The sequence below is a fragment of the Halpernia frigidisoli genome, assembly GCF_900113805.1.
Lineage (GTDB): Bacteria > Bacteroidota > Bacteroidia > Flavobacteriales > Weeksellaceae > Halpernia > Halpernia frigidisoli.
In genome coordinates this window covers 115344-173014 of the sequence record NZ_FOQT01000002.1, presented here as the reverse complement: position 1 = coordinate 173014, position 57671 = coordinate 115344, and the positions used below count along the sequence as shown (strand labels likewise).

At 33.2% G+C, this 57671-nt stretch carries 53 protein-coding genes (2 of these 53 cut by a window edge); 24 read left to right on the top strand and 29 right to left on the bottom strand.

Going from position 1 to position 57671, the window contains the following annotated elements; genetic code table 11:
• Both BM238_RS05900 and BM238_RS05895 read right to left on the bottom strand, forming a co-directional pair.
• Positions 1 to 2151: the 5' portion of a DUF5916 domain-containing protein gene (locus BM238_RS05900; RefSeq protein ID WP_090079287.1), read on the bottom strand. The gene continues 261 nt to the left of window position 1, outside the view; 2151 of the gene's 2412 nt are visible here — the first part of the coding sequence; its start codon is at positions 2149 to 2151; its stop codon lies beyond the left edge, outside the window.
• A gap of 98 nt (positions 2152 to 2249) precedes the next feature.
• Positions 2250 to 3020, bottom strand: a complete 771-nt coding sequence (locus tag BM238_RS05895) for a DUF3108 domain-containing protein (RefSeq protein ID WP_090079286.1) — start codon at positions 3018 to 3020, stop codon at positions 2250 to 2252.
• Between the two features lie 157 nt (positions 3021 to 3177).
• On the opposite strand from BM238_RS05895, the gene BM238_RS05890 reads away from it, so the two are divergent.
• The 3 genes from BM238_RS05890 to BM238_RS05880 all read left to right on the top strand — a co-directional run bounded on the left by BM238_RS05890 (position 3178) and on the right by BM238_RS05880 (position 4837).
• On the top strand, positions 3178 to 4230 hold the full coding sequence (locus BM238_RS05890; RefSeq protein ID WP_090079285.1) for an NAD(P)/FAD-dependent oxidoreductase: 1053 nt from the start codon (positions 3178 to 3180) through the stop codon (positions 4228 to 4230).
• Positions 4231 to 4255: 25 nt separating this feature from the next.
• Positions 4256 to 4585, top strand: coding sequence for a 2Fe-2S iron-sulfur cluster-binding family protein (locus tag BM238_RS05885; RefSeq protein WP_090079284.1), 330 nt, complete (start codon positions 4256 to 4258; stop codon positions 4583 to 4585).
• An 87-nt stretch (positions 4586 to 4672) separates the two neighbouring features.
• On the top strand, positions 4673 to 4837 hold the full coding sequence (locus BM238_RS05880; protein ID WP_090079283.1) for a phosphatidate cytidylyltransferase: 165 nt from the start codon (positions 4673 to 4675) through the stop codon (positions 4835 to 4837).
• A gap of 44 nt (positions 4838 to 4881) precedes the next feature.
• Here the strand turns inward: BM238_RS05880 and BM238_RS05875 are convergent, their stop codons facing one another.
• From BM238_RS05875 to BM238_RS05865, 3 genes are read right to left on the bottom strand one after another with little or no spacing between them, the layout of a single operon-like run.
• Positions 4882 to 5265, bottom strand: coding sequence for a DUF3037 domain-containing protein (locus BM238_RS05875; RefSeq protein ID WP_090079282.1), 384 nt, complete (start codon positions 5263 to 5265; stop codon positions 4882 to 4884).
• The gene (locus BM238_RS05870; RefSeq protein WP_394333975.1) at positions 5252 to 6040 is read right to left on the bottom strand and encodes a HipA family kinase; all 789 of its coding nucleotides are present in this window, start codon (positions 6038 to 6040) and stop codon (positions 5252 to 5254) included. Before BM238_RS05870 ends, BM238_RS05875 begins: the two co-directional genes overlap by 14 nt.
• A gap of 32 nt (positions 6041 to 6072) precedes the next feature.
• The gene (locus tag BM238_RS05865; RefSeq protein WP_090079281.1) at positions 6073 to 6546 is read right to left on the bottom strand and encodes an SRPBCC family protein; all 474 of its coding nucleotides are present in this window, start codon (positions 6544 to 6546) and stop codon (positions 6073 to 6075) included.
• Positions 6547 to 6663: 117 nt separating this feature from the next.
• On the opposite strand from BM238_RS05865, the gene polA reads away from it, so the two are divergent.
• The 5 genes from polA to BM238_RS05840 are packed head-to-tail and all read left to right on the top strand — an operon-like array spanning position 6664 to position 11952.
• The gene (gene polA, locus BM238_RS05860; protein WP_090079280.1) at positions 6664 to 9480 is read left to right on the top strand and encodes a DNA polymerase I; all 2817 of its coding nucleotides are present in this window, start codon (positions 6664 to 6666) and stop codon (positions 9478 to 9480) included.
• Between the two features lie 30 nt (positions 9481 to 9510).
• On the top strand, positions 9511 to 9744 hold the full coding sequence (locus tag BM238_RS05855; protein WP_090079279.1) for a hypothetical protein: 234 nt from the start codon (positions 9511 to 9513) through the stop codon (positions 9742 to 9744).
• Positions 9741 to 10058 carry a type II toxin-antitoxin system RelE/ParE family toxin gene (locus BM238_RS05850; RefSeq protein WP_090079278.1) on the top strand — a complete coding sequence of 106 codons (318 nt, stop codon included), beginning with the start codon at positions 9741 to 9743 and terminating at the stop codon, positions 10056 to 10058. The genes BM238_RS05855 and BM238_RS05850 overlap by 4 nt, the downstream gene beginning before the upstream one ends.
• 5 nt (positions 10059 to 10063) lie before the next feature.
• Positions 10064 to 10906 carry a glycosyltransferase family 2 protein gene (locus BM238_RS05845; protein ID WP_090079277.1) on the top strand — a complete coding sequence of 281 codons (843 nt, stop codon included), beginning with the start codon at positions 10064 to 10066 and terminating at the stop codon, positions 10904 to 10906.
• Entirely contained in the window at positions 10903 to 11952 is a 1050-nt protein-coding gene (locus BM238_RS05840) for a hypothetical protein (RefSeq protein ID WP_090079276.1), read from the top strand. The genes BM238_RS05845 and BM238_RS05840 overlap by 4 nt, the downstream gene beginning before the upstream one ends.
• On the opposite strand, the gene BM238_RS05835 is transcribed toward BM238_RS05840, so the two are convergent.
• Positions 11949 to 13427 (bottom strand): lipopolysaccharide biosynthesis protein, encoded by a 1479-nt coding sequence (locus BM238_RS05835; protein ID WP_090079275.1) that lies wholly within the window; start codon positions 13425 to 13427, stop codon positions 11949 to 11951. The two genes, BM238_RS05840 and BM238_RS05835, sit on opposite strands and share 4 nt — an antisense overlap.
• Complete coding sequence (locus BM238_RS05830) at positions 13424 to 14227, bottom strand: FkbM family methyltransferase (protein ID WP_090079274.1); 804 nt, start codon at positions 14225 to 14227, stop codon at positions 13424 to 13426. The genes BM238_RS05835 and BM238_RS05830 overlap by 4 nt, the downstream gene beginning before the upstream one ends.
• A 117-nt stretch (positions 14228 to 14344) precedes the next feature.
• Between BM238_RS05830 and BM238_RS05825 the strand changes: the two genes are divergently transcribed.
• The gene (locus BM238_RS05825) at positions 14345 to 15967 is read left to right on the top strand and encodes an alpha-amylase family glycosyl hydrolase (RefSeq protein ID WP_090079273.1); all 1623 of its coding nucleotides are present in this window, start codon (positions 14345 to 14347) and stop codon (positions 15965 to 15967) included.
• A 2-nt stretch (positions 15968 to 15969) separates the two neighbouring features.
• A complete protein-coding gene (locus BM238_RS05820) occupies positions 15970 to 16488 on the top strand; it encodes a TlpA family protein disulfide reductase (protein WP_090079272.1) in 519 nt (172 codons plus the stop codon).
• 59 nt (positions 16489 to 16547) lie between these two features.
• Here the strand turns inward: BM238_RS05820 and BM238_RS05815 are convergent, their stop codons facing one another.
• Complete coding sequence (locus BM238_RS05815; RefSeq protein WP_090079271.1) at positions 16548 to 17231, bottom strand: DUF2461 domain-containing protein; 684 nt, start codon at positions 17229 to 17231, stop codon at positions 16548 to 16550.
• 156 nt (positions 17232 to 17387) lie between these two features.
• Between BM238_RS05815 and BM238_RS05810 the strand changes: the two genes are divergently transcribed.
• The 3 genes from BM238_RS05810 to BM238_RS05800 all read left to right on the top strand — a co-directional run bounded on the left by BM238_RS05810 (position 17388) and on the right by BM238_RS05800 (position 21178).
• A complete protein-coding gene (locus BM238_RS05810) occupies positions 17388 to 19166 on the top strand; it encodes a DEAD/DEAH box helicase (RefSeq protein WP_090079270.1) in 1779 nt (592 codons plus the stop codon).
• 202 nt (positions 19167 to 19368) lie between these two features.
• Entirely contained in the window at positions 19369 to 20007 is a 639-nt protein-coding gene (locus tag BM238_RS05805) for a DUF47 domain-containing protein (RefSeq protein ID WP_090079269.1), read from the top strand.
• A gap of 28 nt (positions 20008 to 20035) precedes the next feature.
• Positions 20036 to 21178: an inorganic phosphate transporter gene (locus tag BM238_RS05800; RefSeq protein ID WP_090079268.1), complete on the top strand. Its 1143-nt coding sequence runs from the start codon at positions 20036 to 20038 to the stop codon at positions 21176 to 21178.
• Between the two features lie 12 nt (positions 21179 to 21190).
• Here the strand turns inward: BM238_RS05800 and BM238_RS05795 are convergent, their stop codons facing one another.
• From BM238_RS05795 to BM238_RS05785, 3 genes are all read right to left on the bottom strand, one after another.
• Positions 21191 to 21445 carry a hypothetical protein gene (locus tag BM238_RS05795; RefSeq protein WP_090079267.1) on the bottom strand — a complete coding sequence of 85 codons (255 nt, stop codon included), beginning with the start codon at positions 21443 to 21445 and terminating at the stop codon, positions 21191 to 21193.
• A gap of 96 nt (positions 21446 to 21541) precedes the next feature.
• Entirely contained in the window at positions 21542 to 22432 is an 891-nt protein-coding gene (locus BM238_RS05790) for a hypothetical protein (RefSeq protein WP_090079266.1), read from the bottom strand.
• Positions 22433 to 22477: 45 nt separating this feature from the next.
• Positions 22478 to 23335 (bottom strand): formate/nitrite transporter family protein, encoded by an 858-nt coding sequence (locus tag BM238_RS05785; protein WP_090079265.1) that lies wholly within the window; start codon positions 23333 to 23335, stop codon positions 22478 to 22480.
• 198 nt (positions 23336 to 23533) lie between these two features.
• Here BM238_RS05785 and BM238_RS05780 point away from each other — a divergent pair, with 198 nt between their 5' ends.
• Positions 23534 to 25867, top strand: a complete 2334-nt coding sequence (locus BM238_RS05780) for an ATP-dependent helicase (RefSeq protein ID WP_090079264.1) — start codon at positions 23534 to 23536, stop codon at positions 25865 to 25867.
• Positions 25868 to 25898: 31 nt separating this feature from the next.
• Here the strand turns inward: BM238_RS05780 and BM238_RS05775 are convergent, their stop codons facing one another.
• Positions 25899 to 26666: an SDR family oxidoreductase gene (locus BM238_RS05775; RefSeq protein WP_090079263.1), complete on the bottom strand. Its 768-nt coding sequence runs from the start codon at positions 26664 to 26666 to the stop codon at positions 25899 to 25901.
• A 111-nt stretch (positions 26667 to 26777) separates the two neighbouring features.
• On the opposite strand from BM238_RS05775, the gene BM238_RS05770 reads away from it, so the two are divergent.
• On the top strand, positions 26778 to 27212 hold the full coding sequence (locus BM238_RS05770) for a winged helix-turn-helix transcriptional regulator (RefSeq protein WP_090079262.1): 435 nt from the start codon (positions 26778 to 26780) through the stop codon (positions 27210 to 27212).
• Between the two features lie 95 nt (positions 27213 to 27307).
• On the opposite strand, the gene BM238_RS14520 is transcribed toward BM238_RS05770, so the two are convergent.
• The 5 genes from BM238_RS14520 to BM238_RS05755 form a co-directional block, all read right to left on the bottom strand.
• The gene (locus tag BM238_RS14520) at positions 27308 to 27622 is read right to left on the bottom strand and encodes a hypothetical protein (protein ID WP_233741927.1); all 315 of its coding nucleotides are present in this window, start codon (positions 27620 to 27622) and stop codon (positions 27308 to 27310) included.
• Positions 27623 to 28378 carry an SDR family oxidoreductase gene (locus BM238_RS05765; RefSeq protein WP_233741926.1) on the bottom strand — a complete coding sequence of 252 codons (756 nt, stop codon included), beginning with the start codon at positions 28376 to 28378 and terminating at the stop codon, positions 27623 to 27625.
• 103 nt (positions 28379 to 28481) lie between these two features.
• Positions 28482 to 28745: a Crp/Fnr family transcriptional regulator gene (locus tag BM238_RS14515; protein ID WP_233741925.1), complete on the bottom strand. Its 264-nt coding sequence runs from the start codon at positions 28743 to 28745 to the stop codon at positions 28482 to 28484.
• Positions 28736 to 29071, bottom strand: coding sequence for a cyclic nucleotide-binding domain-containing protein (locus BM238_RS14510; protein WP_233741924.1), 336 nt, complete (start codon positions 29069 to 29071; stop codon positions 28736 to 28738). The genes BM238_RS14515 and BM238_RS14510 overlap by 10 nt, the downstream gene beginning before the upstream one ends.
• A 233-nt stretch (positions 29072 to 29304) precedes the next feature.
• A complete protein-coding gene (locus BM238_RS05755) occupies positions 29305 to 30747 on the bottom strand; it encodes an aminoacyl-histidine dipeptidase (RefSeq protein WP_090079261.1) in 1443 nt (480 codons plus the stop codon).
• Between the two features lie 159 nt (positions 30748 to 30906).
• Between BM238_RS05755 and BM238_RS05750 the strand changes: the two genes are divergently transcribed.
• On the top strand, positions 30907 to 31842 hold the full coding sequence (locus BM238_RS05750; RefSeq protein WP_090079260.1) for a L,D-transpeptidase: 936 nt from the start codon (positions 30907 to 30909) through the stop codon (positions 31840 to 31842).
• On the opposite strand, the gene BM238_RS05745 is transcribed toward BM238_RS05750, so the two are convergent.
• The 3 genes from BM238_RS05745 to ahcY all read right to left on the bottom strand — a co-directional run bounded on the left by BM238_RS05745 (position 31826) and on the right by ahcY (position 35217).
• On the bottom strand, positions 31826 to 32365 hold the full coding sequence (locus BM238_RS05745) for a hypothetical protein (RefSeq protein WP_090079259.1): 540 nt from the start codon (positions 32363 to 32365) through the stop codon (positions 31826 to 31828). The genes BM238_RS05750 and BM238_RS05745 overlap by 17 nt on opposite strands.
• A 2-nt stretch (positions 32366 to 32367) precedes the next feature.
• Positions 32368 to 33702, bottom strand: coding sequence for an aspartyl protease family protein (locus BM238_RS05740; protein ID WP_090079258.1), 1335 nt, complete (start codon positions 33700 to 33702; stop codon positions 32368 to 32370).
• A gap of 198 nt (positions 33703 to 33900) precedes the next feature.
• A complete protein-coding gene (gene ahcY, locus BM238_RS05735; protein ID WP_090079257.1) occupies positions 33901 to 35217 on the bottom strand; it encodes an adenosylhomocysteinase in 1317 nt (438 codons plus the stop codon).
• Positions 35218 to 35361: 144 nt separating this feature from the next.
• On the opposite strand from ahcY, the gene BM238_RS05730 reads away from it, so the two are divergent.
• Entirely contained in the window at positions 35362 to 35973 is a 612-nt protein-coding gene (locus BM238_RS05730) for a 4'-phosphopantetheinyl transferase family protein (RefSeq protein WP_090079256.1), read from the top strand.
• Here the strand turns inward: BM238_RS05730 and BM238_RS05725 are convergent.
• From BM238_RS05725 to porU, 3 genes are all read right to left on the bottom strand, one after another.
• Positions 35949 to 38225 carry an FUSC family protein gene (locus tag BM238_RS05725; RefSeq protein ID WP_090079255.1) on the bottom strand — a complete coding sequence of 759 codons (2277 nt, stop codon included), beginning with the start codon at positions 38223 to 38225 and terminating at the stop codon, positions 35949 to 35951. The genes BM238_RS05730 and BM238_RS05725 overlap by 25 nt on opposite strands.
• Before the next feature lie 89 nt (positions 38226 to 38314).
• The gene (porV, locus tag BM238_RS05720) at positions 38315 to 39478 is read right to left on the bottom strand and encodes a type IX secretion system outer membrane channel protein PorV (protein WP_090079254.1); all 1164 of its coding nucleotides are present in this window, start codon (positions 39476 to 39478) and stop codon (positions 38315 to 38317) included.
• Between the two features lie 17 nt (positions 39479 to 39495).
• Positions 39496 to 43386, bottom strand: a complete 3891-nt coding sequence (gene porU, locus BM238_RS05715; protein WP_090079253.1) for a type IX secretion system sortase PorU — start codon at positions 43384 to 43386, stop codon at positions 39496 to 39498.
• Between the two features lie 156 nt (positions 43387 to 43542).
• Here porU and gldJ point away from each other — a divergent pair, with 156 nt between their 5' ends.
• The 4 genes from gldJ (at position 43543) to BM238_RS05695 (ending at position 46834) form a co-directional block, all read left to right on the top strand.
• On the top strand, positions 43543 to 45153 hold the full coding sequence (gene gldJ / locus BM238_RS05710) for a gliding motility lipoprotein GldJ (RefSeq protein ID WP_090079252.1): 1611 nt from the start codon (positions 43543 to 43545) through the stop codon (positions 45151 to 45153).
• A gap of 130 nt (positions 45154 to 45283) precedes the next feature.
• On the top strand, positions 45284 to 45577 hold the full coding sequence (locus BM238_RS05705) for a putative quinol monooxygenase (RefSeq protein WP_090079251.1): 294 nt from the start codon (positions 45284 to 45286) through the stop codon (positions 45575 to 45577).
• Between the two features lie 29 nt (positions 45578 to 45606).
• Positions 45607 to 46377: a hypothetical protein gene (locus BM238_RS05700; protein ID WP_090079250.1), complete on the top strand. Its 771-nt coding sequence runs from the start codon at positions 45607 to 45609 to the stop codon at positions 46375 to 46377.
• 139 nt (positions 46378 to 46516) lie between these two features.
• A complete protein-coding gene (locus BM238_RS05695) occupies positions 46517 to 46834 on the top strand; it encodes a hypothetical protein (RefSeq protein WP_090079249.1) in 318 nt (105 codons plus the stop codon).
• 348 nt (positions 46835 to 47182) lie between these two features.
• Here BM238_RS05695 and BM238_RS05685 read toward each other — a convergent pair whose 3' ends face one another.
• The 6 genes from BM238_RS05685 to BM238_RS05660 all read right to left on the bottom strand — a co-directional run bounded on the left by BM238_RS05685 (position 47183) and on the right by BM238_RS05660 (position 55372).
• Positions 47183 to 48499, bottom strand: a complete 1317-nt coding sequence (locus tag BM238_RS05685; RefSeq protein ID WP_090079742.1) for an ABC transporter permease — start codon at positions 48497 to 48499, stop codon at positions 47183 to 47185.
• Between the two features lie 4 nt (positions 48500 to 48503).
• The gene (locus tag BM238_RS05680) at positions 48504 to 49415 is read right to left on the bottom strand and encodes an ABC transporter ATP-binding protein (protein WP_090079247.1); all 912 of its coding nucleotides are present in this window, start codon (positions 49413 to 49415) and stop codon (positions 48504 to 48506) included.
• Positions 49416 to 49578: 163 nt separating this feature from the next.
• Positions 49579 to 50184: a DUF2238 domain-containing protein gene (locus tag BM238_RS05675; RefSeq protein ID WP_090079246.1), complete on the bottom strand. Its 606-nt coding sequence runs from the start codon at positions 50182 to 50184 to the stop codon at positions 49579 to 49581.
• A gap of 9 nt (positions 50185 to 50193) precedes the next feature.
• A complete protein-coding gene (dusB, locus tag BM238_RS05670; RefSeq protein WP_090079245.1) occupies positions 50194 to 51183 on the bottom strand; it encodes a tRNA dihydrouridine synthase DusB in 990 nt (329 codons plus the stop codon).
• A gap of 58 nt (positions 51184 to 51241) precedes the next feature.
• On the bottom strand, positions 51242 to 52111 hold the full coding sequence (locus BM238_RS05665) for a ChaN family lipoprotein (protein ID WP_090079244.1): 870 nt from the start codon (positions 52109 to 52111) through the stop codon (positions 51242 to 51244).
• Positions 52112 to 52135: 24 nt separating this feature from the next.
• Positions 52136 to 55372, bottom strand: a complete 3237-nt coding sequence (locus tag BM238_RS05660) for a hypothetical protein (RefSeq protein WP_233741923.1) — start codon at positions 55370 to 55372, stop codon at positions 52136 to 52138.
• Between the two features lie 137 nt (positions 55373 to 55509).
• Between BM238_RS05660 and BM238_RS05655 the strand changes: the two genes are divergently transcribed.
• From BM238_RS05655 to BM238_RS05645, 3 genes are all read left to right on the top strand, one after another.
• A complete protein-coding gene (locus tag BM238_RS05655) occupies positions 55510 to 56253 on the top strand; it encodes a T9SS-dependent surface endonuclease, AS87_RS02955 family (protein WP_090079243.1) in 744 nt (247 codons plus the stop codon).
• An 88-nt stretch (positions 56254 to 56341) separates the two neighbouring features.
• The gene (locus BM238_RS05650) at positions 56342 to 57196 is read left to right on the top strand and encodes a T9SS type A sorting domain-containing protein (RefSeq protein ID WP_090079242.1); all 855 of its coding nucleotides are present in this window, start codon (positions 56342 to 56344) and stop codon (positions 57194 to 57196) included.
• An 87-nt stretch (positions 57197 to 57283) separates the two neighbouring features.
• Positions 57284 to 57671, top strand: the 5' portion of a protein-coding gene (locus tag BM238_RS05645; protein WP_090079241.1) for a hypothetical protein. 182 nt of this gene lie beyond the right edge of the window; 388 of the gene's 570 nt are visible here — the first part of the coding sequence; the start codon lies at positions 57284 to 57286; the stop codon falls past the right edge of the window.

Genomic DNA, 57671 nt, shown 5'->3' with positions numbered 1-57671 from the left:
TGAACCGTCATTTTGCAAAGTTCCAAATTTCCTGTAATTAACTTCAGAATAATAATAGCGCAGACTAAAAGTAAAAGACATTCTGTTATTTAAAGTATATTTTGACGAAATACTGTTGATAACGGTTGAACGGTCGCGCGTGCCGATAATTATATTGGAATTTTGATTGGCGACAAATCCTTTTTCATAATTACTGATGTTATAATTGCCGATATAATCAACGCTAAAATAATCTGAAAGCCGGTAACCGAGATCAAGTTCAGTGTTAATTCTTTCAATTTCTTTCTGAAAATAAATATAATAATCAACCGAAGCGTAATAGGTGAATTTCTTTCGGTTATCTGAGCTGAAATAAAGAAAAGGATTAACGTAACCGCCAATAAATAAGTATTTGCCAAAAGTTCTTGGCTCGTAAAGGTCATTTGTACCAAAAGGTTCGCTTAATAAACCGCCACCAAAAGTTTCAAATTTCTTATTTAAAAGTGAGAAATCTGTGTGAAAAGTGAAGGCTTTAAAAAGATCTGTATCAATTCTTCGGGCATAATTAATATCGATATTCCAGAAAATACTGTTAAAATTTTTATTTGGTTGCAAAAGTCTGTAACCATAGTTTGCATGGGCATTTATAAAATTCGTTTCGCCTGTGTATCCAAGATCGTCAATATTATAATTTTTTGAAATAGCTTCACCTGATAGACCATATCTGCTTTTTCCAAAAATTTTACTAATTCCTGCAGTGATGTCTGTTCCAAAAATTTTAGAATATTCATTAACTAAACTACCTTTGAAGCCGCCCGAAAGTTTATATTTATTTTTTTTATCTTTTACATCCAGCAAAAAAGCCGTTGCGTTGGCATCCCGAAAATTTCCGGCGCGCATTACATTGGTGTTGATAAAACTGACCGAGGAATTTCCATTAAATCGTTGATCTAAAACCAAAACATTGTAGTTGGCTATCGGCTCGATAATTTCCTGACGGATATTTCCGTTCAACTCATTTTTAATTTCTACTTTATTTTTTTCCGTTAAAGCATTAAAAAAGCCGATTCCGAGACCTTTGTTTGTTCTCCCGGAAATTTTAGTCGCATTGTAAAGTTTCACTTTTTGAATGTTATCGACTAAAGATTCATCAGCTCCCAGATCAGGACTTCTCGAAGGGTAATCACCCACACGCCGGGAATAAAAAAGATTGCCTTTGCTGAAAAGTTCTGTTCCTTCAGTAAAAAATGAACGTTTCTCCGTGAATTGTTGTTCGAAAGGACCAAGATTTAGAGTGTTGTCGTCAAAAGCAGTTTGTCCAAAATCTGGAATCAAAGTGGTATCCAGCGTAAAAGCTTCGTTGATGCCGTATTTTACGTCCATTCCGCCGTTAATTCTCGCTGAGTTTGCACCGTCAAATCTGCTTATATAAGTAGAAAAATAGGGTAGAAAAGACAGTCGAACGGGCGTTTTAATATTTCCAATTCCGTTCAGTACGCCGTCATAAAGAGTCGTTCCACCTTTTTTGTTGTCAATAAAATTCCACGATGTTTTTACTTTTGTTCTACGAATATATCTGATAAAATTAATACCCCATTGCTGGATATCTTTTTTTGGAAAACGAAGCTCAGAATACGGAATTTTCATTTCTATAGACCAGCCATCGTTGCTAATTTTTGCGGCACTGTACCAAACTGCGCTCCAGTTTGCATCTTCTGTTCCGTCCAGATTTAATTTGGCGTCAAACTGAACACCGGTCGGCATTAGAAAAAATTCCAGACTTTGTTGCTTATCGTTGTAGCCGTTGATTAAAATATTAAAATAATCATCATTTCCGATATTATCACGCTCTGTAAGTTCTTTTGAAATCTTTGCGGGCTCTGGATCATAAAGTTTTATGCCAAAATAAATGCCCGTATCATCATATAAAATTTTGACTTCTGTGCGAAACGCCGGATCTTCAGGTTTTCCGTTCTCAGGATCTTTTTGAATAAAATTATTTGCTACTGGAGCATTTTTCCAAACTTCATCATCTAAAATACCATCAATTTTAGGCGAAGATGTAGTTTTTACGGTATTTAAAATTTTTCTTGCGATACTATCTTGCGCTGTTTTTTGACCAAAAACAATACTGCAAAAAAAATAAAAAATCAGGATTGTAAGAAATTTCATTCCTCAAAATTAAATAACGACACTTTTTTGAAGCAAATTCGTTATTTACTTGAAAAAACACAGCAAATATCAGCTTTTTTGTCAGTATTTAAAAGGAATTACTTAGAAAAATTTAATGGATACTTTACATTTTTAAAACTATCAATGTCAGCTTTCAAAGAGCCAACCGCAAGATCGGCTTTTACCGCAATTGGTAAGTGGTTTTTATCATTTGTGATCCACATCGTGACACTTTCATCAGTTTTAAAAACACGTCCGCTTATGACTGACGGTAAAATTTTTAAACAGTTTATAGTGCCAAATTTTGTTTTAACATTCTCGGCTGCAACTACTTTTAACTGAAATGGAAAAATCTCTTTATCGATCCAGATATTAATTTTAATAATAGCGCCAGGTTTAAGCATTATAGAATCTAAACTTCTTAAATAGTAAAAAGAAGATAACATGTCCTGTACGCCTTTTACAGTTTTAATTACTTTTGAACCGTTTGCAGGCGTTTTTTTATCTGTTAAAATTACAGTTTGATTTTGATGATTAAAGACACTTTCAAAATGTTGCGTATATCCACCTTCTTTAACATTTCGAACATAGAAACTTGGTAAACCAGTAGAAATATTTATAAAACTTTCATACAAATCGTTTGTTGGAAAGAAAACCCGAACTGCGCCAGTAGTTTTTCCAACACCTTTTACATAATAATGTGGAACGCCTTTGTAAGTTGTTTGCAATGAGGTTAAACTTGCGGTTCCTGCATTCAGAAAGCCGTAATGTATCCTATAGTTCAATTGTTCACCGGAAATGATATTGTCTACTTGGGCAGAATTTACCACAAACAAAAGGAATGTAAAAATCGTCAAAATCTTTTTCATAGTCTAAGTTTTACAAATACACTGCCAAATTTAAACACCCATTTAATTCTGCAGAACGGTTGCAAAAACTGGATTTTTTGGCTGACATTTGTCAGCGGGCTTTCCTTTAAAATTTAGTAAATTTGCAAATATATTTTTCAGTTTAATATACTACTAAATGATTACCACAGATTTATTAATAATTGGAGCGGGTCCAACAGGCTTATTTGCAGTTTTTGAGGCAGGTTTACTAAAGATGAAATGCCATTTAATAGATGCACTTCCACAACCTGGCGGTCAATTAACTGAACTTTATCCAAAGAAACCTATTTTTGATATTCCAGGTTATCCTACTGTAAATGCAGGTGAATTGGTAGATAATTTAATGGAGCAAATCAAACAATTTCAACCGGGTTTTACTTTAGGCGAAACAGCTGAAACAATAAATAAACTGGAAGACGGCACATTCGAGGTTACAACTAATAAGGGAACAGTTCATCATGCTAAAGCTGTTGCAATTGCCGGTGGTTTGGGAACTTTTGAACCAAGAAAACCACTTTTAGAAAATATTGAAAAATTTGAAGAAAACGGTGTAGAATATTTTGTAAAAGAACCGGAACATTTTAGAAATAAAAAAATCGTAATTGCTGGTGGAGGCGATTCTGCCTTAGATTGGGCAATATTTTTATCTGACGTTGCGAGTGAAGTGACTTTAATACATAGGAGAAATGAATTTCGTGGCGCACTTGACTCAGTAGAAAAAGTTCAGGCTTTAAAAGATGCTGGAAAAATCAAGTTAATTACACCAGCCGAAGTTGTAGCTTTAAAAGGTGATTCTCATATTACCGGACTTTCCATAAAATCCAATGATGAGATTTTAGATATAGATACCGACTTTTTTATTGCGCTTTTTGGTTTAACGCCAAAACTGGGAGCAATCGCAAACTGGGGTTTAGATATTGAAAAAAACGCCATTAAAGTAAACAACGCCTTAGATTATCAAACCAATATCGACGGTATTTATGCTATTGGTGATGTCAACACTTATCCTGGAAAATTAAAGTTAATTCTTTGCGGTTTTCATGAAGCGACAATGATGTGTCAAAGCGTCTATAACCGAATTAATCCGGGCAAAAAATACGTATTAAAATATACTACGGTAAGTGGAGTTGACGGTTTTGACGGAACCAGAAAAGAAGCCGAGAAAGCTGTTGTTATGAAAATCGATTAATTTTATTTTCAACTATTAATAAAAAATGCAGGACATTAATATAAAAATTACAGACAGAAACGGCGAACTTCACGAAGTGGTGGTTCCAACTGATATGTCAATGAATTTAATGGAAGTGATCCGTTCCTACGAAATCGCAGAAGAAGGAACTGTAGGAGTTTGTGGCGGAATGGCGATGTGCGCTTCTTGTCAGGTTTATGTAGAAAATGATTTTGATTTACCAGAAATGGACGCTGAAGAAGATGCAATGCTTGGGGAAGCTTATCATGTGCAGGAAAATAGCCGTTTAGGTTGCCAGATTCATATCAATTCTCAACTTGATGGTTTAGAAGTCATTGTAGCACCTTATCCATAATTAATTAAGTTTTTTTTAAGACTTTTTTGAAATGGCAAGTTATTTGTTAAAATCTTTTAACAAATATTAAAATCAAAAAATAATACTATGAAAAAGTTTACATTATTAAGTTTAATGGCAATTGCGATGTTCAGTTTACAAAGCTGCGAAGTAATTGGAGATATCTTTAAAACCGGAATGTGGTTTGGCGTTATAGCAGTAGTTGCTGTCATCGGACTGATAGTTTGGCTGTTTGGAAGAGCAAAAAAATAAAAAATAAAAAGCACTGTTTTAAAAATGGTGCTTTTTTTATGTTCTTATTTTACCATTTCTTCAAATAATCTCTCAAAAGTTTTATCTAAATCTTTACTTAAACCAACATGAGGTCGCGAAGTTTGAATACAAGAACTTCTAACAGCATTCAACCAGCGAAAACGTTCAGGAATTTCTAAAATTGAAATCTTTCCACCACATTTTTCACCTTTTGCAATATTTAAAAATGATTTTAAATTCGTTTCAAGATCTTCCAAATTCTCTTCTGAAAAAAAACATTTCAATTTCTCTTTATCTAAAAAATAATCCGCGTGAATGTATTTTTCTTTTTTGCTGAATAAAATCAATCCAACATTAAAGAATTCCTCACGCTCCACTTTTGGCAAAGCGCGAATCACAGCGTATTCATAAAGTTTAAACTCTTGCATCTTCCGCCGCTTTTACAAATATTTCAGAATTCTCTAGCCGAATGCTTAAAAATTCAATATAAACTTTTCTAATTTCATTTGGCGAAAGTTCCGTATCTCGCCATTGAAGCCATTCATCAGGAATTAAATTCACAATTGAAGTTAGAACTTCTATTGTTATTTTTGATTTAAATTCTTTATCGATTTTCTTTAATTCAGTTGCTTTTTCCAGTAAAACGTGGTCTTTAATTAATGGAAAAGGTGTTTTCGCTTTTTCTTCCCAACCATCCCAGGAATGGTGAAAATATAATGATGCGCCAAAATCAATCAACCATAATTCACGGTTCCAGATGAGCATATTAGTATTGCGAAAAGTACGGTCGATGTTTGTTAAAAACGCGTCCAACCAAACAATTTTTGAAGCAGTTTCCGGATCAACTTCCATCACATTTGGATCAAAATTAATCGATCCAGAAAGAAAATGCATCGCTAAATTTAAACCTGTACTTCCTTTCAATAAATCCTGTATTTCTTCGTCTGCTTCAGTTCTGCCAAAATTTTCGTCCAGATTTGCAAACACCAATTCAGGCATCTTTAAACCTAAAAATCTTGCCAGTTCACCGCCAATTAATTCTGAAATGAGCATTTTTGTGCCATGTCCCGAACCACGAAATTTTAAAACATATTTAAAATCATCATCTGCTTCCGCCAAAGCCGGCAACGAGCCGCCTTCGCGCAAAGGCAAAATATAGCGCGTTACAATTACGGTTCGTAAATTTAAATCTGTGGAAATCATTTGTGTAAAAATACGATTTTTGATTTAGTTTTTTACTTTAAAACGGTTTTCCATTCCTCACTTTCGGCGAAAATTTTAATGATGGAATTTCTTTCTTTTAAAAATTTAGTTAAGTAGGATTTTAAAAATATTTTGTCAAATAGTTTTCCGACAATTCCAAAAGGTGAAGAGAAAATTAAAATATCTTCCATGATTACAAATCCATCTTCTTGTTTAAAAATATGCTGGTGTTGAAAAGTTTTAAAAATTCCTTTTAATTGTTCATCCTTAAAATAGTTTGGACTTTCAAAAGCCGTTATTTTCGAAGTTAATTTTTGCTTAAAACCTAAATGTTTTGCTTCCCAGGTTACCCATTCATCCATTCCTATTAAACCTGAAGTCTTTCCGGCGATGGCTTCTTCATTTGTTTTAACAGTTGACATTTTGTGTAAGTCGATACTTCTTGATAAATCAAAACAAACCTCAATTGTAGAGTGAATTTCAGTTGATAAATGAATTGTTGCCATTTAAATATTTTCGAAAAGTAAAATTAAACGAATAAATTAAGGTCCTTCAAAGTGAAAACTTTTAAGTAAAATTAAACCTAAATCTCAACCTTAACCTAAAATCTTTATCTTTGCTTTATGACAGATTCTACCGACAAAAGACTTTATTTAATTGATGCTTACGCAATGATTTTTCGTGGTTATTACGCCTTAATTCGCAGTCCGAGAATGACCAGCAAAGGAATGGATACTTCTGCGATCTTCGGTTTTACAAATTCTTTGATTGAATTAATTCGCCGGGAAAAACCGGGTCATTTAGCCGTCGTTTTTGATGTGGGAGAGGCAACTGTCAGAACTGCAGATTTTGCTGAATACAAAGCCAATAGAAGTGAAACGCCGGATGCGATAAAAGTCGCGATTCCCTACATTCACAAGATTTTGGAAGCGATGCACATTCCGAGTTTGGGCGTTGCAGGTTATGAAGCCGATGATGTCATCGGAACGATTGCCTGTAAAGCGGAAAAATTAGGTTACCAGGTTTTTATGGTAACGCCGGATAAAGATTTTGCGCAATTAGTGACAGAAAATATCAAGATTTACAAGCCAAGCATGAAAGGCAGTGAAATTGAGATTTTAGGAATCGAAGAAGTAAAAGCAAAATTTGAAGTTGAAGATCCAAAACAAGTTATTGATTTCCTTGCAATGATGGGCGATGCCGTTGATAATATTCCCGGTTTAGAAGGCGTTGGCGAAAAAACGGCGAAGAAATTTTTAAAGGAATATGGTAGCATCGAAAATCTTTTGGCAAACACGAGCCAACTTACCGGAAAAATTAAAGAAAAAATAGAAAATTCTGCTGAGCGCGGGATCTTGTCTAAAAAGTTAGCGACCATTTTGTGCGATGCGCCAATTGATTTCCATTACGAAAATTACACTTTAGATGAACCCGATTTTGAAGCCGCAAAAATTATTTTTGAGGAAATAGAATTCCGCCAGTTGTATGAAAGATTGTACCGCGCTTTTAAAGAAAATCCTGAAGTTCAGGTAGAAAATTTTTCCGAAAAAGAAGTTAAAAAAGTTCAAAATACTAGCGGACAATTAGATCTTTTTGCCAATTTTGAAGAATTAGATCAGGCGACTTCTACAAAATCAAGTATAGCGGAAAAAGATAATTTATATCAAAATATTTCCGGACCGAAAGCACAATATTTTTTGGTTCAAAATTTAATAAAACAAAAAGCGGTTGCTTTTGAAGCCATAACTTCAAGCGATGATGCGATGATTGCGGAATTAATTGCGCTCAGTTTTTCCTATAAAAACGGTTTGGCTTATTATATTCCGATTTCAGAAAATAGGGAAGAAGCGGTAAAAACTTTAGAAATTTTCAGACCGTTTTTTGAAAAAGAAGACGTTTTAAAAATTTCCCACGATCTTAAATTTGATTTTAAAATCTTAAAAAATTATGGTTTTGATTTAAAAGGAAACTTTTTTGATACCATGATCGCGCATTATTTATTAAATCCCGATGGAAGACACGGAAGCGATTATTTAGCAGAAATGTTTTTAAATTATAAACCGGTCACTTTAGAATCATTGGTTGGAAAAGGAAAAAGCCAAAGTAATTTCAGGGATTTAGATTTAAAAGTACAAACCGATTTTGCAGGGGAAAATGCAGATATTACATTTCAATTATACCAACTTTTTGAACCTCAATTAAAAAAAGAAAAACTCGAAAATGTCTTTTATCAGATAGAAATTCCTTTGCTAAAAGTTTTGGCTAAAATGGAACTGGAAGGTGTTGCTCTCGATGAGGAATGGCTTGCGAAAGAAAGTAAAGATCTGGAAAATGATTTGGCAGCTCTTGAAAAAGAAATTTTCAGTTTGTCCGGTGAAGAATTTAATATGAATTCCCCGAAACAATTGGGTGAAGTTTTATTCGATAAAATGAAACTCGATCCGAAAGCAAAAAAGACAAAAACCGGTCAATACGCAACGGGCGAAGATATTTTGCAAAAACTTTCATTTGAAAATGAAATCATCAAACATATTTTAGAATACAGAACTTATCAAAAACTGAAATCAACTTATGTAGATGCGTTGCCTTTGCAACTTGACAAAAACGATAACCGCGTTCACACAACATTTGCGCAAACTGTTGCTGCGACGGGAAGATTATCGAGCATTAATCCAAACCTGCAAAATATCCCGATCCGAACTTTACGTGGGCAACAAATCCGTGGAGCATTTGTTTCTGCCAAAGGAAAAAAAATCATTTCTGCGGATTATTCTCAGATAGAATTGCGTTTGATCGCAGAGATTTCCAAAGAGACGGAAATGATGAAAGCCTTTCAAAACAATGAAGACATTCATGCTTCGACCGCGGCAAAATTATTTAATATTCCTTTAAATGAGGTGACGAAATTACAGCGTTCACAAGCGAAAACGGTTAATTTTGGAATTATTTACGGCGTTTCTGCTTTTGGTTTAAGCGAGCAAACCGGACTTTCGCGCGCTGAAAGTAAAGCAATGATCGAGGCTTATTTTGAAACTTATCCGCGGCTCAAAGAATACATGAAAGAGCAAGTTGAAAAAGCCCGTGAAAATGGTTTTGTAGAAACCCTTTTAGGCAGACGGCGACATTTGAAAGATATAAATTCCGGAAATTTTGTGGTAAAAGGTCACGCTGAAAGAAATGCTGTGAATGCGCCAATTCAGGGAAGTGCGGCAGATATTATAAAAATTGCAATGATAAATATTGACCAAAAATTTGCCGAAAAAAATCTGAAAACAAAGATGCTTTTGCAGGTTCATGATGAACTTTTATTTGAATCGCCAGATGATGAGGTAGAAACCGCGAAAGAAATTATCAAACAGGAAATGGAAAACGCGGTAAAAACTGAAGTGCCGCTTTTGGTGGAAGTTGGCGAGGGTAAGAATTGGTTAGAAGCGCATTAAAATTATTACATTTGTTAAAAGAATCTAAAAATGGAAATAGATATCAACATAAGAAAAATAAATTTAGCCAAAAGAATATTGGATCTAAAAGATGAATTTTTGCTGGAAAATTTAGAACTATTTTTTAGTAAAACAATTTCCGAAGAAAAAATAATTCCGATGACTCAGAGAGAATACGTGGAGAGAATAGAGCAATCTGAAAAAGATTTTGCAGAAGGAAGATTTATTGTTGCAGAAGATTTATTAGAAAAATATAAAAAATGAATCCAAATGTAGTTTGGTCACAATTTGCTGAAAATAAATTAGATGATATTTTTGATTATTTTTATAAAAGAGCGAACAAAAAAGTTGCGCAAAAAATAGTTGATGGTATAATTTCAAAATCTATTTCCTTAAAAAATCATTCTTTGATGGGTCAAAAGGAATTACTTTTAGAAGTTAGAAACGAAGATTTCAGATATTTGGTTCATAAAAACTACAAAATCATTTACAAAGTCGAATCAGAAGAATTGATAAGAATTTACGATGTTTTTGATTGTCGTCAAGATCCAGAAAAATTGGAAAATTTGTCAGAATAATTCCAATGAAATTCCTAATCATCATTCCCGCGCACAACGAAGAAGAATTTATCTTTTCTTGTCTGGATTCTTTGCAAAAACAAAGTTTTCAGGATTTTGAGTGCGTTGTTGTAAATGATGGTTCAACCGACAAAACACAAGAAATCGTTGAGCATTTCATTTCCCAAAATCTAAAATTTAAAATCTATAATTTAAAATTATCATCTCATGAACCTGGCGCGAAAGTAGTGCAAACTTTTTATAAAGGTTTAAATGAAATTGGTTTAAAAGATTTTGATGTTATCTGTAAATTTGACGCAGATATTATTTTCCCCGAAAATTATTTGGACAAAATAAACAAAATTTATGAGCAAAATCAAAAAGCCGGAATGGTTTCAGGTTTGGTTTATATTGAGAAAAACGGCGAATGGATCTTCGAAAATTTATCTTCAAAAAACCACGTTCGTGGTCCCATAAAATCTTACAGAAAACATTGTTTTGAAGATATGAACGGAATTCGCGCTGTTCTTGGTTGGGACAATATTGATGTCATGCTTGCTAAAATGCACAATTGGGAAGTTATTACAATTAAAGATTTATTGGTAAAACATTTGCGACCAACAGCATTTAAATATAAAAATCAAAAGGCGAAAAAACTGGGTGAATATTTTTATAATATTGGTTTAAACTTTCCTTTAATGTTGATTTCTTCCGCTAAATCTTCATTTAAAAATAAATCATTTTCTGAGTTTTTAATTACGGTAAAATCTTTTTTAAGTCAAAAAAATGAACGTGTTTTAAGCAAAAATGAAATTAAATACATTCGTGATTTGCGCTGGAAACAAATGTTGAAAAACATAAGAAATTGACAAAAATCGCTTACATAGAATTGGACACGCATGCAGAAATTGCAGGAAATTTTATGGAATTGATTCAAAGTTCCAAAGAATTTCAAGTTGATCTTTATTTTTCTGAAAAGATATTATTGCAGTTAAATTTGAAGGAAAATCAGTCGGTATTTGAAAGTTCTTCTTTTCAAATATTAAAGCAACTTTCCGAAGTAAATTATGAATTAATTATTATCGGAACGGTTCACCGAAATTTTAATGTTTATTTAAAAATTGTTGAAAATTATAATTGCACGGTAATTTGCCATAATTTAAACTTTTGTAAAATTTCAAAATTCAATTTATTTAAAAATGTTTTTAAACAGGACTTTCAATACCGTTTAAAATTGTTAATAAAAGAAGGTTTGCTTTCTGCGCCGGAAATTTTTGAGAAAGCCAATCATTTATTAGTTTTAGATGAAAGTTTAGTCGAAAATAAATTTAAATTTTTGCCTTTATTTTTTAATAAATTTAATGAAAATGAAATTGAAAATACAGAACAAATAATCGTAATTCCCGGAAGTGTTTCGCAGGAAAGACGGGATTATTTTAAAATAATTAAAATTATTTCTGAATTAAAAACTAACTCAATTTTTAAATTTATTTTTCTAGGAAAAGCGAAAGGAAAAGAGTTGAATTGGATCAAAGATTTAGAAAAGAAATTACCGAAAAATATTAGTTTAAAATATTTTAAGGAGAAAGTTTCGCAGGAAGAATTTGATAAAAATATGAATTCTGCGAATTTTCTTTGGTGTCCAATTCAGGAAAAAACCGAATTTTTTAGTCAGGAAGAAATTTACGGCAAAACTAAGATGTCGGGAAATATTGGTGACGCCATAAAATATGGAAAAACCGCTATTTTCCCGAAACATTATCAAACTTCAAAACCTTTTATCATCAAAGAAAATGAAGATTTTGAAAGTCAAATATTAAGTTTAAAGCATAAAAACACCTTTGATTTTCAGGAAAATTTTAACAAAGAAAAGGTCCGGACAGATTTAGAGAGTGTTTTAAAATCTTTACTTTAAAACTTGAAAATACTTTTTATAAATTCTTTATTTAAATATTTTTCTAAAGGAAAAATCTTCAAAAAGTGATTTCCTACTAAAAATAATATTAAAACAAATGCTGGTTTATAAAATAAGTTGATCAGATTGCTTTTGAAATCCGGAAGCATTACGGCAACTGTAATTCCTAAACTGCCAATGATTGAGGCGTAAATCATTTCGATGGTGAAAGGCTGAACTTTAAATTTAACATAATTAAATATGATTTTAATTATGTTGTATAAAGTTAACGAAATCCCAGTTGCCAAAGCAATTCCCATTAATCCTAAATTGGTATTTTTAATAAAGTAAAGATTTAAAGCAATTGTGACCACAGCCAAAATTACCATTACAAAGGTTGAAAATTTGTAGAATTTTGAGAGCGAAATCACGTAACCGTTAAAACCTGTTGCCAAATCAAAAAGCATTGATATTCCTAAGATCCAGATCACAGGTTCTGCTTGTTTCAAAAGTTCGCCATTCTTCATAAGACTTGTGAGAAAGGGAAATCCAACGCAAATACATGAAAATAATACCAAACCTAAAAAAAATAAAGTGAGTGAAGTTTTTTTATGAAAAACATCCAATTCTTCGTATTCTTTCAATTCTAAATGTTTATTTATCAAAGGTGCAGAAATTGCGTACAAACCCATTGAAGGAATACTAATCAACGAAATAATAGCCAATAAAGTGCTATAAACACCGTTTTCCTGAAATCCTAAATAATCACCAATCATCACATTATCAATTCTTAAGGCGATATATGTTCCGATATTCCCTAAAAAACCGTAGAAACTATAATTGAAAATCTGTTTGTATAATTTATCTTTTTTAAAATAACTAGTTGAGAAATTCGGCGTAAACTTTTCAAGTTTATTGGTGTAAATGTAATAAGCAATTAATCCCAAAACAAACATTCCAAAAAAGAAAAAAAGCGCTATTTTTTCTGGAAATGCCAAAAAGAAAAACAAGAAAAATGCGCCTAGATTAGCAATTTTAGGTAAGACATTATCTAAAATATTAGGAACTACTATTCGCTTAAAATTCGAAATATATTTGTTGAAAACTGTGCTTAAACCGAGAACCAAAACCAAAGGTAAGATCATCATTTTCATTTTCCAAAGTTGCGTCACTTTTAATTCAGGGAAGAAATAAGCCGCAATAAAAAAGCCGGCTATAAATATTAAGAAATTAATGCAAACTGCAATCAAACTTAGTGATAGAAGGTTTTGATGCTTGTTGTCATTTTTTGTCGAGAAGAAAAATTTTACGTTGGAATAAGATAATCCGAAAACGACGATTGGCAAAATAATTTCTGCCATTGGCATAATGTAGCGCAGTTTTCCATAAAATTCCATGTTGTACGGAAAAATGAAAATCGCGGAAAGTGTTCCCAAAAGGAAACCCAAATATCCGATTATGGAATATTTAAATCCTTGTCTGGCAATCACACTCATATTTTTGCCGAATTTGAGATGAAAATAAAATTGTTGATATAGCCAGTTTTATCTTCAATTTCAGCGTTTTTCTGACTTAAATAAATGTCGTCTGAAATTGGTTCAAGTTTAAAAGTTTTCCTGTTTAAATAATTTGCAGAATATCCCCAATCATGAATTTCTTTTACTAAATTTTTTAAATTTTCTTCGTGGTGTCTTTGTTCCATTTCTACTAATAAAATTGGTTTAAAATTAGAAATTACTTCCTTCGCGCCTCGCAAAGTTTTCATTTCGTTTCCTTCGACATCAATTTTTATAAGGTCAATTTTAGAAATATTTTTATCTAAAATCCAGGAATCTAAAGTTTGGACTTTTACCTTTTCAGTAATAAATCTTTCTTCGTTATTTTCGGAAAAATCGGTTATCAAAGTGCCACGAGAATTTTTTTCTTGTCCATTAATAACTGGAACTTTAAATTCTGCTGTCGTATTTTCGTCAGAAAGCGCAATTGAAAACAAATTTACTTTTGGAAACAAACGTTCTAATCTTTTAAAAAGTCTTTGATTAGGTTCAAAAGCATAAATATTTTCTGATTTTAAAATATTTTCAACCAACCTCAAATAACTTCCAACATTACAACCAATATCAAAAAAAACAGCGTCTTTTTTTAAATGATTTTTTAGCCAAAGCATTTCTAGCTCAACATTTCTGAAGATTAAGTTGGCAGAATTTAAACCGTCAATTTTTTTAAAATACCGACTTTTATAAAAAGCTGGGGAGATGAATTGTAGCTGCTCGGCAAGTCTTGCATATAAAGACATAAACTGAATTTAACGACAAATATATAAAATGTTAAAGTAATGTTAAAATTAAATTTTAAACTTTTTGATTTAAAGATTTAAGGATTTATAATTAACTTTCACTTTTTAAATCTAATTATGAAAAAACTGATATTAATTGCTCTTCTTGCGATTTTAAGTTCTTGTAAAACCTTAACGAAACCAAAACAATCTTTCAATTGGGATGGCGCAAATCTCTATTTTTTAATGACGGATCGTTTTAAAAATGGTGATAAATCAAATGATGTCAATTTTAACAGAACTGAAAAAGCCGCGGTTTTAAGAGGTTTTGAAGGTGGAGATCTACGTGGTATTATCCAAAAAATTGATGAGAATTATTTTTCAGATTTGGGAATTAATGCTATTTGGATGACGCCAATTGTAGAACAAATTCATGGTTATACAGATGAAGGAACTGGTAGAACTTTCGCTTTTCACGGTTATTGGGCAAAAGATTGGTCTGCTTTAGATCCTAATTTTGGAACAAAAAAAGAGTTGAAAGAACTAGTCGAAAAAGCACATAAAAAAGGAATCCGAATTGTTTTGGATGCCGTGATTAATCACACCGGTCCAGTTACAAACGAAGATGCGGTTTATTCTAATGATTGGGTGCGAACTTCGCCGAAATGTACTTATGATTCTTATTTAATGACAACTGCCTGTACTTTAGTTGACAATTTGCCGGACATAAAAACGGAAGATAATTCGCCAGTGGAATTACCAAAAATGCTGACTGATAAATGGAAAAAAGAAGGAAGATATGATTCTGAAATGAAATCTTTGGATGCTTTTTTTGCAAAAACCGGGTATCCAAGAGCGCCGAAATATTACATTATGAAATGGCTTTCCGATTATGTGAGAGAAGATGGAATCGATGGTTACAGAATTGACACAGCGAAACATACAAATACAGATGTCTGGAAAGATTTTCAGAAAGTTTGTCAGGATGCACTTGATGAATTTAGAAAAAATAATCCGTCAAAAGTTTTAGATAATTCAACTTTTTACACAGTTGGGGAAGTTTATGGCTACGGAATTTCGCAAAAACAACTTTACGATTACGGTGATAAAAAGGTGAATTTTTTTGACAATGGTTTTCATTCTTTAATTAATTTTGATTTTAAAGGCGATGCAAATAGACCTTATGAAGAAATATTTTCAAATTATGACCGATTGTTACATTCAGATTTAAAAGGAAAAAGCGTTTTAAATTATCTGACTTCTCATGACGACGGTTCGCCTTTCGATAAAAACAGAACACGAACTTACGAATCCGCCACAAAATTATTGCTTTCGCCCGGCGTTTCTCAAATTTATTATGGTGATGAAAGTGCAAGACCATTGGAAATAAAAGGGGCAGAAGGCGATGCTAATTTGCGTTCAAATATGAACTGGGATGATGAAAAAAATAATCTGGAAACTCAAAAATTGCTGAAATATTACCAAATTTTAGGAAAATTTAGAGCAACTCATCCGGCAATTGGGGCGGGTTTTCATAAAATGATCTCAAATTCACCATATTATTTTTCGAGAATTTTAAAAGATGATAAAGTGGTTATTGGTTTGGAATTAAAAAGTGGAGATAAAATAATTGATGTAAGTTCGGTTTTTTCAAACGGAACTGAATTGCGTGACTTTTATTCAAAAAAAACAATGGTTGTGATAGATGGAAAGGTTGATCTGGACACGGAATTTTCTGTAGTTTTGCTTGAGAAAATTTAAAAATGAAAAAATACGCATTAATATTATTGGTTTTAATTTCAGGAATTACTTTTGGACAAGAAGTTCCAAAAGTGTTGAAAACTGGTTTTTCCAAAGAAGCATTGGCTCAAACGATCACAATGCAAGATGGAAAGAAAACAACAATGTCTAAAATTTTGGCAAAGCATAAAGGAAAAATTGTGCTTGTAGATTTATGGGCAAGCTGGTGTGGTGATTGCGTAAAAGCGATGCCGGAAGCGGAAAAACTAAAAGAAAAAAATCCGGATATTGATTTTATTTATTTGTCATTAGACAGAAAAGAAGACTCGTGGAAAAACGGAATTGTTAAACACAAAATTTCAGGCAGCGAAAATTATTGGTTTGCTGACGGTTGGAAAAATGAATTTAATAACTACATTGATTTAAACTGGATTCCGCGATATATGGTAATCAATCAAAAAGGAAAAATTGCAAAATATTATGCGATCGTTCCGCAAGATCCTGAGATTCAAAAAACGATTGATAATTTAACTAAAATGTAATCAAATAAAAAAAACCACAAAGTCACAGAGATTTTCTTTGTGACTTTGTGGTTTAAATTTTACATTTTTTCGCCATTTTTATTAATTGATTTCTCTATAAAATCATTTAAAGGTTTTATTGCTTTGCAGATTTCAGCGATTTTTTCCGGGCCGGAAGTTTCCATTAAATCCTTGTCTTTTAAAGAATATCTTACCACGAAACTTTTTAGTTTTAAATAATCTTCCATCGGGTTTTCTTTTTCAAAACCTTGGGGAATTCTTTTTAACTTATCTTCTTGTGATAAATCTGAAAAAGTTTTTTTGAAGTTTTTATCATTAATTATTTTTAAAAACTCATCCGGATTTTCACTTACATTCGTTCTGATTTTCTTTAAAAGTTCTTTTTCCGGCATATAAACGCCGCCCGCAATAAAAGAATTTCCTGGTTCGATATGTAAATAAAAACCAGAAGTCTTTCCACCTTTTCCAAAGCCTAAACCTGCACCGAAATGATTTTTGTACGGCGATTTATCTAATGAAAATCGAACATCGCGGTAAATCCTGAACAAAGCCTTTTTAGCAGAAATTTTTAAAATCTCTTCATCAAATTCCGAAATATCTTCAATTAGTTTTTCTAAAAATTGCAAAACATTTTCCTGCGCTTCCAAATAAAGATCTTTATTTTCATTAAACCATTCCCGGTTATTGTTTTCGGCTAATTCTTTTAGAAATTTTAAAGTATTTTTTGAAATTGCGTGTGGCATTATTTAAAATTTATACTTCAAATTTATGAATTTTAGTGATTAAATCTCAAATTAGCTGCAACTTTAATATGAATTAGGATTAACGAAACTTTAATAAAACCTCATTAAAATTATCATTATAAAAATTGTACCTTTGCAAAATATTATATATACTTAATGAATTTATTTACAGAATCCAATTTAAGCCCTGAAATCTTACAGGCGATTGGTGAAATGGGGTTTGAAACTCCAACGGAAATCCAAAAACAGTCTATTCCTTTTATACTTTCAGACGACAGAGATCTGATCGCACTTGCGCAAACCGGGACAGGAAAGACTGCAGCATTCTCATTGCCTGTTTTGGATATGATTGATGATGCAAGTCGCAAAATCCAGTTCTTGGTTCTTTGTCCGACTAGAGAATTATGTCTTCAGATTACGAAAGACATTAAAAATTACTCAAAATACAAACAAAACATCAAAACCACTGCGGTTTATGGTGGAAGTAGTATTTCAGATCAAATACGTTCTTTGCGTGATAAACCACAGGTTATTGTGGGAACGCCAGGTCGTGTAATTGATTTAATTAACAGAAAAGCACTTGATTTTTCCGAAATCCAATATTTGGTTTTGGATGAAGCAGATGAAATGCTTTCCATGGGTTTTAAAGAAGATTTAGCTACAATTTTAAGCGAAACACCTTCTATAAAACAAACTTTTCTTTTTTCTGCTACCATGAATAAAGAGGTAGAAAGAATTTCTAAAAATTATTTAAATAAACCGCACAAAATTACTGTTGGTCATATAAATGAGGTTAAGAAAAATATCAAGCATGAATTTTATGTGGTTGGTTACAGACACAAAAAAGAGGCTTTAAAAAGATTAATTGATTTTAATCCAAATCAATATTCTATTATTTTCTGTAGAACCAGAATGGAAACGCAGGAAATTGCAGATTTTTTAATGCAAAACGGTTACGCCGCAGACGCACTTCACGGCGATCTTTCGCAAGCGCAAAGAGATACGGTGATGAAAAAATTCCGTTTAAAAAATATTGATATTTTAGTTGCGACTGACGTTGCAGCGCGTGGTTTAGATGTAGATTCTTTAACTCACGTTATTCACTTTTCTTTACCAGATGATCCAGAAGTTTTTGTTCACAGAAGTGGAAGAACAGGTCGTGCAGGGAAAGATGGTATTTCAATGTCTTTAATTAAACCTGAAGAAAGTAGAAAATTAAAACAAATAAAATCTGTTACCAAAATTGATATCGTTGAGAAAATGGTACCAACCGGTGAAGAAATTATTAAAGCCCAAGTTGGCGGTGTTTTTGAAAAATTATTTACAGAACACGTTAATGTTTTCACCTTTGATGACAGTTTAATTCCTGATTTATCAAAATTCACGAAAGAAGAATTGGCTCACCAAATGCTTCAACTTCAATTAAAAGATCTTGCTCTTTTTTACAAAGATAAAAATGACATGGCTGATCAGAAATTGAGTCGTGACAATGGAAGAGATGACAGAGGTCGTGACCGTGACAGAGGAAGTGATCGCGGTAGAGATAGAGACCGCGGAAATGATAGAGGTAGAGATCGTGGAAATGACAGAGGCAGAGATTTTGACAGACCAAGAAATGATCGTTTTTCCAATGATAGAGGCGGGGACAGAAATGAAAGTAGAGAGAGACGTCCGGCCAGAAATAATGAAGATATGGTAAGATTTTTCTTTAATCTTGGAAAAAGAGATAATTTGAAAAAGATGGATGTTTTAGATATTATTAATAAAGCCACAGAAGGTTCTCGCAAAAAAGCAGATGTTGGTAATATTGAAATTCTGGAAAAATTCTCTTTCTTTGAAGTAGAAAAATCATTTAAAGATACCGTTCTAAAAGGAATGGAAACTCAGAAATTTAAAGGAAAAGAGGCGCGTGCAGAAGTAGCAGGTAAATCTTAGAAATTAGCAAATATTTAAAAAAAGATCCAATAATTATTTTATTGGATTTTTTTTTGTCAAAATTTGTTTTAAATAATTAAATCAAAGGATTTAGTTTTAATAAAATTGTGGAAAAAAAATTCCTATTATTAACAAAAATTAATTTCGCAATAGTTGTTATGAATTTTTAAATAAAGATATTTGCACCACAAAAATTACAGAAATGGGAATAGGAAATATTTTTCGTGCTTTTCAACCAAAAGATAAAGTTTTCTTTGTTTTGTTTAATAAAGTTGCGGATAATTTAGTCGAAATGTCAAAAGAATTTCATGACGGAATGATGGAATTTGATTTAAATGACGATTCTTTATTGAAAAGAATGAGTGATTATGAGCATAAACTGGATGATCTTACGCACGAAATTTTTGTACAGTTAGGCGAAAATTTCATTACGCCTTTTGACAGAGAAGATATCAACATGCTGACAAGCGGTTTAGATGATATTGCAGATTATATTTACGCTTCAGCAAAATATATTTATCTTTATAAAAGCCCGCAGACTGCCGCTTATTCTGAGTTTTCTTTGCTTATCTACAAAGCCTGTTTAGAAGTGCAGAAAGCAGTTGTGAATCTGGATGGTTTTAAAAATCCTGGAGTTGTAAAAGAAGCTTGCATAAAGATCAACAGTATTGAAAATATTGCGGATGATGTTCTAAGTCAGGCGATTGTGAAGCTTTTTGAAACCAATGATCCTATTAATATTATCAAAGTAAAATCTGTTTTAGATTACTTGGAAATTGTGACGGACAAAGCAGAAGATGTTGCAAATACTATTGACAATATTTTAATAAAATACGCTTAAAAAGCTTTTTTAACTCAAATTTTTTTGAATGGATCTTCCAATACTTCTTATAGTAATCATTGTTTTAGCAATAATTTTTGATTTTATAAATGGTTTTCATGATGCTGCAAATTCTATTGCAACAATCGTTTCTACTAAAGTTTTAACGCCTTTTCAGGCAGTCTTATGGGCCGCACTTTGGAATTTTGCTGCTTTTTTTCTTGCCTATTACGTGATTGGCGAATTTTCTATTGGAAATACGATCGCTAAAACGGTAAATGAAAATTTCATTAATCTGGAAGTGATATTTTCCGGTTTAATTGCTGCAATTGCCTGGAATTTATTGACCTGGTGGTTCGGAATTCCTTCATCTTCCTCACATACGCTTATCGGTGGATTTTTAGGTGCTGCTTTAATGCACGCTTTTATGTTAGATTATCACCAGATAGGAATAACTAATCCAGAGTTTTCGCTTTGGCAGCATTCGATAGAAACTTTTAAACAGTTATTTACACAAAACGTTGTGAAATACAGCAAAGTAATTCCTATTTTTCTTTTCATATTTATGGCTCCTCTTATCGGGATGATCATTTCAATTATCATTACTTTAATAATTGTAAATTCTTTTAAAAAGACAAATCCGCACAAAGCCGAGAAAATATTCAAAAAATTACAGTTGGTTTCAAGTGCGGCTTTAAGTTTAGGTCATGGTTTAAATGATGCACAAAAAGTAATGGGAATCATTGGTGCGGCCTTTATTTATTACCATGTTACGATGATTGCGGATCCGGTTTATCTTGCAATTTTACCTGCAGATCGATTCAACTATTTTGCTCAACATTACTATTGGGTGCCTTTGGTTTCTTTCTTAGCGATAGGTTTGGGAACAATGAGTGGTGGATGGAAAATCGTGAAAACGATGGGAACAAGAATTACGAAAGTAACTTCACTTGAAGGTGTTGCTGCTGAAACAGCCGGAGCAATTACCTTGTTTTTAACAGACAGATTGGCAATTCCGGTTTCTACAACACATACTATCACAGGTTCGATTATTGGTGTTGGATTAACGAAAAGAGTTTCGGCGGTAAGATGGGGAATTACAGTTCAGCTGCTTTGGGCCTGGATTTTAACGATTCCAATCAGTGCGATTGTAGCGGGATTGACTTATCTTGTTATCAGTTTTTTTTCTTAAAATAATTCAATTTTAATTTCTTAAAACTGCAATATTAAAACCTGCAGAATAAAATTCCATTCTGAAGTTGGAGTCCATTCTGTATTTTAATTTCTTAAATATTTGGGTAAGATAGTTCAAGCTACTTTCGTTTGATGAAAAACCAAATGGCGAGGAGTTTTCTAAGAAATTTAATCCACTTTCATCGCAGATTATATTTTGAACACCAAAGTTTTTATAAATATTTTCTAAAAAATTTTGATCTTCAACTGATAAAATATTTTCCATAGCAGATTTTTAAATTAGATTTAATTAAAAATTGATTACAATTGTTGTGCCTTAACGAAAGACTCCCATAAAAATTCAGACGAAATTTAATTTGATTTACAAATCATATTCCGTAGCGGATTTATAAGAATTGTGGATAATAAGAATTAAAAATCCAAAAATTACTGCTCCAAGTATCAATGCGTTATTAATAGCGCCTTCCACTGAAAAAGATAATTTTATTAAAATAGTAGAAATTACAAAACCAGAGTTTCTTATTATTTTATGAAAACTATCAGAGTAAAAGAAAGAAAATAGAAGTAATATAACGTCAATAATGATCAGGAGAATGAAAAAATCTTCGAAGAATATATTGTTGATATTTTTAAAATTCGCCACGTCGCCCAAATCTGTTTTTCCGCAGGTAATCAACCAGTTTATTAGCGAATAAAACGCCAGTATAATCACTACGGGTACTAAAAAAGCAGCGATTGTTTTTTTAAACTGTATAAATTTATCCATCCGTTTCTTCGCAATATCTTCCATTATTTTTACGATTCCTGATGTTTCTTTCTTTTCTAAATTTTTGTAAAATTTCTGTATTAAAAAGAATAAAATTACTGCGGTTGCAAGATCGTAGGTTATTTGAAGATCATGTCCTAATTTAAACCAATCGTCTGACAGTTTCATATAGCCGATATCTTTAAATATTCTCCTTATTACTATCAAAGTAATAATTTCATATTGTTTGCCAATGTAGCTGGAAATAGAACGCGGAAGATAAAATACAAGCAGAAAAACTTCATAAACCAAAATGAATGAAAAAGGCGTGTAGATAGCAGAAATTGGATTTACTGTAAGTTTCGAATTTAGTTGAATAATATTTTCATTCAATAGAAAAATCAGGAGTAAATGTAGTAAAAAACTTAAAATTGCTATCCAAATAATGACACGCTCAAGAGTTTCTCTAAAAGCTTCCGATAGAAAATTGTCGATAATTTTTTTCATTTATGTTCCTGTATTTTATATCAAAACAAGATCTAAGAAAGGCTTTTATCCTCCATAATTGGACTGAAAAATGCGGTATTTAAAGAGTCCAACAACAATTCCGCCACCAATACTGTTTCCAACTAAGGCTAAAACCAAAAAGAGAAGATAATCTGAAATATTAACAGAATCAGAGTAAAGTAAACCACCAAAAACCTCGATATTTCCCACGATACTATGGTGAAAACCGCCAAAACCTATAACGCCCGTGATAATAACTATCAGCAAAATTCTGGTAAATGAATTGGTAGTACTATTTAGCAACCAGTTTAATAAACCCATTAGCCATCCTGCGACAATCGCACTTAAGAAAAGGGTCAATGAATCGTGATGAGCCACGTGAGCTCCAATAGTTGCCATTGTTTCATGAGTAAATAAATTTAAACGTGGCGCAAGCATTCCGATAAAAAGAACAAATAAAATACCGCCAACCATATTACCTGCTATCACTAAACCCCAGATTCGTAAAAGTCCAGATATTTTCCGCTGACCATTTAACACCGGCAATGTTAAAACCGAAGTTTGCTCTGTAAATAATGCTGATTTCCCAAGAATTACAAAAATAAATCCCAAAGGATATACAAATGAAAATAGTTTAAAAATAGAATTTTCTGATAATTTGCCTGCAAGTAGCGTGAAAAGCGTACACATAAGTAAATAGCTAAAACCGATTTCAAGCCCGGCAATAACAGCACTAAGCGTCAATGCTTGACTCTTAATTTCAAAAATCTCTTCACCTTCTTTTATGACGCGGCTTAGAATATCTTTGTAACCATCAACGCCATCTATTTCCGTAGATTTTTGTTCTAAATCTTTCTGAAAATTTTCTTGATCTTTATCTTCAGGTTTTGTTTCGTTTTCCATGGATTTTGTAGAGTTTTTTTCAGAAAGAAGATTATTTTACTTAATAATTTATAAAGATAATATTTCTTACTAATTAAAATATTATTATTTAGTAAAATTAGAATATTATTCTAAAATTCAAAAAACTAAAACCAAAGTTTAGACCTGAAAACCAAATCTAATTTCCGTATTTTTGTTATTCTAAAATTTTAAAATTTAATGGATTATCTTCAAGGTTTAAATGAACCACAACTTGAGGCTGTAACTACAATTGAAGGACCTTTGATGGTTCTCGCAGGCGCAGGTTCGGGTAAAACCCGTGTTCTCACCATGCGAATTGCGCATCTTATCACAAATCTTATTGATCCTTTTCATATTCTTGCGCTCACATTTACCAATAAAGCGGCAAAAGAAATGAAAGACCGTGTTGCAAAAGTGGTCGGACAGAGTGAAGCCAAAAGTCTTTGGATGGGAACTTTTCACTCGGTTTTTGCAAGAATTCTAAGAAGTGAAGCCCATTACATTGGTTTCCCTTCAAATTTTACGATTTACGATTCTCAGGATTCCGTTAATGTTTTAAAAAAAGTCATTAAAGAATTAAATATTGACGGCGACCTTTATAAAGCGAAGAAAGTTTTAGGTAGAATTTCTCAGTATAAAAATAATTTAATTACCGTAAAAGCCTATTTCAATAATCCGGAATTAATTGAAAATGACGAACGAGCCAATCAAAAACACATTGGTTTAATTTATCAAAAATACGTTGAAGCCTGTTTTAAAAATGGCGCAATGGATTTTGATGATTTGCTTTTAAGAACGAACGAATTGTTAACCAGATTTCCGGAAGTTTTGGCAAAATACCAAGATCGATTTCGCTACATTTTGGTTGATGAGTACCAGGATACCAATCATTCTCAATATTTAATTGTAAAAGCACTGGCTTCAAAATTTGAAAATATTTGCGTTGTTGGTGATGATGCACAATCTATTTACTCTTTTCGTGGGGCAAATATTTTAAATATTTTAAACTTTAAAAAAGATTATCCAGACGCTGTCACAGTTTCTTTGGAACAAAACTATCGTTCAACACAAAATATTGTGAACGCTGCAAATGTTGTTATTGGTAAAAATTTACAGCAATTTAAGAAAAATGTGTTCAGTGAAAATGAAGTTGGTGAAAAAATAAAAGTGTACAGAAGTCTTTCAGATGCTGATGAGGCGGCTTTTGTGGCGTCAAATATTTGGCAACTTCACAATTCTGAGCAAATGAATTTTGATCAGTTTGCTATTTTATACCGAACCAATTCCCAAACGCGTGCTTTTGAAGATTCACTTCGCAAAAAAAATATTCCGTACAGAGTTTATGGCGGTTTAAGTTTTTACCAAAGAAAGGAAGTTAAAGATTTGGTCGCATATCTAAGACTTTTGGTTAATGAAAATGATGCGGAAGCTTTATTTAGAGTTATCAATTTTCCGGCGCGTGGCATCGGTGAAAGCACACAAAATAAGCTGATTGTCTTTGCAGATTCTCAAAACATTACGGTTTCGCAAGTTTTAGGTAATCTCGGACAATTTGCACCAACTTTACAATTAAACAATGGCATTATCACGAAACTTGCCGATTTTTGGGCTATGATAAAAGCCTTTCAAGTGATGCTGAAAGATGAAAATGCTTATACTGTTGCGATGGAAGTGGCGAAAAGAAGTGGTTTAATTAAAACTTTAAAGGACGATCAAACGCCGGAAGGAATTTCGCGTGTAGAAAATATTCAGGAATTGATGAATTCCATGCAAGGCTTTATTGATGAGCAACAGCAAGTGGAAGATGGCGATTCAAGTTTGTCTAATTTCCTGGAAAATATCGCACTTTCTGCCGATACGCAAAAAGACAAAAAAGACGATAATACGCCGAAAGTATCTTTAATGACGATCCATTTATCCAAAGGTTTAGAATTTCCGGTTGTTCATTTGGTTGGTTTGGAAGAAAATTTGTTTCCAAGTTTTATGAGCAGTTCAACACGTGAAGAATTGGAAGAAGAACGCCGGTTATTTTACGTGGCTTTAACGAGAGCGGAAAAAAGAGCATTTTTTAGTTATGCGATTTCCCGTTTTCAATGGGGGAAAATTACCGATGCGGAACCTTCGAGATTTTTGAGTGAAGTAGATTCTGAATATTTGGAATTGATAAATCCAGCGCTGGAAAGCAGATTTATGAATCATTCCGGTTTAAAATCTAATATTTTTGACGAAGCACCGATGGGAGAAACGCGGTTTTTTAAAAAGAAAGAACCAAAAAAATCTTTGGAGAGAGACGAACCAACGATAATTCCAAAAAATTTAAAACCTGTTGCAACCGCAAAAATTATCAATCCAAGTGGAAGTTCTTCGCAAGATATTGAAGTGGGTGACAGAGTTCGCCACGATCGTTTTGGTGTGGGCGAAGTTCAGTTTTTAGATGGAACAGATCCCAATAATATTAAAGCAAAAGTGATTTTTCAGCACGAAGGTGAGAAAAATTTAATTTTGAAATTTGCGAAGTTGACGAAGATTTAGAGTTTAAAAATAGTCCTTTAATTTTGAAATTCTAATTTTGCAATTGCTTTTCATTGTCTTTTCCATTTATTAAATTCCAGGCGATATTTGGAAAAAATCGGTTTAAAAAATAAATGCTTTTTGTATCACCAACTCGAATTTTGTAGGTGTTATTTTTTATACCTTTTACAAGAGCATTTACCAATTTTTCGGGCGTGATAGATTTTGCATTTATACCATCTGCCATTGCAGTTGCAACAACTGGCGGAGAAAGTTCAAATACTTTAACATTGGTTTTCAAAATTTGCAAATGACTGCGCAATGCGTCGGTGTAAAAACGGATCGCCGCTTTTGAAGCAGAATAAGTTGGCGCAGTATTTAGCGGAACATAACTCAAAATAGAAGCCGTATTGATAATTGCACTTTCTTTTTTGGTTTTCAGCATTTCCATAAACAAATTATTCATTCGGATCACGCCTAAATAATTAATGCTTATTTCAGATTCTGCGTTTTTAAAATGAAATTCATCGGCAATTCCAAAATTTTTAGGCTTGGTAATAATTCCTGCATTGTTATACAAAATATCAATTCCACCCAATTTTTCTACTTTTTTTAGTAAAATTGCACTGTCTTCTTCATTGGAAACATCACTATTAAACACATTAATTGATGGATATAATTTTTTAGCAGCATCTAATTTGTTTTGACTTCTACCGGTAATAATTACTTTACAACCGTTTTCAATAAATTGTTTCACGGCTTCTAAGCCAATACCAGAACCACCACCAGTTATTAATATTGTTTTGTTTTTTATTTCCATTTTTTAATTTAATTTTAAATTTGTAAATTTGCTTTCAAATTGCAAGTACAAATGTATATAATTAGTTTTGATTTGCAAGTGGTTTTTTTAAAATTATTTTTAAAAATATAAATGAAAGAATTAAAAAAGCGTTCAATTTGCCCTTTGAGTGGCTCATTAGATATTTTTGGTGATAAATGGTCTTTGCTAATTATAAGAGATCTGATTTTCTTTAATAAAAATACTTATGGTGATTTTCTAAAATCCGATGAAAAAATAGCAACTAATATTTTGGCTTCGAGGCTACAAAATTTAGAAGAAAACGAGTTAATTTTAAAATTGGAACATCCAGAAAGTAAAGCGAAAGTGCTTTATCAACTCACGCCAAAAGCGATAGATTTAGTGCCTGTTTTGGTAGAAGTTTATTTGTGGTCAGAAAAATACTTTGAAATTCCTACTGAAATAAAAACGATGATAAAGAGCGCAAGGAAAAATAAAGATGAATATATAAAATCAAAAATGAAAGAATTAAAAAAAGACATCCAAGTGCAGAAAATTGTGACTTAATGCTATAAATTTCTTTAATTTAAATTTTAAACTTCGCGATTTAGCAAAAAAAATTCAGCAATAATTTGCTGAATTTTTATTTTATATATTTTGAATTAGTCCGGAATAATTTTTTGCTCTTTTAGCTCGTCGAATAATCTAAAGAATGATTCTCTCGTATCCTGATATTCTTTAAAACCTAATTTTCGATTCTTAGACATGTTTGTCATCACTTCGATAGGTCTTCCTAAATCAAGGTCGGTATGCCAAGGTGAAGCCAATCTATCTAATTTTGGTTCTGCCAATTCATATTTGTCTGCAATCTTTTGCCATTTGTCTTCATCACCTTTCATCAGTTCTTCTAAACTTTTATTATTTTCAGCATATCCTTGATATTCTACACCGAAATATTCAGCAATCTGTTTCCACAATCAACTCCAACGAAATATATCGCCATTGACAATATTGAATGCTTCATTTGCAGCCTCAGGTGTAGTTGCAGCCCAAAGAAATTGTTTAGCTAAAATATGAGCGTCTATTACATCAGATATTCCGTTCCATTGCGCTTCTGAACCTGGCCAAGTGAAAGGTGTGCCGTTTTCTTTACAAATAGTAGCGTAAACAGCTAAAGTTGTTCCCATATTCATTAGATTTCCAACAGCATGTCCAATCATAGTGTGCGCGCGGTGAATACTCCAGGTGAAACCATCACGTTTTGCCGCATCAAAAATCTCGTCTTCCTGTGCATAATAAAAATTATTTAATGCAAGTCTTGGATGCTCTGTTCTAACTGGTGTTTCAGGTGTAAATCCTGCTTTAACGTAATTTTCGAAAGGACCCAAATAATGTTTCAATCCAGTGACCAATGCAACGTGACGTACAGATTTTTTTGGTGACAATACTTCAAGTATATTTCGTACCATTCTGCCATTCACTTCAATATTTTCTGCTTCCGTATCTTTTTTCATCCAAGCTGTAAAAAATACATGAGTTGGATTTATATCTTTTAGGGCTTTTTCCAGCGATTCAGTGTCAAGCAGATCCGCTTTTATATTTTTTAGTCCTTTAAGTTCGACTTCAGAGTTACGCGTAATACCATAAGTTGTCCAATTATTTTCAATTAGTTCTTTAGCAAGATTGTTTCCGGAAATACCGCTTGCTCCAACTATTAATGCTATGTTTTCCATAATTAACTTTTTTTGTTTCTAACTTTAAGACAAAATTACATAAAGCGCAATAGCTGTGCATTGATATGGATCAAGAAATAATTTTGATTAAATCAATCCTATCCTATAAGTTTTTTTTAATTCTGCTTATGGTTTCAGGCGTTAGACCCAGATAAGAGGCAATTAGGTTCTGTGGAATGCGCTGTGATATAAAGGGATATATTTTTATTAAATGCAGATATTTTTCTTCGGCAGTGTAGGTGTTAGAACTTATCAATCTTCTGTCTTTTGTAACTAAACTATTTTGATATAAAATTCTAAAATAGCGCTCCATAGAAGGAACTTGCGTTAAAAGCTGTTCGTAATTGGAATGCGATATCAAAAGCACTTCACTATCTTCAATAGCATCGATGAAAAGTATCGCCTTTTCATCACAGATAAAACTTTTAAAATCTGAAACCGACCAACCTTCCCAAGCCAGCAAACTAATAGTTCTTGTCCTTTATCATCAATGGTGTAAGATTTTAAAGCACCTCTTGATACAAAAGCCAGATTTTTGCAATAATCGCCTTCGAGACATAAATATTCTCTTTTTCGTAATATTTTGGTGTCAAAAAAGCTGGGAATAACTTCCTTTTCCTTTTCAGTCAAAACAATTTTTTCTTCAAGTTGTCTAAAAAGTTTATCGTACATATTTATTTCTTTGTAGTTCATTTTTTAGTTTACAGATAAATTATTTATATGTATAATTAAACTATACAAAAATACTGAATAGTAGATGTGCTTTATCACAAATCTGATAATTGAAATTTAAGATTATACCTTTATAATTTTCAAGAAGATTCTCACATTATATTTAAAACTAACTATTAGATTAACTGTCTTTTGAATCTGCCCCAAAAAGAAACATCTCACTTTTGACAATGAGATGTTTTTTTAAATAAGTCTTATTTTTTCTCCGGAATATTCGCTAAAATTTCCTTCAAAAATCCCCAGAATTTTTGAGTAGAAGAAATGCTCGCTCTTTCGTCTGGCGAATGCGCGCCACGAATTGTTGGTCCAAAAGAAACCATTTCCATTTCTGGATAATTGGCACCGATTATTCCACATTCTAAACCTGCGTGACAAGCCACAACGGAAGGAGTTTCTCCAAATTGTTTCTTGTAAATTTCTGTCATTATGGTGATAATTTCTGCGCCAGGTTTTGGTTTCCAACCAGGATAAGAACCACCGAATTCTACTTTCATTCCAGCTAATTCAAAAACAGATTTTAATTGGTTTGAAACAGCAGTTTTATTGGATTCGACAGAAGAACGCGAAAGATTTAAGATTTTCAAATCACCCTTTTTTAATTCAACTCTTGCAATGTTATTAGAAGTTTCTACCAGATCTTTTACGTCTGGCGACATTCTGTAAACACCGTTTTGCGTGGCATTTAAAGCAAAAATTACTTTTTTGGAATCTTCTTCTGAAATTGCTTTTTCATGTATAGTTGAACTTTCAATATTAATTTGCAGATCTTTTTCAATTGTGGCAAATTCTTCTAAAATTTCCGATTTCAATTCATTGGCTTTTTCAATAAATTCAGCAGAATTTTCAACAGAAAAAACTGCATTTGCTTCACGCGGAATGGCGTTTCTCAAACCGCCGCCATCAATGGAAATCAGTTGAATATTTTCATCTAAACCTAAAAATAATAGCCTTCCCAAGATCACATTTGCGTTTCCAAAACCTTTAATGATGTCCATTCCAGAATGTCCGCCTTGTAAACCTTTCACGGTAATTTTTACTATTTGTCCGTGAGAATCTTCTAAATTATAAGTTTGAGAAGCGGTAATATCAATTCCACCAGCGCAACCGATATCGATCTCGTCATCTTCTTCGGTATCAAGATTTAGCATAATTTCGCCATGAAGTTCGTGAGGTTTTAAACCAATCGCACCAGTCATTCCGGTTTCTTCATCTATCGTAAAAAGTGCTTCCAAAGCAGGATGAGCAAGATCTTTACTTTCTAAAACCGACATAATCGCCGCAACTCCCAAACCATTATCTGCGCCTAGAGTTGTGCCTTTTGCTTTCAGCCAATCACCTTGAACTTCCATTTGAATGCCTTGGGTTTCAAAATCAAAATCAACATCGTTGTTTTTTTGGCAAACCATGTCGAGATGACCTTGCATCACGATTGGTTTGCGATTTTCCATTCCTGAAGTGGCGGGTTTTCTGATTATGACATTTCCAACTTCATCAACTTTCGTTTCTAAGTTTAAATCTTCACCGAATTTTTTCATGAAAGCAATCACACGTTCTTCTTTTTTTGAAGGTCGCGGAACGCTGTTTAAAGCGGCAAAATTTTTCCAGATTATTTTTGGTTCAAGTTGAGAGATATCCATATTTTTTTGATTTTTGTAAATATACGGACTTCCATTTTTTTATTGAGTTAAAGAAGATTTAAAGTTTAGAAGATTTATATTAATTAATTTAAACGTTAAAGAAATCTTAAAATTTTTAATTTTTGGTACTCTTTTTGAAATTGAGTGAAAAACTTATCCATGAACTTTAGATCAAATAAATTTCTAAACATTTTTGCACTTGCTTTTCTTTTTCTATTAGCCATTCAATGTAAAAAAGATATAAAAAAAGAAACATCATCAAACACTTCCACGCCTGTGGAAGCTGCAAAACAAGTCAGAAATATCAACAAAGAAGATTCTTTGTCCAAATCAAAAATTCAATATTCTTCTTTTATTTTTCCTGCAAAAAAGAAAGATTCTGCAATGTCTGCTTTTAAAAAGCAATATTCTGAGAACGAACGTTATACAATTTTAGCTTTAAATAGATTAGATGCAAAAAATTCGTGGCGCGCGGATACTTTAATAATTCCAAATAAAATTTCAGACAATTTTTTAGATTACAGTCCTTTTCCGGTGCAGATTGCACTATTGAAAGATGTGAAAAAGTTTGTTTATTTTTCCTATCCAATTCAGGCTTTTGCGGTTTATGAAAATGGTGAACTAAAAAAATGGGGACCAACAAGTATGGGTAAAAAAGCGGCGAAGACGGCAACCGGACTTCATTTTGCGAACTGGAAATCAAAAATAGCAACAAGCACGGTAGATTCTGACTGGAAGTTGCCATTTAATGTCAACATTGCTAATCAATTGGGAATTGGATGGCACGAATATGATTTGCCGGGATATCCAGCATCGCATTCCTGTTTGAGATTACTTAGCAAAGATGCAGAATGGATGTATAGTTTTGCGGATCAGTGGATTTTATCAGAAGGAAAACTTAAGGCAAATGGAACACCGGTAATCGTGAACGGTGATTTTAATTGGGGACAGCAAAAACCGTGGAGGAAACTAGTTCAAAATTCAATGGCAAATTATTTGTCAGAAACTGTAATGTCAAAAAACATACAACCCGAAATTGATAAAATTCTAGCTGAACAAAAAAATAGGGAAGAGGTAGTTATAGCTCAGAAGTAGTACTTTTTGATTCAAGGTGAAGTGTTGATTCCACCACAAAATTTCGCAGTTTTTCCATTTCTTCTTTCCCTTTTTTCCGGCCAATTCTTCCAGCTATGTAAACGAGGAAAATTAAGCCAAGAAATATCATAGATGTGGGAAAAGCCCATCCGAAACCGTCGTGTTTTATTTGTTTTGCAACATAAAAAAGAGTGATACAAAGCATCCAGCCGATTCCTAAGAAAAAGAATAAAAACATAAAAAAAGTCCAAACTGCAGAACTCGGTCCAAAAACGCCACGGATACACGTGCTGTTTTCTTCCTGGTCAAATTCAGTTCGTAATGCGACATAAGGCTTCCAGTATTCGTAATACTTGGATTTAACGTTGATCAAAGCCGTTTCCCGGTTAATATTACCTTCAAACTCGCTTTCGTGTGCTTTTAAAAAATCTCTCAGATGCACTGTATAATCAGATTTTTCTACAACAGTATAAAGTTTAAATCTGGGACGGGTGCGGATCTGATCAAATGTGCTTTGTTCCATTGTTAATTTTCGTAGGGAATTGGATCCTCAAGTGTAAATTTAAAACTTAAAATCTGAAATTTACGCCGAACTTCTATGTTTATTTGCTTTCCTTCAGAAGATTTTAGCAGATCGAGAATTTGCTGAAGCGTAAATGTTGAGGCTTTTTTATTATTAATTTTTACAATTTCATCATCTTTTCTGATACCCGAATTATAACCTGGTGAATTTTCTCTGCTAGCAGCTACAGAATATATTGGTTTTAAGGTAAATTTATACTGAAACTCGTTCACGGCGCTGTATATTTTTTCATTGCCGTTATTTGTATTTGCTTCTTTTGTCTCTACGCGAACCAGATCGCTGTCCCATTCCATGCCATCATTTTTAATATCCAGCCCACTCATATTAAAGAGGAATGGCTCGTCAAAATTTCTATTTTTTTTGAGATAAATTTTTTGATTGGGATAATCAAAAATAACATTAAACCGCCGTAAAATATCGCTTCCGACAGAACCCACTCTGTTTTTAACCATCTTTAAATGTTGGAATGACAATTCGTCTGGCATCGCCGTTAAAGGTTTTGTAAAAGAAAAATCACCTATTGACATTTCTTTTATTCTGCTTCGTTTGCCGTAAATATCGCCATTAAAACCGCGACCCAGATAATCCTGAATATTTGGACGATTGTAAGAAAAATTTTCAATCATTTTTGGAAAAAGCCAGATCGCATCGCTGTTTCCGAGATCTAAAAGCATTTTAGAATTTTTTGCTTCACTGATTAATTTTACATCAACATTGATGTATGGTTTTTTATCTTCCAAAGAAATGTCAAAACTTTTATACTTTTTTGCTCTTTTCTGAAAAGCTTTATTGTTGCTATAGATTGTTATTTTCTTTTTGATGTAATCAATTTCTACCGGATCATTTTTAAAAAAATTATAGCCAATGATGCCGTTCACTGGAATGCCGACGTGGGAAGAAAAATTAAATTCTTCATTTAAAATTATAAAAATGGTGTGTGATCTGTCTTCAAAATTTTTGCCGATCTTAAAATCATTATTGATTGATTTTAAACCAGATAAATCAACATTTCCTCCCAAACCTGAAAATTTGATTTTTTCTGTATTTTTAAAAGTGACATCTTTATTTTCTAAACTAAATAAAATACTCTCCTGAACTCCTGAATCTAAAAGGAAAGTGAGCTCAACGCCATTGATACTAACTGGAATAAATATCAAATTATTGATGAGTTGAAAAGGAATAACCATTTTATTTGTCGCACTCAATTTGAAGCCTTCATTCTGCCCCGAAAGGAAAGAACAAAAAGTGATCAAAATAAAGTTTAACAATGGTTTCATGTTTTGAAATTACAACATTTAACTGATATCTGAACAAAAAAAATCCGCCTCATTTGAGACGGATTTTTTTATGTAAACTGACTTTTCATAGCCCTGATGGAAGTGGCATCCTTTTTTTATCTAAAATTTTTCTAATTATAAAATTTTTCAATAAAAAAAGATACAGCGGACAGCAGGAATCAGCTCCTGAAAAAACTATTAATATCTGTAATATTCTGGTTTGTAAGGTCCTTCAACCTCTACACCAATATATTTAGCCTGCTCTGGAGACAAAGTTTCCAACTCAATTCCTAATTTTGCTAAATGCAGTTGTGCTACTTTTTCATCTAAATGTTTTGGCAACATATAAACCTGATTTTCGTAAGCATCGGAGTTTGTCCAAAGTTCGATCTGAGCTAAAGTCTGGTTTGCGAAAGAGTTACTCATCACAAAACTTGGGTGACCTGTTGCGCAACCTAAATTCACCAATCTTCCTTCTGCTAAGATGATCACATCTTTTCCGTTGATGTTATAAAGATCAACTTGTGGTTTGATTTCATTTTTGGTATCACCATAGTTATCGTTTAACCAAGCCATATCCAGTTCATTATCAAAATGGCCGATATTACAAACAACCACTTTATCTTTCATTTTTTCAAAATGCTCACCACGAACGATATTGTAATTCCCTGTAGTTGTGATCACGATATCTGCAGTCGCAACAACGGTATCTAATTTTTTAACTTCAAAACCGTCCATTGCAGCTTGTAGCGCACAAATTGGGTCAATTTCTGTAACAGTTACGATAGAACCAGCACCTTTAAACGAAGCCGCAGTTCCTTTTCCAACGTCACCGTATCCACAAACAACAACTCTTTTTCCAGCCAACATTAAATCTGTTGCTCTTCTGATCGCGTCAACCGCAGATTCTCTACAACCGTATTTGTTATCAAATTTTGATTTTGTAACTGAATCATTTACGTTGATCGCAGGCATTACCAAAGTTCCGTTTTGCATTCTTTCATATAATCTGTGAACGCCAGTTGTGGTTTCTTCAGAAAGTCCTTTTATTCCTGCAGTTAATTCCGGGTAATGATCAAAAACCAGGTTCGTTAAATCTCCACCATCGTCAAGAATCATATTTAATGGTTTTCTATCTTCGCCAAAAAATACTGTTTGCTCAATACACCAGTTGAATTCTTCTTCTGATAAACCTTTCCAGGCATAAACAGGAATTCCTGCTGCTGCGATTGCTGCTGCTGCGTGATCTTGCGTGGAGAAAATATTACATGAAGACCAGGTAACATCTGCACCAAGCGCAACCAAAGTTTCAATTAAAACTGCAGTTTGAATAGTCATGTGAAGACAACCCGCGATTCTTGCACCTTTCAAAGGTTGAGATGGACCGTATTCTGCACGTATTGCCATTAAGCCTGGCATTTCTGCTTCAGCCAAAGTGATTTCTTTTCTTCCAAATTCTGCTAAAGAAATATCTTTAACTTTATAAGGTAAGTAAGTTGTTTTTGTATCGTTCATAAAAGTTTAATTTATTTATTAATAATTTTGTGCAAATTTACGAACTAAAATTTTCTTAACCAAAATATCTGAGATTTAATAAAGTATTTTACTTAATATTTTTTTAAAGTAAGATTTTTTATTATTTAAAATTAATTATTCTCTATGCCATTTTATAAAGATTTTTCTGATGAAAAAGCGACGATTCTTATCTGGAAGTTTTCTGATGATGAAATTCTAAACGCAAATGAGCTTGTAGAGGTGGAAAATTTGGAGAAAATTAAAAATTACCATCCTACAAAAATTTTGGAAACCCTTTTGGTAAGAAAAGCTTTAAAAAGTTTTTTGCCAACCCACAAAATTTTATACAAAGATAGAGAGCCGTATTTGTCGCCGCAGGATCATTTTATTTCAATTACACATTCTTTTCCATTCGCAGCTGTGGCGGTTTCAAAGGAGAAAATTGGGATTGATATGGAAAAATTTAATGAAAAAATTCTAAGAATTGAGCATAAGTTCATTTACTCAAATGAAGCCAATTTCTTTCTGGAAAAGGAAAAAGTAGAGTATCTGACAGTAATCTGGTCAGTAAAAGAAAGTTTGTATAAAATTCACCATTCTAATTATTTTTCTTTAAAACAGAATTACAAAGTAGAAGAATTTGACCTAAAAAATCTACACAAAATAAACTGCAGCGTTTATGATGAAAATAATTGCGACCATTTTTCAGCGCGGGTTGAATTTTTTGAAGATTATTGTTTTACGATCGTCGATTGATTTTTAACAATAAATGTCTGAAAACCCGCCAACGCTTTTCTTTGTTCACGCGCGACATCTGACATTAATTCCAGTAATTCTGTGATATTTTTCAATTCCGTTAAATGCGAAATTTTATTGGGATCGCGGTGATCGAACTTTTCGTTTTCCTGAAGTTCAAGTTTTCTGTTATTTAATAAAATTTCAATTTCGCTTTCAGGTGTGATCAAGTCATTTTCTATGTCAATTTGCGGAATATCATTTAATATGTTAAGGGAATTCTCAAGTTCTGATTTTATTTTTTGTGTCCATTTTTCCGCATCGATCTGTGGGTATTTTTTTAAATTTTTGCCATTAAAAAACTGGGAAAGTGATGCGCTGTACGCTGTGAATAGGTGGGAAGTTGTCACAAACTGATGTACTTTTTCCAGCTTTTTTTGTTGATTTTTTGGATCAGAAAGCATTCTTTGAAAATTGTCAGATAAATTTGCCAAAGAAACCATTGCTGCCTTCCTTTTCATTTTATAATCCTGAGTACTTTCCTCTGTTTTTTCTGTTTCAAAATTTTTCATTACAGCTTCAAAATAATTAATATTATCTTGAGTAGCCGTTTTCATCAGATCAATATTTTGTGTGTGTTCCCAAACCGGTAAAATAAAATAGGAAACAAGGTAAACAATAATACCGGCGACAAATGTATCAAAAAGACGGTCTTTAAAAATAACATTTACATTGCCGGGTTTTAAAAAATTAAAAGATAAAAAAACATAAATCGTTATAAAAAATACTGCCCAAAAATATTTACCTTTAAGAAAACTAAAAGCCAGGATCATACTTGTCAGCAACAAAAACAGTAGTATTACATTATTTGAAATTTGCCAAAGTATAATGTAAGCGATCAAAGCGCCGGAAATGGTTCCAAGTAATCGAACGTAATTGCGGTGTTTTGTAATGCTGTAATTGGGCCTGATGATCGTTATGATAGTGATCAAAACCCAGTACGCGTGACCAACAGGGAAAAATGAAAATCTGGTAACGCCATAACCGATAAGCAAAGCTAATGTGACGCGGATCGCGTGGCGGAACTGCATTGATTTTAGGCTTAAATTATTTCTAAAAACCTTAAAATTTATTTTTTCTTCCGGGTTTAGAAATTGACGAAGATCTAAACCGGACGACAGACTTTTTGCCAGTTTTATATCCTGCGAAAAAATTTTATAAATACTTTTAATTTCGGAACTCAAATCTGTAATGCGCATTAATATCTGTCGTAAAAGCATAAAATTTTCCAGATTACCGGCAGACATTTGCCTGTTTCGATAGTCATAGTAAACGGTATAAAGTTTTTCAAGCTCGCCGTCGATATTTGATATGGGTTTTGCTTTAACACCGGATTGCAAATCAATTCCAATGTTTGTGATCTCTGCAGAAAGATTTAATAAAAAGACATTCATCGCCGTGAGAACTTCTGTGTTGCGACTGTCCAGATGCAGTTTTTTGTAATCACTTTCAGAGGTCATTAGTTTCTCATGAAGATCCATAGAATTGAGAAACATCAACATCAGCAAACGGCTTGTGGTGGTAGATTCTTTGATGATCTCGCGTGTACGGAAAACGGTTTCCCGTGTATCTTCCTGTAAATTTTTTATTTTGATCTGATGAGAAATGATTTCATCAAAAATTCTGGTATAATTTGGTTCAGGTAAATAAAGTTGGGAACGGATTTTTAAATATTCGCCTAATAAAATATAATTTTCACCAATTTGCTGGCTTGCCAATTTATAAGGCTGAAGTCTGGTAACTATTAAAAAAATTAAAACAAACCAAAAACTGCCGGCTAAAAAAATGGTGAGACTTTTTAAAACATTTGTTCCTGTTAAATGTCCATCAACAAAAATCGCCAGAACAACTAAAGTCAGCGCACCAACGGCCGACAAGCGTTGTCCGTAAACCCCGATCATGCTGAAGAAAAAACCAAAAATAAGAAGTTCTAAAAAAATAAAAGCTGGATTTCCTTTTGCTAAACTAGCGACTGTTGCAGCAATGAAAAAACAAATCACCGCCAAAAGCATCGAATTTCTGCGTCTGATAATTGGGCCAGGTTGATCGGTAAGCCCTACAAAAACAGTTGCAAGAGGAAATAAAAAAAATTCTTTTAAAACGCCAAAATAAGCCATGATAATACTCGGGAATACAACAGCCAAAGTCACTCTCACTGCGGCGAAAATGTACTGGCTGGTTACAAACCTTTTAAAATCTGAAGTATATGACATTGAGTAAAATCTATTTGCAAAATTAAACATCTTTAACTAAAAAGAGCCTCAATTAATGAGGCTCTTTTTGAATGTAGAATTAATTTTAATTAATAATCCTGTGCGTTTGATGTTTCTTCACCAATTGTCCACGTCAAACCAACTCTCAACGTATTGTCTAAAGCAGAATTTATTTTTGAAGTATTGATAAGATAAGACAGATCCAGACCAAAAGCCTGATAAGACAAACCTAAACCAACTGTCGCGTATTGTCTGCCACCTTGCTCAGCACTTTCGTGAAAATATCCTGTGCGCAAAGAGAAAGCATTATCATAAGTATATTCTAAAGCGCCGCTCAACATCATGCTTTTTTTATTATTAAAAGATTTTCCAACACCCTGAATAACTCCAACATTTGGCACATCATATATTGGATTTCCGTCAATATCAGCACCTGTGATTTCCGGACCGGGAACTAAAAGTTTTGAAGCTTCTAAACTAAGACCAACTTTATTTTGATCATCGATGTATAAATCGTAACCCGCACCTAGTCTTGCCGTTGTTGGAAGATAAGATCTGGATTGATCATCGCCCGTATAATCCAGTCTTGGTCCTAAATTTTGAATGGCAAAACCACCTCTTGCCTGACCTTCGTAATCGCCGAAACTTTGTCCTTTATTGCTTAAAAAATAGCCAGAAACATCTACAGCAAAAGAGTTTGCAGGTTTTAAAGTGTTATCTGAGTTGAAACCTCCCGAAAGATCCGATCGAATATAGCGACCGGTAACAGCCATTGAGAAATTATCAGTTAATTTTAAACCGTAAGCCAGATCAAATGAAAATTCGTTTGGTTTTGCAGTTCCTTCGGAAACGACTTCTGTACCTACCAATTTAGTAAGATCCACAGAACCCAAATTAAAATAATATAAACTTGCAGAAATTGTAGAACGCTCATCGTCGCCTAAAAACTGGTGATATGAACCGTAAAGTAAAAAAACATCGTTTGTTAATTTACTTAAATAAGGCGTGTAAGTTACCCCAACTGATGATGTTGATCTGCTGAAAGGATACTTTGCTGCATTCCAAAATTGGGAAAAAGCATCAGAAGATGTAGTAACACCCTGATCACCCATTCCTCCTGCTCTTGCATCCGGTGAAATCCTTAAAAATGGAGCGCCAGTGAGCACTGGTCTTATCTGGTCTAAATTCTGCGAAAAAGCGGTTATGCTTAAACCCAGACCCAAGGTCAAAAGTAATTTTCTATCTAACGTCATAAGTGTTTATTTTATATTTATTTTAATAATACCATTTTTTCTACAGCAGTTGCGCTTCCTCTGCACTTGTCCTGATTTTGGCTGCGGGCGAATATTTTAAAAATATAAACACCTTTTGCAACTGTATCTCCGAAGTCATCTTTGCCATCCCATTCAATCGCCGTTCTTGGCGTTCTAAATCCCTGAAAGAAGGGCTCCGCCGTCACCTGTGTGGAAATTGTTTTTACTAATTTTCCTGTTATAGTGAATATCTGCGCATTTACATCCAAAGCATCATTACAATTATGCTCAAACTGAATGTAGGTTTTGTCTGTAAAAGGATTTGGCCAGTTTAGTAATCTTTTTACAACTAAATTTTGGTCTGTCTCGTCTTTTACTATAAAGTTTAACGTTTGCGAAGTCGAATTATTGTTGATGTCCCAAACTTTAAATACCAGCTGATGTGCGCCCGGTGTTAAATTTCTAAAAGGATAAGAAACATTTCCTTTTTGAAAATCTTCTAAAGTTGCATTTACGCAGCCATTTCCTTCACCTGAAAAATAGAAATCGTTCAGAACAGTTGTGTTAATTACCTGTCCGTCAAGAATTACAGTAATATCGTGACCAATGCCAGATCCTGTTGAATTTATTCCTGTGTCGTCATTTACACAAGCTAAAAGAGTAGGATTTTGATTGGTGATTCCACCATCAGCAAAATTGGTGTTATTCATAAACAAATGCACAACTGGCGGAGTCGTATCATTTAAACCATTTGGATTAATATCTCCGATCTGATAGGACTGGTTTACAAAAACATCGAATTTTTTGTTGTCGGCATAAGCTAAAATTCTACCAGTTCCCACAGTGTAATTGATATCTTTAGGAACATAAAATTTCACAGTATAAAGACCGTTTTTAACTTCGCCGGAAGTTTTTACGATCGGACTTCCTTCTTCTGTATAGTCGAGAATCGGCAACAGAAAACCATCATTATTCAGTGTTTTTTTATTTAATCTTTTATCATAAATGTTAATGGAAATTCTTCCTGAGAAAAAGGTGTCAATTGAACCATCTGGTTTATTTACCTTTCCTGTGATGGTAACGAAATCCAGCGCTCGCAATTGTCCGGGAACGGGAGAATCGATCGTTTCTATAGTGACGAGTTTTTTTGGTCTGCTAAGTTTCATCGCAGGATCACCCAGAAAATTTACCTTTAGGTGATTTGAATTTGGTCCCGTGACTCTTTCTGCTTCTAAAAAAGCAGTTCCCAAACTTCTGAAATCATCATTGTCAAGTTTAAAAACCTGATCTACAAATGTTCTGGTAAAATTTATTCCATAATCCACGCCAACAGCGCGACTGGAAGTGATCATCGTTGCAGCTCCTCCGGTTTTAGATTTTATTACCTGTTCTCCGGTCGAATTGGCGGAGGGATCATCCCAAAGTGTAAATTCACAGGTAATTGTTGAAACCAAAGGAAATCGGCTGTAAACTGTATTATAGTTATTAAAATTTTTTACTTCAGTACTTGTTAAAACACGCTCCTGCGACCAGCCATTAATACCGCCATGTCCGAAATAAAATAAAAACAAACTGTTACTTACATCGCTGCTTATTGCCTGATTAACCTGTGGATAACGTTGTCCACCTGCAGAGTTTGTCGCTGGGTATGAGTCAAGATATAATTTGCGGACGTTATATTCAGGTTTATCACTTGCAGTACCTTCAAAATTAAATTTAATGGCATTGTCTGCTGCTGTATGAAAAGCAATTCCACTTGGCGGACTCTCATTTTGAAGATCATCGTCTACTACAAAATCAAGTTTCATGCGCCAGTCGCCGAAAGGTGTGGATTGATTTGGTAGCTGGTTATAATAGGCTAAAGTTTTATCAATTAGTAATTTGGCTTCTGCTGCATTTGCTGCGGGTAACCTGCCAACCGGAAGATCTGAAAGCATACCCTGGATATTACTTGAAGTTTGCGGTGAGGTCATAGTAAAATAATAGTCAGTCACAAAAGATGAGGTAAAGCTTTGGCTATATTCACTTTGGTAACTTGGAATGATATCTGAGTCTGGAAAAAGAATCCCTTTATAATCAAAAGAAGTATCTCCTAAAATCATCAAATATTTTAAACTTCCGTTGGTAGAATTTAATCTTGTGACGAAATCTCTTATTGCTGTGATATCTTTGCTGCCACTGGAAAACTCATTGTAGATCTTGGTTGCATCTACAACAACAGCATTGTAATTATTAATATTTTTATGGTAATCAGCTAATCTCTGAGCTTGTCCCACCATTTCAGGTGATGTCACAATTAAATAATCAATATTACTAAGACCGGAAAGATCTTGTGGAGCGATTTTTCCAACAAAAGCCGGAGTGAAAGCAGCTGAGTTTTTAAATGCAACAAATTCATTATTAAAACCTGAATTGTCCGCGGTGTAACCAAAATTGTAATTGTCGCCGGACGCTTTATTTACTTTCTTTTTTGCATTTGTAACATCAGAAACATCCCAAATGGCTTCGGCAGAGGAAGCGCCGGAAAGTGAAAATCCATAATCAGTATTGCTGTTTTCCTCAATGTCGTATGATCTGAAGTTCATCTGAGAACCATTAAATAAAAGATCCTGTTTGTAAGAAACTTCAGCATAATTTAGATATACAACACCATTCGGATTAGAGCTTATCGTTGGAGAATAATTAAAAGTAATTTGATTTCCCGTGACACCGCTGATATTTCCTAAAAAATCTGCAAAAATATAATCCTGACCACCAGGTGCGAAAGAATAATTATTTTCATTTTGATTATTAATATTTATTTTAATTGAATTTCCCTGAAATTGATAGGGTGCAACTTCTGTTTTATAAGTGATAATATCATCTGCTTTAAGTGGCACCCTGGTTGTAAATGTTACTGATTTATTATTATTAAAAAAATCGCCTAAAAAAACACGTCCAATTTTTAATAGGTTGACTTTTTCTTCATTAAGTACCTGATAATCATCGTAAGTTGATATTAAGTCTGCAGAAAGCGGAGTATCCGAACTCTGAACTCTTTTACCGGGACCAGTATCAAAATTGATAAAATAATAAGAAGCATTTTCATAAATGTTTTTTACGTTAAGACTTCTGTCGGAGCGTGTCTCGGTTCTCCGGTTTGTCGCATCACCGACGGTGCCTTTGAATAAATTAAAGCCATCCGGTCCTTGTGCGTAAAACAATGCGTAATCACCGTCATTCCAGACGCCGTCATTTTCGCCACTAACTTCAATAGCATCTTCCTGCAAAGATTTATAATAATTATCACGGTTATATTCCGGTAAAATTAAACCACCATTACCGTAAATTCGAAAGTTTTTAGGATTAATATCTGCTGGATTAATTCCGTTTGAACGTAAAAATTGGGTTGTGATCTTAAATATCCCTGATTTGTCAACTTTTATTTTATAAAAATTTCCCTGTTTAAGTGGATTATTAGTAGTTCCGGCCCGCTGCGTAAAATTTTGTGTTTGAGGTTTAGTATCTTTTACCAAAGAAAAACCGGCAAGTCTGAAGATCTGATTTTTTTCTGTTTTAAATGCTTCGATTCTTACAGAAGTATAATTCTCGCCATTATTTAAATAAGAACTAACATCAATATGATTTCCGGATTTTACTTCATATTTAGAAATATCGAATAAATCTTTTTCAGAAATCTTTTCCCACTGAAGATTTTCTGCCTTTAAAAGGTCTGCGGATTTTAAATTAACTCTTATAATGACATTTCCTTCTTCAAAATTAAAACCATCATTGGAAAAATGGGGCAGGGTTTTACTTTCAGTTCCATAATCGATTTTCTTTGTGCCATCCCATTTTAAGGAGATATTTTGAGCATTTACAGCAGAAAAAAGACTGCAGAAAATAATAAATAGTAAATTGCGTTTCATAATTGTATATCAATTACAAATTAAACGAAAAAATTAAAATAATCATATGATACAATAAAAATATATTTAACCACGTTTTTCAAAAAACTGAAATCATTAATTGGTTAATTGGAATTTTTATTTTTTCTTTGTATCCTGAAAATATTTAACATTAGTATGAACAAACTCAAGTTGTTTTCTTTATTAACATTATGCGCTGCTTTAATGCTCACAAGTTGTGGCGGAGGCAATTCCAAAAACGGCGGCGGAACAAAACGTTTTACAAGTAAAACAGGCTGGAAACCAAACGACTCTAAAGGTTGGTTTTTTACCGGGAAGCAGCAAAAACAAAAAGGCTGGCCAGGGATGGTTTATGTTGAAGGCGGTACCTTTACGATGGGTTTGGTAAAAGATGATGTAATGCACGACTGGAATAATACGCCACGCAGAATGCAGGTTAGTGCTTTTTTCATGGGTGAAACTGAAATTACCAATTACGAATACAGAGAATACGTTACCTGGTTAAAATTTGTTTTTCCACCTTCTGATCCTAATTACAAAGAAATTTATAAAGGAGCTTTGCCGGATACCTTAGTCTGGAACAATAAATTATCCCGAAATGATTTTGCTGAAACCTATTTCCGTTCCCCGGAATACGATTATTATCCTGTTGTTGGAGTAACATGGTTGCAGGCTTCAAGATATTGCGACTGGTTAACAGAAAGATCAAATGAAAAAGCATTAATTGATAAAGGTGTTATAGCAAAAGATTATTATACGAACGAAGCTAATAATGTTGGTGCAAGCGCTTTCAATATGGATAAGTACAAAGGCAATGATGCAGACCTTGAAGCAATTTTAAATAAAGATAAGCTTAAAAAAGCTACAGGAATTAAAACAACAAATACACGTATTCTTGCGGCAAATAAAAATGCATCTGCAGGTTTAGTTGAAAAATTTAGATTACCAACTGAAGTTGAATGGGAATTTGCAGCTTTAGGCCAGCAAAAAAATAGAGAATATAATCTAGTTAAAGGAAAAGAGCCGCAAATTGATAAAATTAAAGGAAAAAAAGGAAAAAACCGTGGCATGTATCTTGAAAATTTCAAGATGGGACAAGGTGATTATTCCGGTGTTCCTGGATGGAAAAATGATGGTTCGCCTACAACTTCGGACGTTAAACAGTTTCCTTCAAATGATTTAGGTATTTATGGAATGTTTGGCAATGTTTCCGAATGGACTGCCGATGTTTACAGACCAATAATTGATGAAGAGGGAAGTGACTTCAATTATTTCCGTGGAAATGTGACAAGAACTGTGGAGAGAAATGAAGACGGAAGTGTTAAGAAAATTGAGGACAATGCCGTGAAATATGATACACTTTCAGACGGCCGATTGGTTTACAAAGGTTTACCTGGACAATATGCTCGTGAGACAACTTCTGACGACAGAAATTTTAGAGATGGAGATTTTCAGTCATCTTTAGATGCAGGTTATGGAAAAGAGCAGGACAGTGCAAATGCCGCTTTCAGTATGTACAATGGTAATAAGAAAAAATTCATCGTCGACTCAAGAGGACGTGTAATTCTTCAAAAAGATGCCGTTTCCCGAACTACAAAAATTTCTGATGAAGTTCGTGTAGTGAAAGGTGGTTCATGGCTAGATACAGCTTACTGGCTTGATCCTGGTCAAAGAAGATTTAAAGATGAATCCAGATCTTTTGGATGGATTGGTTTCCGCGTTGCGCAGGATGCAAAATCTCAAAGTAAAGGAAGATCTAAAAGATAATTTCATTTAAAAGTATATAAAACCTAAATCATTTGATTTAGGTTTTTTTTTTGTTAAAATTTAAACTTCAAAATTTAAGCGGGTTTATTTTGAATGATTTTGCTATATTTATCTTTTAAAAATAAAATTTATGAGTACAATTCACGTCGTGGCAGATCTTCGTTTTAAAGAAGAAAATTTAGAGGAAGTGATTTCCCTTTTAAAAAAGATGGTCATTGATACAAAAAAGGAGAAAGGATGCCTTAATTATGAATTAGTTCAAGACTTTAATGACAAAAAAGTCTTTTACACCATTGAAGAATGGGAAAGTCAGGAAGATCTAAGTGTACATCTGAATTCTGATGGAGTAAAAAATTTAATGTCAACAGCAGCTCCGTTTTTTCTACAGGAACCTGAAATCCACCAGTGTTCAAAATTATCCTAAAATTTTTAGTTTCTTATAATTAAAAAACTATGAAAAATATTGTTCTTATCGCGCTTTTTTTAGTATTTAATTTTGGAAATGCACAGCAATTTTCGGATTATAAATATGTATATGTTCCAAAAAATTTGAAAGACTTTAAAAATAACAAATACGGATTAAATGCAAGTGTTGTAAAAAGCCTTGAAAAGAAAGGTTACACAGTTATACAAAGTGAACAGAATGAATGGCCGCAGGAATTGAGACAAAATCCGTGCGAGGTTGCAATAGTTAATATATCCGACACTGGTAATTTTTTAAAAAATAAAATTACGTTTGAAGCAAAAGACTGCCATGAAAAGGTCGTTTTATCACAACAGGGCGTTTCCAGTGAAAAAGATTTTGAGATTGGTTTTAAAGAATCTTTGGAGAAAAGTATGGCAAGTATTTCAGCTTCAACACCCACTAAAATTTCAGCAATTTCAAATGAAACTTTACCTGTTGAAAAATCTGTAGAAGTAGTTCAAAAGACAGATTTGCCGAAACCTGTGATTATAGAAAAAGTTAAAATAAATGCTTCAAATAATTTTTCCAACGGCAATTTAACTTTGCAAAAGGTAAATATTAGTAATGATAAATTTATTTTAGTTGAATCAAAGAGCTCGGTTCCGTATGCAACTTTCAGTAAATCGACAAAAAACGATGTATTCCGTGTATTGTTGGCAGATGGAACGCAAACTTTGGGCTATTTTGAAGATGGAAATTATGTAATTGAAATGGTAAATAAAGGCGGAGAATATATTCGGGATATTTTCAAAAAATAATAATTGAACTGATTTTTTGTTTAATTTTTTTTTTTGGAAAAATTTATGGATAAGGTTAAATGTTAGTTAAGATTTTTTTTTATAATGATTTGGCTTGATTTCTGAAAAGATTGTTTGAATCAAATTAAATTTAGAAATTATGAAAACCAAATTATTATCATTAGCAGCAATAGTTTTATTATCAGCAGGATTATCTGCACAAACTGTAAAACAAGAAGTTAAAAAAGATGCAAACGCTGTAGGAAACACAGTTTCTGATGGCGCTGAATGGACAGGTAAAACTGCCACAAAAGGTTATAAAGCAACTAAAAAAGGGGTTAAAAAAAGCACGAAATGGACAAAAAAAGCTGCTAAAAATACCGGACATTGGACGAAGAAAGCGGCAGTGAATACAAAAGATGCAACTGTTGATGCTTATAAAGACACAAAAGATTACGTGAAAAAAGAAATTAAATAGTTTTTGCAAAACATTTAAAATCAAAAATCAACCTAAATTTTAGGTTGTTTTTTTATCCAGTAACAAATAATATTACAATAGGTATAAAAGCAAAGAACGCAGTTATAAAATAAAAAGTTCTTTTTTGTTTTATCATTATTGCCGCAATAATAAATCCGAGAAAGAATACACCATTTATTATCAGATTACTGAATCCCCATAATTGCGTAGCCAACGAACCTGCATAATTATTATCGTAATCAAATGTAATCCATTTGTAAAGGATTAATAAGTTAATACTTATATAAAGTGTAATAATTATTAAATAATTATTGCTGAAATTATTTCTATTCAATTTTTTATTTTTATCTAAGTTCTCACCCATTTCCAGAGTTCCTTCATCGTGGCTTTATTTCCGTACATTAAAATCCCCACTTTATAAACTTTTGCCGCAACATAAACCATCGAAAGGGTAGTAGCCAATAAAATCGCGATCGATAAAATAATTTGCCAAGCCGGAACGCCAAACGGAATTCTTGCAATCATCGCAACTGGCGAAGTAAAAGGGATCATCGACAACCAAAATCCCATCGGTCCATCCGGATTTCCCATAATTGAAAAACTGCCGTACATTCCCAATGTTAAAGGTAAAATTGCGAAAATTGTAAACTGTGAAGTTTCCGTTTCATTATCAACTGCAGAACCGATCGCGGCATAAATTGAACTGTAAAAAATATAACCAAGCAAAAAGAAAATAATAAAAACGCCGATTATTAAACCATAATTCAAATCTAATAATGTGTGAGAAATTTGGGTTGCAATTTGCTGAATATCAAATTTATCCATCATACTTTCGGAACCTTCACCGCCAGGAATTTTCCCTTTTATAGCAGAAAAACCAGTATTTAAAAACAGCGCGCCAATTATCGCCATTGTGATCCAGGCAGAAAACTGAGTGAGTGCGACTAAAGTTACACCGATAATTTTCCCCATCATCAGTTCAAAAGGTTTCACAGAAGAAATGATGATCTCAACAACGCGGTTGTTTTTTTCCTCTAAAACGCTTCGCATTACACGAACGCCGTAAATTAAAATAAACATAAAAGTGGCGTACATTAAAAGCATGCTTAAACCGGATTTTACACCGTAAGTCAGATCAGAATCAGATTTATTATCATCGATCAGATTTTTCGTTTTTAACTCAAAACTTTTATCCAGATTTGTTAATTGTATTTCAGTAATCCCAAGGTTTTTTATTTTCTCTTTTTTGATCAAACCAGAAATATCAGACGCGATGTTCTGTTTCGTGTCAAAACCAATTTTATTATTTAAAAGTAATTGCGTTTCGCTCTCAAATTTTGCATAATCATTATTTTCAAGTTTAGGTAAAATCAAAATTCCATCCGTTCCTTTCATATCTTTCAAGGCAGAAACCAAAGATTTTTCCGCACTTTCTGGGACATAAACATAATTAATATTATCTGTTGATTTTAAATGTTCCGCAAAAATGCCAGTTTTATCTACCACGTCAAAAGTAGATTTCGTTTTGTTGGCTTTAAACATAAAAGCGATTGTTGCCCCAAAAGCAATCATTAGTATTGGCGCCAAAAGTGTCAAAACAACGAATGATTTTTTCTTTACTTGCGTAAGATATTCCCGTTTTGTAATTAATAAAATATTGTTCATCTTCTTAATTTTTTTCACTTACGGCGTTAATAAAAACTTCATTCATACTTGGGATTTTCTCGTCGTAAGTGCGGATCGTGCCACAATTAATTAAATCCAAAAGAATATTTTTTTGCGGAATTTCACTCTTTAAATTAAAAGAAATCAAATCATTTTCATGTAAAATATCCTGAATTTGATATTTATTTTTAAAACTCTCAAAAGCCTCACTTTTAACTTCAGAAATAGTCACTTCAAAAATATTTTTCTTAAATTTTTCCCTCACTTCAAAGACTTTTCCGTCGATGATTTTTTTTGCATTATTTACCAAAGCAACGGCATCACACATTTCCTGCACACTTTCCATTCTATGCGTCGAAAGAATAATCGTTGTTCCTTGTTCCTTTAATTTAATAATCTGATCCTTAATTAAATTGGCATTTACCGGATCAAAACCTGAAAAAGGTTCATCCAAAATTAGCAACTTTGGCTTATGCAAAACCGTCACCACAAACTGTAATTTTTGCGCCATTCCTTTGGAAAGTTCGCTCAGTTTTTTCTTCCACCATTGATCGATCTGCAATTGCTCGAACCAGTATTTTGCCTCTTTCAGCGCGTCATTTCTCGTCATTCCTTTTAGTTCCCCAAAATATAACAATTGATCACCAACCGTCATATTTTTATATAAACCGCGCTCTTCCGGCATATAACCAATTTGGCGAATATGAGAAGGATTAAGCAAAGTTCCGTTAATAAAAACCTCGCCAGAATCGGCTTGCGTAATTTGATTTATAATGCGTATAAAAGTCGTTTTACCCGCACCGTTTGGACCAAGAAGTCCGTAGATAGACGCTTCCGGCACATCAATTGAAAAATCTTCCAGCGCCAGTTTTTTCCCGGCATTATAAGTTTTGGTAACATGTTCCGCTTTAAGCATCGTCAGTTTTGATTTATTAGTATAAAAATAACGTGTAAAGTTACGGATTTTAGAAGGTTTTTTAGAAGCCGGGAACCTGCTTTTCGCTATATCTTTTTTATCTCGATTTTTCAATCGGGACAAAAAAGGATGCCGCTTCAATCAGGGCTGGTTACAAGTTTTTTTAAGAAGGAATTTTGTTTTTTTCAATAAACTTATTCTGCAATTTTGAGAAAAATATCAACGCAACCAAAGCACCGATCAATGCTGAAAACATATCTGTTTGTGTGTCCCAAATATAACCTTGCGTTCCTAAAAAACTATCGCCAGCGTCGCCCGAGAAAATTGAAACCCACCATTCTATAAATTCATAAAAGGCAGAAATTGCCAAAACTATTGAAACAACGATGTAAAACAGCCATCCTTTTCCATTGACAATTTTTTTTCTGATCAAAATTTCTCGTGCAATTAATGCCGGAGAAAAACCTTGAATAAAATGGCCGATCTTATCGTAATTATTTCGCGTTCCACCAAAAATATGACTCATCCAGTCAACTCCGGGAACTTTTGCATAAGTGAAATGCGCGCCAATCAGCAAAATTAAAAAATGAATGAAAATAATGATGTAAACGAAATTCGTGAACTTAAATTTTCTAAAAAATATTAATGCCAAAATTCCAAGAAAAACAGGCGCGGCTTCTAACCACCAGGTGAATGGTTCTGCTGCACCAATGTATGAAACAACAGTAAAAATTATGATTAAAAATAATAAAATTACTCTTAGTTTCATATTTTTTAATTAAAAACTAAACTCCGCATAAAATTCTTCAGTTTCTGCAATAACTTCCACCATTTCTTCCATCGTAAAAACTTCTAAAAATTTCACGCGAAAATCTTTAAAATGGGGAATTCCTCGGAAATAATTACCGTAATGTTGCCGCATTTCTATTAAACCTAATTTTTCACCTTTCCATTCTGTGCTCCATTCTGCGTGTTGGCGAACGGCTTCTAAACGTTGCGAAATTGTTGGTTTTGGTAAATTTTCTCCGGTTTCAAAAAAATGCTTTACTTCATTAAAGATCCAGGGATAGCCGATCGCACCACGACCGATCATAATACCGTCACAGTCGTATTTTTGTTTGTATTCAAGCGCTTTTTCTGGCGTATTGACATCACCGTTCCCGAAAATTGGAATTTCAATGTTGGGATTGTTTTTTACTTTTGAAATATAATTCCAGTCCGCTTCGCCTTTATACATTTGTGCGCGTGTTCTGGCGTGAATGGTCAAGGCTTTTATCCCGGTTTCCTGCAAACGTTCCGCGACTTCCATAATATTGATGGAATCATTATCCCAACCCAATCTTGTTTTTACAGTCACAGGCAAATGTGTAGAATTGACGACGGCTTTTGTAAGGCGGATCATTAGATCAATATCTTTTAAAACGCCAGCTCCGGCGCCTTTACAAACCACCTTTTTTACGGGGCAACCGAAATTAATATCAACGACATCGGGCTGAACGGCTTCCACAATTTTTGCAGAAAGTGCCATTGCTTCTTCATCACCACCGAAAATCTGAATTCCAACCGGACGTTCATAATCAAAAATATCCAGTTTTTTCTTACTTTTCATCGCATCACGGATCAAGCCTTCAGAAGAAATAAATTCTGAATACATCATATCTGCGCCATGCATTTTACACAAACGGCGAAACGGCGGATCTGAAACATCTTCCATTGGTGCAAGAAGCAGGGGAAAGTCGGGGAGTTCTATATTTCCGATTTTTATCATACTGCAAATTTAAGATTAATGTAACAATATAGCAATCTAACAGTTTATCAATTTAAAGTCAATAACTTTTCGCCATATCTGCGGGAATAACCAGGTTCAAATTTGTTGGTTTAAAGTCTTTTACTGGAAGAGATAATTTTAAATCATCACTTTCATAAACAGAAAGAACAGCAATTTTTAAATTTGGGTATTTTTGTTTTAAATACCAGTAAATGCCGCCAAATTCTTTGCTGTGATAATCGCCGTTAAAATGTAGAAAAGTGTAATTTGGTTTTAAATTTTGCGTTATGGATTCTGCCATTGTTGCATCTTTTACCGCTTGTGCTGCGACAAAATTCATGGCTTTATCGCCGGAATGTTCCGCCATCATTTTGTTCATCTCTTCGTAACCCGGCGTTTCTAAAGTTACTAAAATTGGTAATTTGGCGACAAATTTTTTATCATCTTCCGGAAGATCATTTAAACTTTGCAAGCCTTCTTTTGCTACTTTTGATGCATAAATTCTTGGAATATTAGTGGCAATAAAATCCAATTTTTTATCTTTTGCAAAGTCAACTAAAGGTCGATAATCTGTTTCGTAATTATTCCAAAGTCGAACGGAATCTTTTAAGTTTTTTACTAAAATTTTTCCATCTAAATAGTTTTTTAATTGAACTTGGTTATCACGCTCAAACATTTCTGCGCCTAAAATAATTTTTCCATTTTTTTGCTTGTAAAGTTCTTCGGCCACTTTTAATTCCAGCCAATGAATGATCGAATTATTATGGTATTCGCCAAATAAAACCACATCATATTCAGATAAATTTTCAACTAATTTCTCGGTATTAATTTTTTTTCCACCTTGATCATAAAGCTGAAAAGCTTTTAATTCTTGAGATTTTAAAGCAAAAAAACTGCAGATAAATAGTAAAAAGATAAATTTTTTCATGATTTGAGATTAGTGTTTAAATTTTTAAAAACTCGCTTTCACCTGAACACTTCCAATGTGAATAGTTCTTTCGCCGGAATTTCTGCCTTCGTAATTTAAATCTAAATTAATAAAAGAATTGATCGGCTGTTGCAAAAATAAGGACCAAACCTGATTCTTTCCCGGTTTTAAACCATCCAGCATTTGATTGCCGACGATGCTAAAACTGTTTCCACTAAAGTTGTTGTTGATGAATGAAAAATTTGCCCGAAGTGAGGTTTTCCTCCATTGCCATTGCAAAGTTCCTGTGAGATCCAAAGTTTTTAAAGCTTCCGGTCCATCCAGTCTTGTTTTTTGTTTTAGAGACGTATATAATTCAGTTTGAAGGGCATCCGTAAATTTGTAAGTCGCTTTTGGTTTTGTTTCAAAGTTTTCCAGCTGATAATCCCTTGTAATAAATAGTTCTGACAGGTTCTGAATTTTCGCTGTACTATTTTCCCAGTCGATCCGGAAATCTTTATTAAATAAATAACCCACGGTTATTAAATGGGAAACTTGAAGACGCTCTTCGTTGCTAAAATTGGCATTGATTAAATTATCATTTTTAATAAAACGGTAACTGCCGTTCCACCCGGATTTATCCGTGGGATTAAACTGCATCGAACCCAGAAAATTTTGATTTTTTAAGATTTGTCTCGCATTTTTTTCAAACGGATTCAAAACCAAAACCTGATATTCTTTATAAAATGAATTTTCAGATAGGAGCGAAAGATTAAAATTCCAGCGTTTAAGAAACTGATTTTCGGAGTTTAAAATAGCGGATGGATTGACAAATAGCGCAAGCTGCAGCTTGTTTTTATTTGATGGTAAATAAGTTACGGTATTGGTATAAACCCTTATGTACTGCGCAAGATCAGAGTATTCTGCAGTTTCAAATTCATCAATTTGCTGAATGCCGTCACCATTATAATCGGTCCATTTGTAAATGCCCTGTCCATCGGTCACTTTTAAATACTGAAATTCCCGCTGCGCTTCCTGTCCGTTTCCAAGTTCATAAAATGCTTGTAAACGCATTCCGTTATTAAATAATTTTTGATTGTAAAGTAGATTTCCGACTACGAAATCCTGATTTTGCTTATTTTGATTTGTCGGATTTTGATATAAAAATTTACGGTAATGAATTAGCGCACTTAGGCTCGCATTTGGATTCTTAATTATCTCACTTTCAAGCATAAAACCTAATATTTGATTGGTATTTTGAAGTCTGTTATCACGTACAGAATCATTATCCCGAAGATATACTTTTGCCATTAATTTTGTCCGCGTACTGTCACCGATCTTCTTTTGTAAAAAAACTTCTTTCCAACTGTAACTCGTCACATCCAGTTGGTTATCAACATTAAAATTCTTTAGATTATGTTCGAAACTACCGCCAATTCCCCAACTTCCTTTGTTTGTGAGGTATTCTGATAAAATTTTGCCTCGGGAAAAGTTCGTATTTTGCGTTAATGCCTTTGTATCAAGATAAGAAACGGAACCTGTGGTTAAAGTTTTTCCTGTTTTAAAACCGAAATCCAGATCATTTTTTATACCTGTATAATTATTTTTTTCATCTAAATAATTATGTTTATAATTAAAGAAAGACTGCGTTCCGAACTGGTTTAAAAAACTAAATATCAGTCTGTTTTGTGTGATCTGGTTAAATTCTTGCTGCAGATTAAAATCCCTTGAAAACTCAACATCATTTATCCTGTCCAAAATACGAAAACGGGAATCAATATGCTGAAATTCTAAACTTGGTGTGCCACTCCAGTTATTTTTTCTAAAAGTTTTGTAACCAAAAATCCTTCCTGCGTAACCGATATTTTCTGTGTTGTTTTTAGATGAAAATAAATTAACATCATAATTGCTCAACGAAAAATCTGCACCTATTTTACCGTTATCACCCAATTTATATTCTGCATTACCAGAAAGAACCTGAGATTTGACCGGCGCAGGTAGTTTTCGGACGGCTCTGTAATTTCCTAAATTTTGACCGACATATTCAAAAACACGCCCGTTATTTGTAGTCTGAATAATATTGTAATCGCCCAGATTTTCTCCAAAAAAAGTAAACGCGACCTGATAAAGTGTTTGTGTTTTATCTGTAGAAAACTGGTAATAATTTCCTGCACCGCCTGAAATTAACTGGTATAAAATCTTATTAACATCATATTCCGTTACAACGCCCGAGGGCGCGAACATCAAATCGGGATTATTACCCGCATTTACCAAAATCTGTTCATCTTCCTTGCTTAAATTAAGTGCAAGCGGTGCATTTTTATTGTCATTTTCCAAAAACCAATTGAATCCCAATTTCAACTTTTCTCTTTCATGCTGAACATATCCCGTTACTAAAAAACGTGTGTAATTTCGGTTAGTATAATTATAAGAAATAGTGATAAAGTTTTGCTTAAAAATTGGGCGGTAGCTGGTAAAAGTTAATTCTCCCGTATTGTAATTGATAATATAATCCTGGTTTTCTCCGCGTTTCATTAAAATTCCGTCGATAAAAACCTGTTCAGAACCGGAAAGAATTGTGATGAATTGTTCACCATTTTTACCAGTCAGTCTATACGGTCCCTGATTTCCTTCGATTCCCTGAAAACGGATCCGGTAAAATTCGCTGCGCGCAATGCCGGCGGAAAAATCTAAATAGGTTTTGTTTTCGGTCCCGAGTTGGGTTTGAAACTGTAAGCCTAAAGATTTACGCTGATATCTCCCAAAATAAGTTTTATCATCAATTAAGTCAACATGTCCGGCGCGTAGAATTGAGTTTTTCTTAATATTTAACTGGATGTAAATTTTATCAAATTCTTCCAGCGTTTGTGTGTAACCATCTGCTTGAATCCGTAAATTATGATCAGAAATACTCGCTAAAACAGAAACATCTTTTGACAGTTGTCCGGAAATCTGAAGATCAAGTGAAGATTGCACAGATTGTCCCTGGTTATTTCCAAAAGTAATTCCGCGGATAATTGAACCATTGGAATTGATGTTTCCAAAACCTGAATTTTTTGGATTTTTTACTAAAACATCCTCATCTACCACGATATTATTTTTAGTTTTAATAAAATCTAAAGTATCTTTTGTAAAATAATCTTTATTTAATTTTTGTGAAATTACACTGTCTCTGGAAATAGAATCGTTTTTAATATTGGGGTTTTTCCACGAAAATATCTGGGAAGATCCTAAGGAAAATCCTGAAATTATAAAGAAAAAGAAAAGAAATTTTTTGATCAAAAAAATATAATTAAAGTTGCTAAAGTATAAAATTTAGCGTCTTTAGTTATTAACTCAAATTTAATATTAAAATTATTTATCTATTGTTAATTTAACTAAATTTGCTATATAATATTAACCTTTTAAAATTTTATTTTATGAAAAAACTTTATTCTTTAATTGCAGCAATTGTATTTGCTGGACTTGTAAATTCACAAATTTTTAATGCAAATTTTGACGATTTAGCCGGGACAGGCGGAAATGACGGAGCATTTTCTGGAAATGTTGGCACGAGCTCATTATCTACTTACACTTCAGCAGGTTGGGCGTTTGCAGCATCAGGTGGAGCAAGTAAATGTGTGAAATCTGGAAGTGGAGGTGCTGCTGGATCCATTAGTACACCAGCTTTAAGCTCGTTATCAGGAAGTGCTACTCTAACTTTTCGCGCAGCATCTTTTGGTACAGACAATACCACTTTAACTGTTTCTATTAGTGGTGGAGGAACTTTAAGCTCAACTACATTTACATTAACTAATGGAGCTTTCTCCTCGTTTACTACTGATATTACTGGTGGTACAGTAAATTCCAAAATTACTTTCTCTTCATCTGCAGGTGGAAAGCGATTTTTTCTTGATGATGTACTGATTTCATCTGCAACTCTTGCCGTAGGTGATCTAAAATCTGCAAAAGTAAGTTTGGTGAAAAACACTTCTGTAAAAGATGCAATTCAGTTTGGTGCTAAAGCAGATGTTCAAATTTACAATATGAATGGACAGATTGTAAAATCAGCTTCTGTTAGTGAAAATACAATCTTAAATGTATCTTCTTTAAACAAAGGAATCTACATCGTAACAGGTGTTGTAAATGGTGAGAAAGTATCTCAAAAAATCATTAAAGATTAAGAAATTATTATTTAAAAACTGTTTTACATTCTAAAACAGTTTTTTTAACTTTGACTCAATAAATAAATTAACAATTAAAATTTTTGAAATGAAAAAAATCTTTACAATTTTATCTTTAATCGCTTTAACGGGTGTTGCTACGGCGCAAACAACTTTTACAGCACTATACGATTTTAATGAAGCGCCAAATACCGATTTTGGAGATCAGACAGCAGGAACAACTAATTTATTTAGTATTTCAGGATTCACAGCTTCAACTGCGCTTACTCCAACAACAACAGCAAACAGATTTGCGTGGACCAACCCAAGCTTAGATGCTACGATCGACACCAGCAAATATTTTGAAGTAACAATTACTCCAAGTTCAGGAAATTCTTTGTCGATATCTTCAATTACTTTCAGAGCTCAAAGATCTTCAACAGGGCCAAGAAACTTTGTTGTTCGCTCAAGTGCTGATTCTTATGCTGCAAACTTACCGGCTTCCGTAGATGCAAATCCAAATTTAGAAATACAGACACCAAACCAGTTCTTTTTTGTTATTGATCAGTCAGGCGGAGAGTCAGGATGTAAAATTACACCTTCTGCTCTTACCAATATCAAAACACCGATCACTTTTAGATTTTATTTTTATGCCGCTGAGGCTGCAACAGGAACTTTTAGTGTGGATGATGTTTTGATCTCAGGAACAACAGTTTCTAACTTAGCCGTTTCTGATGTTAACAAAAGTAAATCTGCTTTGGTAAAAAATACTAATGTTTCAAACACAATTAGTTTTGCTGCTAAAACTGATGTTCAGATCTTGAATATGACCGGTCAGGTTGTAAAATCAGCTTCTGTTACTGAAAGTACACCTTTAAATGTTTCTTCTTTATCTAAAGGAATTTACATTGTAACAGGTGTTGTTGACGGACAAAAAGTTTCTCAAAAAATCATTAAAAACTAAGCGAATTTTTTTTAATTCTTAATTTAAACTGTTTCTATTTGGGAACAGTTTTTTTATGTAATTTAGTATTAACAAAAATTTAATAAAATGAAAAAGATCTTTACGATTTTATCTTTAAGTTTCATCACATTTGCCAGTGCGCAAACAAATGCCTTTAAAGGCGCTGATTTTGATAATTTTGCAGACTTCACAGCAAGTTTAAACAAATATGGCTTAAAAGATTACGCCAGACAAGGTGTAGGCGAAGGGATAAACTCAAGCGGTGATCTAAAAATTATAGGAAATCCTGCAGGGAACGATTATATTTTCACTGCAAAAGCAACTGAAACTCTACCTGCAAAAATTAAAGAAATTACCTTTATGCTAAAGGGTTCCGCCGCAAAATCTTTATCTGTAAATGTTTACAAAACAGATGGCACTTTTTATAAATTTAATTTGGGCGATGTTCGAAAAGATATGACTGTGCAGGATAGCG

What these genes read in the sequence shown, in the direction of transcription:
- BM238_RS05885 (WP_090079284.1), top strand. Translation starts at nt 4,256, where the DNA reads ATGCAGGACATTAATATAAAAATTACAGACAGAAACGGCGAACTTCAC.
- BM238_RS05820 (WP_090079272.1), top strand. Translation starts at nt 15,970, where the DNA reads ATGAAAAAATACGCATTAATATTATTGGTTTTAATTTCAGGAATTACT.
- BM238_RS05695 (WP_090079249.1), top strand. Translation starts at nt 46,517, where the DNA reads ATGAAAACCAAATTATTATCATTAGCAGCAATAGTTTTATTATCAGCA.
- BM238_RS05790 (WP_090079266.1), bottom strand. Translation starts at nt 22,432, where the DNA reads ATGAAAAAAATTATCGACAATTTTCTATCGGAAGCTTTTAGAGAAACT.
- BM238_RS05815 (WP_090079271.1), bottom strand. Translation starts at nt 17,231, where the DNA reads ATGCCACACGCAATTTCAAAAAATACTTTAAAATTTCTAAAAGAATTA.
- BM238_RS05650 (WP_090079242.1), top strand. Translation starts at nt 56,342, where the DNA reads ATGAAAAAAATCTTTACAATTTTATCTTTAATCGCTTTAACGGGTGTT.
- BM238_RS05865 (WP_090079281.1), bottom strand. Translation starts at nt 6,546, where the DNA reads ATGGCAACAATTCATTTATCAACTGAAATTCACTCTACAATTGAGGTT.
- dusB (WP_090079245.1), bottom strand. Translation starts at nt 51,183, where the DNA reads ATGATAAAAATCGGAAATATAGAACTCCCCGACTTTCCCCTGCTTCTT.
- BM238_RS05785 (WP_090079265.1), bottom strand. Translation starts at nt 23,335, where the DNA reads ATGGAAAACGAAACAAAACCTGAAGATAAAGATCAAGAAAATTTTCAG.
- BM238_RS05805 (WP_090079269.1), top strand. Translation starts at nt 19,369, where the DNA reads ATGGGAATAGGAAATATTTTTCGTGCTTTTCAACCAAAAGATAAAGTT.
- BM238_RS05750 (WP_090079260.1), top strand. Translation starts at nt 30,907, where the DNA reads ATGAACTTTAGATCAAATAAATTTCTAAACATTTTTGCACTTGCTTTT.
- BM238_RS05675 (WP_090079246.1), bottom strand. Translation starts at nt 50,184, where the DNA reads ATGAAACTAAGAGTAATTTTATTATTTTTAATCATAATTTTTACTGTT.
- BM238_RS05685 (WP_090079742.1), bottom strand. Translation starts at nt 48,499, where the DNA reads ATGAACAATATTTTATTAATTACAAAACGGGAATATCTTACGCAAGTA.
- BM238_RS05755 (WP_090079261.1), bottom strand. Translation starts at nt 30,747, where the DNA reads ATGGATATCTCTCAACTTGAACCAAAAATAATCTGGAAAAATTTTGCC.
- BM238_RS05825 (WP_090079273.1), top strand. Translation starts at nt 14,345, where the DNA reads ATGAAAAAACTGATATTAATTGCTCTTCTTGCGATTTTAAGTTCTTGT.
- BM238_RS05810 (WP_090079270.1), top strand. Translation starts at nt 17,388, where the DNA reads ATGAATTTATTTACAGAATCCAATTTAAGCCCTGAAATCTTACAGGCG.
- BM238_RS05845 (WP_090079277.1), top strand. Translation starts at nt 10,064, where the DNA reads ATGAAATTCCTAATCATCATTCCCGCGCACAACGAAGAAGAATTTATC.
- BM238_RS05745 (WP_090079259.1), bottom strand. Translation starts at nt 32,365, where the DNA reads ATGGAACAAAGCACATTTGATCAGATCCGCACCCGTCCCAGATTTAAA.
- ahcY (WP_090079257.1), bottom strand. Translation starts at nt 35,217, where the DNA reads ATGAACGATACAAAAACAACTTACTTACCTTATAAAGTTAAAGATATT.
- porU (WP_090079253.1), bottom strand. Translation starts at nt 43,386, where the DNA reads ATGAAACGCAATTTACTATTTATTATTTTCTGCAGTCTTTTTTCTGCT.
- BM238_RS05830 (WP_090079274.1), bottom strand. Translation starts at nt 14,227, where the DNA reads ATGTCTTTATATGCAAGACTTGCCGAGCAGCTACAATTCATCTCCCCA.
- BM238_RS05780 (WP_090079264.1), top strand. Translation starts at nt 23,534, where the DNA reads ATGGATTATCTTCAAGGTTTAAATGAACCACAACTTGAGGCTGTAACT.
- BM238_RS05665 (WP_090079244.1), bottom strand. Translation starts at nt 52,111, where the DNA reads ATGAAAAAATTTATCTTTTTACTATTTATCTGCAGTTTTTTTGCTTTA.
- BM238_RS05870 (WP_394333975.1), bottom strand. Translation starts at nt 6,040, where the DNA reads ATGATTTCCACAGATTTAAATTTACGAACCGTAATTGTAACGCGCTAT.
- BM238_RS05850 (WP_090079278.1), top strand. Translation starts at nt 9,741, where the DNA reads ATGAATCCAAATGTAGTTTGGTCACAATTTGCTGAAAATAAATTAGAT.
- BM238_RS05765 (WP_233741926.1), bottom strand. Translation starts at nt 28,378, where the DNA reads ATGGAAAACATAGCATTAATAGTTGGAGCAAGCGGTATTTCCGGAAAC.
- BM238_RS05895 (WP_090079286.1), bottom strand. Translation starts at nt 3,020, where the DNA reads ATGAAAAAGATTTTGACGATTTTTACATTCCTTTTGTTTGTGGTAAAT.
- BM238_RS05800 (WP_090079268.1), top strand. Translation starts at nt 20,036, where the DNA reads ATGGATCTTCCAATACTTCTTATAGTAATCATTGTTTTAGCAATAATT.
- BM238_RS05890 (WP_090079285.1), top strand. Translation starts at nt 3,178, where the DNA reads ATGATTACCACAGATTTATTAATAATTGGAGCGGGTCCAACAGGCTTA.
- polA (WP_090079280.1), top strand. Translation starts at nt 6,664, where the DNA reads ATGACAGATTCTACCGACAAAAGACTTTATTTAATTGATGCTTACGCA.
- gldJ (WP_090079252.1), top strand. Translation starts at nt 43,543, where the DNA reads ATGAACAAACTCAAGTTGTTTTCTTTATTAACATTATGCGCTGCTTTA.
- BM238_RS05875 (WP_090079282.1), bottom strand. Translation starts at nt 5,265, where the DNA reads ATGCAAGAGTTTAAACTTTATGAATACGCTGTGATTCGCGCTTTGCCA.
- BM238_RS05680 (WP_090079247.1), bottom strand. Translation starts at nt 49,415, where the DNA reads ATGCTTAAAGCGGAACATGTTACCAAAACTTATAATGCCGGGAAAAAA.
- BM238_RS05655 (WP_090079243.1), top strand. Translation starts at nt 55,510, where the DNA reads ATGAAAAAACTTTATTCTTTAATTGCAGCAATTGTATTTGCTGGACTT.
- BM238_RS05705 (WP_090079251.1), top strand. Translation starts at nt 45,284, where the DNA reads ATGAGTACAATTCACGTCGTGGCAGATCTTCGTTTTAAAGAAGAAAAT.
- BM238_RS05795 (WP_090079267.1), bottom strand. Translation starts at nt 21,445, where the DNA reads ATGGAAAATATTTTATCAGTTGAAGATCAAAATTTTTTAGAAAATATT.
- BM238_RS05740 (WP_090079258.1), bottom strand. Translation starts at nt 33,702, where the DNA reads ATGAAACCATTGTTAAACTTTATTTTGATCACTTTTTGTTCTTTCCTT.
- BM238_RS05835 (WP_090079275.1), bottom strand. Translation starts at nt 13,427, where the DNA reads ATGAGTGTGATTGCCAGACAAGGATTTAAATATTCCATAATCGGATAT.
- BM238_RS14510 (WP_233741924.1), bottom strand. Translation starts at nt 29,071, where the DNA reads ATGAACTACAAAGAAATAAATATGTACGATAAACTTTTTAGACAACTT.
- BM238_RS05775 (WP_090079263.1), bottom strand. Translation starts at nt 26,666, where the DNA reads ATGGAAATAAAAAACAAAACAATATTAATAACTGGTGGTGGTTCTGGT.
- BM238_RS05700 (WP_090079250.1), top strand. Translation starts at nt 45,607, where the DNA reads ATGAAAAATATTGTTCTTATCGCGCTTTTTTTAGTATTTAATTTTGGA.
- BM238_RS05880 (WP_090079283.1), top strand. Translation starts at nt 4,673, where the DNA reads ATGAAAAAGTTTACATTATTAAGTTTAATGGCAATTGCGATGTTCAGT.
- BM238_RS05730 (WP_090079256.1), top strand. Translation starts at nt 35,362, where the DNA reads ATGCCATTTTATAAAGATTTTTCTGATGAAAAAGCGACGATTCTTATC.
- BM238_RS05855 (WP_090079279.1), top strand. Translation starts at nt 9,511, where the DNA reads ATGGAAATAGATATCAACATAAGAAAAATAAATTTAGCCAAAAGAATA.
- porV (WP_090079254.1), bottom strand. Translation starts at nt 39,478, where the DNA reads ATGACGTTAGATAGAAAATTACTTTTGACCTTGGGTCTGGGTTTAAGC.
- BM238_RS05770 (WP_090079262.1), top strand. Translation starts at nt 26,778, where the DNA reads ATGAAAGAATTAAAAAAGCGTTCAATTTGCCCTTTGAGTGGCTCATTA.
- BM238_RS05725 (WP_090079255.1), bottom strand. Translation starts at nt 38,225, where the DNA reads ATGTCATATACTTCAGATTTTAAAAGGTTTGTAACCAGCCAGTACATT.